Annotated in this window: 45 protein-coding genes and 20 pseudogenes (2 of these 65 only partly in view); 37 read left to right on the top strand and 28 right to left on the bottom strand. The window is 62.3% G+C overall.

Annotated elements, in window-relative coordinates:
• The gene (locus tag PQI07_RS31685) for an IS3 family transposase (protein WP_274928424.1) occupies positions 1-29 on the bottom strand (it extends 1,215 nt beyond the left edge of the window). Within the gene, positions 1-29 belong to an annotated coding region that runs on past the window's edge; the region does not span the whole gene.
• A 124-nt stretch (positions 30-153) separates the two neighbouring features.
• Between PQI07_RS31685 and PQI07_RS31680 the strand changes: the two genes are divergently transcribed.
• Entirely contained in the window at positions 154-783 is a 630-nt protein-coding gene (locus PQI07_RS31680) for a plasmid pRiA4b ORF-3 family protein (RefSeq protein ID WP_144765874.1), read from the top strand.
• 168 nt (positions 784-951) lie between these two features.
• Here the strand turns inward: PQI07_RS31680 and PQI07_RS38000 are convergent, their stop codons facing one another.
• The gene (locus tag PQI07_RS38000) at positions 952-1,392 is read right to left on the bottom strand and encodes a hypothetical protein (RefSeq protein ID WP_446721006.1); all 441 of its coding nucleotides are present in this window, start codon (positions 1,390-1,392) and stop codon (positions 952-954) included.
• Here PQI07_RS38000 and PQI07_RS31670 point away from each other — a divergent pair.
• The 5 genes and pseudogenes from PQI07_RS31670 to PQI07_RS31655 form a co-directional block, all read left to right on the top strand.
• Positions 1,375-1,923 (top strand): annotated as a pseudogene (locus PQI07_RS31670) (IS66 family transposase); the annotation flags it as partial. The gene PQI07_RS38000 and the pseudogene PQI07_RS31670 overlap by 18 nt on opposite strands.
• On the top strand, positions 1,821-2,204 hold the full coding sequence (locus PQI07_RS37995; protein ID WP_446720996.1) for an SDR family oxidoreductase: 384 nt from the start codon (positions 1,821-1,823) through the stop codon (positions 2,202-2,204). The pseudogene PQI07_RS31670 and the gene PQI07_RS37995, both read left to right, overlap by 103 nt.
• 713 nt (positions 2,205-2,917) lie before the next feature.
• Complete coding sequence (locus PQI07_RS31665) at positions 2,918-3,094, top strand: hypothetical protein (RefSeq protein WP_274928826.1); 177 nt, start codon at positions 2,918-2,920, stop codon at positions 3,092-3,094.
• A gap of 355 nt (positions 3,095-3,449) precedes the next feature.
• Positions 3,450-4,277, top strand: a complete 828-nt coding sequence (locus tag PQI07_RS31660; protein WP_274928825.1) for a haloacid dehalogenase type II — start codon at positions 3,450-3,452, stop codon at positions 4,275-4,277.
• Between the two features lie 54 nt (positions 4,278-4,331).
• Complete coding sequence (locus PQI07_RS31655; RefSeq protein WP_274928824.1) at positions 4,332-5,042, top strand: SDR family NAD(P)-dependent oxidoreductase; 711 nt, start codon at positions 4,332-4,334, stop codon at positions 5,040-5,042.
• 340 nt (positions 5,043-5,382) lie between these two features.
• Here PQI07_RS31655 and PQI07_RS31650 read toward each other — a convergent pair whose 3' ends face one another.
• A complete protein-coding gene (locus PQI07_RS31650) occupies positions 5,383-7,638 on the bottom strand; it encodes a TonB-dependent siderophore receptor (protein WP_274928823.1) in 2,256 nt (751 codons plus the stop codon).
• 327 nt (positions 7,639-7,965) lie between these two features.
• Here PQI07_RS31650 and PQI07_RS37990 point away from each other — a divergent pair, with 327 nt between their 5' ends.
• The 6 genes and pseudogenes from PQI07_RS37990 (at position 7,966) to PQI07_RS31625 (ending at position 11,548) form a co-directional block, all read left to right on the top strand.
• Positions 7,966-8,373, top strand: a complete 408-nt coding sequence (locus PQI07_RS37990; RefSeq protein ID WP_446720995.1) for a transposase — start codon at positions 7,966-7,968, stop codon at positions 8,371-8,373.
• Positions 8,374-8,658: 285 nt separating this feature from the next.
• Positions 8,659-8,808: pseudogene (locus PQI07_RS31645) on the top strand (IS630 family transposase); the annotation flags it as partial.
• Positions 8,809-9,279: 471 nt separating this feature from the next.
• A complete protein-coding gene (locus PQI07_RS31640) occupies positions 9,280-9,966 on the top strand; it encodes an MFS transporter (RefSeq protein WP_342462677.1) in 687 nt (228 codons plus the stop codon).
• A gap of 45 nt (positions 9,967-10,011) precedes the next feature.
• Positions 10,012-10,293 carry an MFS transporter gene (locus PQI07_RS31635; RefSeq protein WP_274928822.1) on the top strand — a complete coding sequence of 94 codons (282 nt, stop codon included), beginning with the start codon at positions 10,012-10,014 and terminating at the stop codon, positions 10,291-10,293.
• 105 nt (positions 10,294-10,398) lie between these two features.
• Positions 10,399-10,539 carry a hypothetical protein gene (locus tag PQI07_RS31630; RefSeq protein WP_274928821.1) on the top strand — a complete coding sequence of 47 codons (141 nt, stop codon included), beginning with the start codon at positions 10,399-10,401 and terminating at the stop codon, positions 10,537-10,539.
• 58 nt (positions 10,540-10,597) lie between these two features.
• The gene (locus PQI07_RS31625) at positions 10,598-11,548 is read left to right on the top strand and encodes a D-2-hydroxyacid dehydrogenase family protein (RefSeq protein ID WP_274928820.1); all 951 of its coding nucleotides are present in this window, start codon (positions 10,598-10,600) and stop codon (positions 11,546-11,548) included.
• 643 nt (positions 11,549-12,191) lie between these two features.
• Here PQI07_RS31625 and PQI07_RS31620 read toward each other — a convergent pair.
• The 3 genes and pseudogenes from PQI07_RS31620 to PQI07_RS31610 form a co-directional block, all read right to left on the bottom strand.
• Positions 12,192-13,160 carry a transporter family protein gene (locus tag PQI07_RS31620; protein WP_274928819.1) on the bottom strand — a complete coding sequence of 323 codons (969 nt, stop codon included), beginning with the start codon at positions 13,158-13,160 and terminating at the stop codon, positions 12,192-12,194.
• A gap of 339 nt (positions 13,161-13,499) precedes the next feature.
• Positions 13,500-14,328, bottom strand: a pseudogene (locus PQI07_RS31615) (outer membrane protein).
• A 1,272-nt stretch (positions 14,329-15,600) separates the two neighbouring features.
• The gene (locus PQI07_RS31610; protein WP_274928818.1) at positions 15,601-15,810 is read right to left on the bottom strand and encodes a hypothetical protein; all 210 of its coding nucleotides are present in this window, start codon (positions 15,808-15,810) and stop codon (positions 15,601-15,603) included.
• A 263-nt stretch (positions 15,811-16,073) separates the two neighbouring features.
• Here PQI07_RS31610 and PQI07_RS31605 point away from each other — a divergent pair.
• From PQI07_RS31605 to PQI07_RS31595, 3 genes and pseudogenes are all read left to right on the top strand, one after another.
• A pseudogene (locus PQI07_RS31605) lies at positions 16,074-16,343 on the top strand (hypothetical protein); the annotation flags it as partial.
• 78 nt (positions 16,344-16,421) lie between these two features.
• Positions 16,422-17,465, top strand: coding sequence for an IS110 family RNA-guided transposase (locus PQI07_RS31600; protein ID WP_274928817.1), 1,044 nt, complete (start codon positions 16,422-16,424; stop codon positions 17,463-17,465).
• Between the two features lie 713 nt (positions 17,466-18,178).
• Positions 18,179-18,502 carry a hypothetical protein gene (locus tag PQI07_RS31595; protein ID WP_274928816.1) on the top strand — a complete coding sequence of 108 codons (324 nt, stop codon included), beginning with the start codon at positions 18,179-18,181 and terminating at the stop codon, positions 18,500-18,502.
• A gap of 60 nt (positions 18,503-18,562) precedes the next feature.
• Here the strand turns inward: PQI07_RS31595 and PQI07_RS31590 are convergent, their stop codons facing one another.
• Positions 18,563-18,766, bottom strand: a complete 204-nt coding sequence (locus tag PQI07_RS31590) for a hypothetical protein (protein ID WP_274928815.1) — start codon at positions 18,764-18,766, stop codon at positions 18,563-18,565.
• Positions 18,767-18,997: 231 nt separating this feature from the next.
• Here PQI07_RS31590 and PQI07_RS31585 point away from each other — a divergent pair, with 231 nt between their 5' ends.
• Together PQI07_RS31585 and PQI07_RS31580 are read left to right on the top strand one after the other, a co-directional pair.
• Positions 18,998-19,126 (top strand): hypothetical protein, encoded by a 129-nt coding sequence (locus tag PQI07_RS31585; RefSeq protein ID WP_274928814.1) that lies wholly within the window; start codon positions 18,998-19,000, stop codon positions 19,124-19,126.
• Between the two features lie 1,221 nt (positions 19,127-20,347).
• Positions 20,348-21,406 carry an AraC family transcriptional regulator gene (locus PQI07_RS31580; protein WP_274928813.1) on the top strand — a complete coding sequence of 353 codons (1,059 nt, stop codon included), beginning with the start codon at positions 20,348-20,350 and terminating at the stop codon, positions 21,404-21,406.
• 582 nt (positions 21,407-21,988) lie between these two features.
• Here PQI07_RS31580 and PQI07_RS37985 read toward each other — a convergent pair.
• Both PQI07_RS37985 and PQI07_RS31570 read right to left on the bottom strand, forming a co-directional pair.
• The gene (locus PQI07_RS37985; protein WP_446720994.1) at positions 21,989-22,240 is read right to left on the bottom strand and encodes a helix-turn-helix domain-containing protein; all 252 of its coding nucleotides are present in this window, start codon (positions 22,238-22,240) and stop codon (positions 21,989-21,991) included.
• Between the two features lie 416 nt (positions 22,241-22,656).
• The gene (locus tag PQI07_RS31570; RefSeq protein ID WP_274928812.1) at positions 22,657-24,054 is read right to left on the bottom strand and encodes an adenylate/guanylate cyclase domain-containing protein; all 1,398 of its coding nucleotides are present in this window, start codon (positions 24,052-24,054) and stop codon (positions 22,657-22,659) included.
• A gap of 497 nt (positions 24,055-24,551) precedes the next feature.
• Here PQI07_RS31570 and PQI07_RS31565 point away from each other — a divergent pair.
• Positions 24,552-25,590 (top strand): annotated as a pseudogene (locus PQI07_RS31565) (IS3 family transposase); the annotation flags it as partial.
• A 2-nt stretch (positions 25,591-25,592) separates the two neighbouring features.
• Here the strand turns inward: PQI07_RS31565 and PQI07_RS31560 are convergent.
• Positions 25,593-27,659, bottom strand: coding sequence for a recombinase family protein (locus PQI07_RS31560; protein WP_274928811.1), 2,067 nt, complete (start codon positions 27,657-27,659; stop codon positions 25,593-25,595).
• Positions 27,649-27,861 (bottom strand): hypothetical protein, encoded by a 213-nt coding sequence (locus PQI07_RS31555; protein WP_139231676.1) that lies wholly within the window; start codon positions 27,859-27,861, stop codon positions 27,649-27,651. Before PQI07_RS31555 ends, PQI07_RS31560 begins: the two co-directional genes overlap by 11 nt.
• A gap of 783 nt (positions 27,862-28,644) precedes the next feature.
• Here PQI07_RS31555 and PQI07_RS31550 point away from each other — a divergent pair.
• Positions 28,645-29,085: a VirK family protein gene (locus PQI07_RS31550; protein WP_274928810.1), complete on the top strand. Its 441-nt coding sequence runs from the start codon at positions 28,645-28,647 to the stop codon at positions 29,083-29,085.
• 152 nt (positions 29,086-29,237) lie between these two features.
• Positions 29,238-29,513 (top strand): annotated as a pseudogene (locus PQI07_RS31545) (transposase); the annotation flags it as partial.
• A 266-nt stretch (positions 29,514-29,779) separates the two neighbouring features.
• Here the strand turns inward: PQI07_RS31545 and PQI07_RS31540 are convergent.
• Complete coding sequence (locus PQI07_RS31540; RefSeq protein WP_274926645.1) at positions 29,780-30,823, bottom strand: IS110 family RNA-guided transposase; 1,044 nt, start codon at positions 30,821-30,823, stop codon at positions 29,780-29,782.
• A gap of 75 nt (positions 30,824-30,898) precedes the next feature.
• On the opposite strand from PQI07_RS31540, the pseudogene PQI07_RS31535 reads away from it, so the two are divergent.
• From PQI07_RS31535 to PQI07_RS31525, 3 genes and pseudogenes are all read left to right on the top strand, one after another.
• Positions 30,899-31,263: pseudogene (locus PQI07_RS31535) on the top strand (IS3 family transposase); the annotation flags it as partial.
• A 60-nt stretch (positions 31,264-31,323) separates the two neighbouring features.
• On the top strand, positions 31,324-32,544 hold the full coding sequence (locus PQI07_RS31530) for an IS256 family transposase (RefSeq protein ID WP_274928809.1): 1,221 nt from the start codon (positions 31,324-31,326) through the stop codon (positions 32,542-32,544).
• A gap of 49 nt (positions 32,545-32,593) precedes the next feature.
• Positions 32,594-32,722, top strand: a pseudogene (locus PQI07_RS31525) (IS3 family transposase); the annotation flags it as partial.
• 36 nt (positions 32,723-32,758) lie between these two features.
• Here PQI07_RS31525 and tnpC read toward each other — a convergent pair.
• The 3 genes and pseudogenes from tnpC to tnpA form a co-directional block, all read right to left on the bottom strand.
• Positions 32,759-33,697: pseudogene (tnpC, locus tag PQI07_RS31520) on the bottom strand (IS66 family transposase); the annotation flags it as partial.
• A 120-nt stretch (positions 33,698-33,817) separates the two neighbouring features.
• Positions 33,818-34,165, bottom strand: coding sequence for an IS66 family insertion sequence element accessory protein TnpB (tnpB, locus tag PQI07_RS31515; RefSeq protein WP_274928808.1), 348 nt, complete (start codon positions 34,163-34,165; stop codon positions 33,818-33,820).
• Entirely contained in the window at positions 34,162-34,548 is a 387-nt protein-coding gene (gene tnpA, locus PQI07_RS31510; RefSeq protein ID WP_274928807.1) for an IS66-like element accessory protein TnpA, read from the bottom strand. The genes tnpB and tnpA overlap by 4 nt, the downstream gene beginning before the upstream one ends.
• Before the next feature lie 50 nt (positions 34,549-34,598).
• On the opposite strand from tnpA, the pseudogene PQI07_RS31505 reads away from it, so the two are divergent.
• Positions 34,599-35,867 (top strand): annotated as a pseudogene (locus tag PQI07_RS31505) (IS3 family transposase).
• Between the two features lie 267 nt (positions 35,868-36,134).
• Here the strand turns inward: PQI07_RS31505 and PQI07_RS31500 are convergent.
• The 5 genes and pseudogenes from PQI07_RS31500 to PQI07_RS31480 all read right to left on the bottom strand — a co-directional run.
• Complete coding sequence (locus PQI07_RS31500) at positions 36,135-36,440, bottom strand: carboxymuconolactone decarboxylase family protein (RefSeq protein ID WP_274928806.1); 306 nt, start codon at positions 36,438-36,440, stop codon at positions 36,135-36,137.
• A gap of 320 nt (positions 36,441-36,760) precedes the next feature.
• Positions 36,761-37,477 (bottom strand): glycosyltransferase, encoded by a 717-nt coding sequence (locus PQI07_RS31495; protein ID WP_274928805.1) that lies wholly within the window; start codon positions 37,475-37,477, stop codon positions 36,761-36,763.
• Positions 37,478-37,626: 149 nt separating this feature from the next.
• Positions 37,627-38,097: a glycosyltransferase family protein gene (locus PQI07_RS31490; RefSeq protein WP_274928804.1), complete on the bottom strand. Its 471-nt coding sequence runs from the start codon at positions 38,095-38,097 to the stop codon at positions 37,627-37,629.
• Between the two features lie 507 nt (positions 38,098-38,604).
• Positions 38,605-38,808: a hypothetical protein gene (locus PQI07_RS31485; RefSeq protein ID WP_274928803.1), complete on the bottom strand. Its 204-nt coding sequence runs from the start codon at positions 38,806-38,808 to the stop codon at positions 38,605-38,607.
• A 51-nt stretch (positions 38,809-38,859) separates the two neighbouring features.
• Positions 38,860-39,288 (bottom strand): annotated as a pseudogene (locus tag PQI07_RS31480) (IS5 family transposase); the annotation flags it as partial.
• Positions 39,289-39,367: 79 nt separating this feature from the next.
• On the opposite strand from PQI07_RS31480, the pseudogene PQI07_RS31475 reads away from it, so the two are divergent.
• Positions 39,368-39,556: pseudogene (locus tag PQI07_RS31475) on the top strand (IS110 family transposase); the annotation flags it as partial.
• Positions 39,537-39,830: pseudogene (locus PQI07_RS31470) on the top strand (IS5/IS1182 family transposase); the annotation flags it as partial. The pseudogenes PQI07_RS31475 and PQI07_RS31470, both read left to right, overlap by 20 nt.
• A gap of 94 nt (positions 39,831-39,924) precedes the next feature.
• On the opposite strand, the pseudogene PQI07_RS31465 reads toward PQI07_RS31470, so the two are convergent.
• A pseudogene (locus PQI07_RS31465) lies at positions 39,925-40,134 on the bottom strand (IS630 family transposase); the annotation flags it as partial.
• Between the two features lie 51 nt (positions 40,135-40,185).
• Entirely contained in the window at positions 40,186-41,001 is an 816-nt protein-coding gene (locus PQI07_RS31460) for an alpha/beta fold hydrolase (RefSeq protein ID WP_274928802.1), read from the bottom strand.
• Positions 41,002-41,396: 395 nt separating this feature from the next.
• On the opposite strand from PQI07_RS31460, the gene PQI07_RS31455 reads away from it, so the two are divergent.
• The 5 genes and pseudogenes from PQI07_RS31455 to PQI07_RS31435 all read left to right on the top strand — a co-directional run.
• Positions 41,397-42,374: a 5'-methylthioadenosine/S-adenosylhomocysteine nucleosidase gene (locus PQI07_RS31455; protein WP_274928801.1), complete on the top strand. Its 978-nt coding sequence runs from the start codon at positions 41,397-41,399 to the stop codon at positions 42,372-42,374.
• A gap of 308 nt (positions 42,375-42,682) precedes the next feature.
• Positions 42,683-43,070, top strand: a pseudogene (locus tag PQI07_RS31450) (transposase); the annotation flags it as partial.
• Positions 43,071-43,249: 179 nt separating this feature from the next.
• Positions 43,250-43,977 (top strand): annotated as a pseudogene (locus tag PQI07_RS31445) (IS5 family transposase).
• A 102-nt stretch (positions 43,978-44,079) separates the two neighbouring features.
• Positions 44,080-44,885, top strand: a protein-coding gene (locus PQI07_RS31440; RefSeq protein WP_274928930.1) for an IS5 family transposase whose coding sequence is annotated in 2 segments (ribosomal slippage) — positions 44,080-44,410 and positions 44,410-44,885 — 807 coding nt in all. Because the reading frame shifts where the segments join, the coding sequence is not laid out codon by codon here.
• Positions 44,884-45,266: pseudogene (locus PQI07_RS31435) on the top strand (transposase); the annotation flags it as partial. The gene PQI07_RS31440 and the pseudogene PQI07_RS31435, both read left to right, overlap by 2 nt.
• A 136-nt stretch (positions 45,267-45,402) precedes the next feature.
• Here the strand turns inward: PQI07_RS31435 and PQI07_RS31430 are convergent.
• Entirely contained in the window at positions 45,403-46,023 is a 621-nt protein-coding gene (locus tag PQI07_RS31430) for a CGNR zinc finger domain-containing protein (RefSeq protein ID WP_274928799.1), read from the bottom strand.
• 236 nt (positions 46,024-46,259) lie between these two features.
• Here PQI07_RS31430 and PQI07_RS31425 point away from each other — a divergent pair, with 236 nt between their 5' ends.
• The 5 genes from PQI07_RS31425 to PQI07_RS31405 all read left to right on the top strand — a co-directional run bounded on the left by PQI07_RS31425 (position 46,260) and on the right by PQI07_RS31405 (position 50,650).
• On the top strand, positions 46,260-47,111 hold the full coding sequence (locus PQI07_RS31425; protein WP_274928798.1) for an alpha/beta fold hydrolase: 852 nt from the start codon (positions 46,260-46,262) through the stop codon (positions 47,109-47,111).
• Between the two features lie 81 nt (positions 47,112-47,192).
• Positions 47,193-48,164: a zinc-binding alcohol dehydrogenase family protein gene (locus tag PQI07_RS31420; protein ID WP_274928797.1), complete on the top strand. Its 972-nt coding sequence runs from the start codon at positions 47,193-47,195 to the stop codon at positions 48,162-48,164.
• Between the two features lie 21 nt (positions 48,165-48,185).
• Complete coding sequence (locus PQI07_RS31415; RefSeq protein ID WP_274928796.1) at positions 48,186-48,956, top strand: SDR family oxidoreductase; 771 nt, start codon at positions 48,186-48,188, stop codon at positions 48,954-48,956.
• Positions 48,957-48,985: 29 nt separating this feature from the next.
• Positions 48,986-49,663, top strand: coding sequence for a haloacid dehalogenase type II (locus PQI07_RS31410; protein WP_274928795.1), 678 nt, complete (start codon positions 48,986-48,988; stop codon positions 49,661-49,663).
• A gap of 243 nt (positions 49,664-49,906) precedes the next feature.
• Positions 49,907-50,650, top strand: a complete 744-nt coding sequence (locus PQI07_RS31405; RefSeq protein WP_274928794.1) for a response regulator — start codon at positions 49,907-49,909, stop codon at positions 50,648-50,650.
• Positions 50,651-51,368: 718 nt separating this feature from the next.
• On the opposite strand, the pseudogene PQI07_RS31400 reads toward PQI07_RS31405, so the two are convergent.
• A pseudogene (locus tag PQI07_RS31400) lies at positions 51,369-51,614 on the bottom strand (IS5/IS1182 family transposase); the annotation flags it as partial.
• On the opposite strand from PQI07_RS31400, the pseudogene PQI07_RS31395 reads away from it, so the two are divergent.
• Positions 51,606-52,520, top strand: a pseudogene (locus tag PQI07_RS31395) (transposase); the annotation flags it as partial. The pseudogenes PQI07_RS31400 and PQI07_RS31395 sit on opposite strands and share 9 nt — an antisense overlap.
• A 42-nt stretch (positions 52,521-52,562) precedes the next feature.
• Here PQI07_RS31395 and PQI07_RS31390 read toward each other — a convergent pair.
• The 4 genes and pseudogenes from PQI07_RS31390 to PQI07_RS31375 all read right to left on the bottom strand — a co-directional run.
• Positions 52,563-52,835: pseudogene (locus PQI07_RS31390) on the bottom strand (transposase); the annotation flags it as partial.
• A gap of 180 nt (positions 52,836-53,015) precedes the next feature.
• Positions 53,016-54,452, bottom strand: coding sequence for a glucose-6-phosphate dehydrogenase (gene zwf, locus PQI07_RS31385; RefSeq protein WP_274928793.1), 1,437 nt, complete (start codon positions 54,450-54,452; stop codon positions 53,016-53,018).
• A 269-nt stretch (positions 54,453-54,721) separates the two neighbouring features.
• The gene (gene gnd, locus PQI07_RS31380) at positions 54,722-55,699 is read right to left on the bottom strand and encodes a phosphogluconate dehydrogenase (NAD(+)-dependent, decarboxylating) (RefSeq protein ID WP_274928792.1); all 978 of its coding nucleotides are present in this window, start codon (positions 55,697-55,699) and stop codon (positions 54,722-54,724) included.
• Between the two features lie 138 nt (positions 55,700-55,837).
• Positions 55,838-56,151, bottom strand: partial view of a bifunctional transaldolase/phosoglucose isomerase gene (locus PQI07_RS31375; RefSeq protein WP_274928791.1) — the end only. The gene runs 2,533 nt beyond the window's last position; only the last 314 of its 2,847 coding nucleotides appear in the window; its start codon lies beyond the right edge, outside the window; it ends in the stop codon at positions 55,838-55,840.

Here is a 56,151-nt window from a genome sequence, read left to right as displayed (position 1 = left end):
CCTGCATCTGCCTTCGTATCCGTGCTCATCGTCCTCACCCCTGTCGCGGAGACCGTCCGCTAACGGGGTGTCTCAAGCAACCGGGAGGCGGAGGATCGCCGAGGTCCGGGATAGTTGACGCCGCCTCCGAGCCGGTCTGCTCTGGGGGCCATGATGTTCGAGCCTCCCAATGCCTTGCAGATCCACGTCGCGATCGACGGGATCGAGCCCGCGGTCTGGCGTCGGCTCGTGGTCCCCTACACGTGGCATCTGGGCGAGCTGCACCTGGCCATCCAGGCGGCCTTCAACTGGTGGAACTCCCACCTGCACGAGTTCCGGATCGGCGGCCTGCGCTACGGCGATCCCGATGCGGATGAGTGGGGCAGCGCCGATGATCCGCGCGTGTTCGACGAGCGCGAGGTGCGCCTGCTCGACTTCGATCGCGAGCCTGGGCTGGGCTTCACCTATCTCTACGACTTCGGCGACGACTGGTACCACACCGTCACGCTGGAACGGCCCCTGGTCCTCGAAGCCCGGCCGCGCCACGCCACCTGTCTCGACGGAGCCCGGGCCCGGCCGCCGGAGGACGTCGGCGGGCTCGGTGGCTACGCGAACTTCCTGGCCATCATGGCCGATGCCGACGACCCCGAGCATGCCGAGATCCGGCGCTGGTGCGGTGGCCACTTCGACCCCGACTGGTTCGACCGCGCCGTCGTCGACAAGGACCTGAAGAGCGCGCTCAAGCCCAACGTCCGCCGACGCCTGCACCAGCCCAAACCGATACGTCCCGAGCGGCCATCGTAGTCGACGCCCTCAGGACAACGAAATTGTCGTTGCACAGCGTCCCGTCCTGCCAGGACACGGAGCCGGACTGGATCGCCTCCAGGTGCGCTGGGTGACAGCGCTCCAGATCGCCCTTCACGATGATCTGTAGGAGCGCATCGGCGGCGGTTTTGAGGGTGGGCGCGGTGCTCATGCTGCCTCGCGGAGGCTGTCGAAGAACTGCTCCAACTCCAGGTCGTGATCATCCCAGATATCGCCGACCTTGAGGGCGAACACCTCCATCACGCCGTCCGCGCGCCGGATGATGCACCATGGGTCGAAGTCGCAGCCGGGATGTACGGGCCACTGGGCCAGCTCGACGGCCGTCTGACGGCGCAGGTGGTATTCGCGGTCCGGGTGAGCCTGGAACCACATGCGGTCGATCTGGGTGGCGTGCATCGTCATCTCCTCAGGCTGCAGGGCGGTTCGCGCCGACGGCACGCGCTGCAGCCGTTCGATCTTGGCCTGCTCCGCGCGTCGGCGCCGCGTTGCCCATTCCCCAATTACGCGCAGCGATCCTCGGAAGCCCTGGCCCTTCGCCCTGCGCCAAAGCTCGGTCGCATTGCGGCTGCCAGCATGATGGACGGGCATCGACCTGCGGTGTGGATCTCGGATCGCTACACCGCCCAACAGGGCCACGCCACCGAGCACCAGACCTGCTTGGCGCATTTGGGCCGCGACGTTGCCTACGTTCTCGAGGTCAGCGAGGATCCCGTCCCCTGGCGCCTGCAGCTCTGGCTGGGAAGCGTGTTCGCCCTGACCGAGCGCGTCACCGACTTGGCCGCCGCGACGCTCTCGGCCAAGCGCCGCAGCCTGGATCGGCAACTCGGCGCCATCCTGACCACGCCGAGCCGCTGTGACCTGACCCGCGACCTGCAAGCCAAGATCAGCCGCGCCCGCGATCAGCTCCTGGTCGTCCTCGCCTATCCCGGAAGGGTCGAGCCGACCAACAACGGCTCCGAGCGGCTGCTTCGTCCGGCTGTCGTGCAGCGGAAGGTCACCAACGGCTACCGCGCCATGTGGGCGGCCGAGGGCGAGGCCGCCATCCGCACCGTCGTCGACACCGCGCGCCTCACAGGCAGCAGCCCCTTCGGCGCCATCCTCAAAACTATCGGCGCCTGAGCCCTGCCATCACAGCTGTAGAAGCGCTTGGCCGTGGGCTGGCGCTGGAGCTCGCCCCAGTGCGTGCCAACATCGTTGCGCCGGGTATCATCCGCACGTCGCATTGGGATAGGTTGCCCGAACAGGATCGTGAGGCTTTTTTTGCGGACAGCGGCGCCGCTCTGCCTGCCGGGAGGATTGGCGTTGCTGAGGATGTTGCTGAGACCTATCTTACTCACATGCGTAGTCCGTTTACGACGGGCCAGACTATTGTTGTCGATGGTGGCATGCTGCTCGTATAAGCGCATACCATCCGATCCATTGCGCAGACTTGCATGCCTCGCGGCGCGCGGATCCTCTGTCCGCGTCTCTGCACTAACAACGGCAGCGATGTCTGCTTCGATGCCTTTATCGCTCGGAAGCGGACCGGCGACAATCCATCTACCCCGGTCGTCGGGCTCTGCTTCACCGGCGACCTGGAACTAGATACGCCCTGGGCGCTGGGTCGCGCACGACCGCAGAACGCCGCGTCGCTCCGTAACCAGCCCTTATGCGGGCGGTATGTGACAGAGAAACCTTCGTTTTTCAGACATGCGGCATGATAGGATAAAAGCCCTGGTAGGGGGGAGGCCGTGTGAAAACGCTGCGGTACTGATAGTCTGAAGGCCGGCTGCACGCGTATCTTTTCGGAAAAAGCTTCGGGCTCAAACCGCGGATGGCCGGAGCTGACGGCCGCGCTCGACTACATGCGTGAGTGACACTTTCGTAGTGTTGAGACTCAATCGCCTGGCGCCCTCGCCGTCCAAGCTCATTCAGATGATAGGGGGGCTTGTGAGCGTGCGGGATCGAGCTGTGCTCGCTGGACGAACCGATCGACGCGTTCACCAGCGCGTGACGGCTGACCTTCAATCTCTTCGAGGCGCTGACCGAGTTCGAGCGCGACGTGATCCGTGACTGGACAAGGGCCGGCTTAGAGGCTGCGCCGGCGCGGGGGAGGAAGGATGGTCGCCCGCGCATGCTGACCGACAAGGATCTACCCGTGGCGCGCGCGATGCCGACGGCCGATCCGCCGGCGTCGTTTGCAGAAACGGCTTGCCGGCTAACGGTCGGCCCGGCGACACTCAACGGCTATGTCCCGGTCAATCATCAGCCTGGCCCGAGCGGATTTCACTCCGATCGGAATTGCCCTTAGAAGCTCCGGCGTCGTGAGGCTGCGTCCAGAGTTACCAGCGGACCAGCTCACGGTAAGTGACGCGGCCATCGAAGCAAAGAGCACTTCAAGCTACGCGATGTCGTGTCTTCTACTCCAGTCTTGCAAGCCGTGAATAAATTTGTTTCTTTCTAATATTTGAGGTGCCACTTGGCGCCCTGACCGACGACGCCCCACGTTGATTGTAGCTCAGGTAAGTCAAATTCTTGCAAAGCCGCCTAATTCGTTTTAGCTGATTTGTGTGGGATGGCTCGCGGGCTGGAGGCGGGCATTCGTGCTGGACTGAAACCCAATCTTTGAAAACGCACCCCGTAGCTGAAAGCAGGAGGCCGTGGTTATGAACGAGAAGGATCTTCCGGTGATGGGACGTCGCGGCTTGATTGCAAGCCTGGGCACTGCCGCAGCCGGGGAACTCATCGTCAGCGTCACGCCGAGCGTGGCTGCGGCGCCAACGGTGACGGAAGGGAAGCCCATACAAGAACGGGCACCGTCAATCCTAGTCTTCGATATAAACGAAACGACGCTGGACATTGACCATACTGCGCCAGTGTTCCAGCGCGTGTTCGGTGACAAAGCCGTCCTGCGGGAGTGGTTTGCCCAGCTCGTTCTCTATTCCAACGCCATTACGCTCGCGGGTCCCTATGCAACCTTCTTCGAGCTCGGCGTCGGCGTGCTCAAGATGCTCGCGGATATCCATCGCGTATCGTTAAAACCCTCTGACATTGACGAACTCCGCAACCGCTTCCAAACGATGCCGCCGCATCCTGATGTCGTGCAGGGACTTACCGAACTGAAGGGACAGGGCTTCCGTCTCATTGCATTCACCAACTCGCCGCCGGTCAAGCCCACTCCGGCAGAAAATGCTGGCCTCTACAAGTTCTTCGAACGGGAATTCAGCATCGATCGCGTCCGGCGATTCAAGCCGGCGGCACAATGCTATCATATGGTAGCCGAAGAATTAGGCGTTGAAATGGCCGACTGTGGCATGGTCGCGGCGCACGTATGGGACACGTTGGGGGCGCAAGCCGCAGGTTTCTCCGGTGGCGCCTTGATTACCCGCGGTGTCAACGCACCGCTCCGGGTCGCTAACATCCCGCAGCCTCAGATCGTCGTCCCTGATTTTGTCGCACTGGCGGCGGAAACCGCCAAGGTCTGGCGCCAGTAAATGCACTCTGGCATTGGGTTAGCTGAAGTTCTATGCAACCAAGAGAGGTATATTATGAGTGTGGACCGGAAAGTTGCTGTAATCACGGGGGCTTCGCGCGGCCTCGGCGAATCGATTGTCAAGGCATATCGTGAGCGCGATTACCGCGTTGTCGGGACATCTCGATCAATTACCTCGTCTAACGATCCCGATTTTTTGGCAATCCCTGGTGACATTGCGGATCCGGAAACGGGCAAACGCGTCATTGCTGCTGCTCTGGAACGGTTCGGTCAGGTTGATACGTTGATCAATAACGCGGGCATATTCATACCCGGGCCGTTTGAGAAGTATACGGAACAGAACTATAAAGACGTTCTTGCAACCAATCTAAACGGATTTTTCTTCATAACCCAGCATGCTATCGAAGCTATGCTGAAACAAGGAAGTGGTCACATCGTCCAAATCACCACTACTTTGGTCGAGCACGCCAACTCAAACGTTCCTGCGGTGCTGGCGTCGATTACGAAAGGTGGCCTCACTGCCGCGACACGCGGCCTAGCGATCGAGTATGCCTCCCGCGGCATCCGGGTAAATGCGGTGGCTCCCGGCATGATCAAAACACCTCTTCATAGTCCCGAGACGTACGACGCTGTGGCAGCGCTCCATCCCCTCAATCGAATGGGTGAACCCGAAGATATTGCGCAGGCAATTCTGTACCTGGAGGATGCCACCTTTGTTACTGGCGAGATCATCCACGTAGATGGCGGCCAGATCGCGGGCCATTGATCTCTAGAGCCGGTCCCACGCCGCTCGAGACGGGTTCGCGGGTAGCGCGTTAGTGGGTGAAGGAGCTTGCCGATGCCTTCACCCTTATCTACGGACCTGAGTGAGCGTATCGTGGTGACTTGGCCGGCTGGCTTTGGACCGGGCTGATTGAGAGGATCAGCCAGGAGTGGGGGAGTGGAACAGGCGGCGAGGTCAGAAGACGAGCGCAGTGCAGGTGCTGCTGAAGCCGCGCCAGATCAGCGGTAAGCGCAGGCTGACGTAGCTGACGATTGTGGCCATGAGCCCCAGAGCGGCCGATCCTCGAGAAGACGCTATGACCATCGAGAACCACCGATGCACCTCACCACTTGTAGCTCAGGCTCGCCGTGACTCGCCGCGCCTCGCCGTAGAAGCAGGCGTTGATCGACGTGCACGAAGACACAAAGCGCTTGTCGAAGATGTTGGCGGCGTTGATGGCGAACCGCCATTTGCCGCTGGTGTAATGCACCAGCGTGTCGAACAGCACCCGCTCCGGCACTTTCAGGGAGTTATCGGTCGTCGCGTAGGAGTGCCCAACATAGCGTACGCCGCCGCCGAAGCCGAAGCCCGCGAATTCGCCAGTGGGGATCGTGTAGTCGCCGAACACCGACGCAAAGCTCTGCGGCACACCTGCCGGGGTCCGGCCAACGTTGTCGCCGCGCTCGATCTTCAACTCGTAGTTCGTCACCGAGGCGATGACGTTGAAGTTGGGCGTGATGTTGGCCGTCACCGAGGCTTCGGCGCCTCGCGAACGCGTCAGCCCGAGCTGCAGTGAGTTGTTGGGATTGTTCGGATCGACGGACAGCGAATTGTTGAGCGCGAGATCGAAGAACGCGGCGGCAAACAGCAGGTCCACGCCTGGCGGCTGGTACTTCACACCGGCCTCGTACTGTTCGCCCGTGGTCGGCTTGAACGGCTGCCCGAAGACGTTCGTGCCTACCTGCGGGTTGAACGAGGTCGCGTAGGAGACATAGGGCGCTAGCCCGAAGTCGAAGTTGTAGATCAGCGCGAAGCGCTCGGTGGCCGCGTTGGCGTTCTGGGTCGTGCGGGCGACCGGACTGGCGAGCTTATCGTTGACCTCGTTGGTGGTGAAGTCGCCGCGGCCGGAGGCGATCAGGGTCAGCTCAGGCGTGAGCTTGATCTGGTCCTGCACGTAGATGCCGGTCTGCTGGAACACGTCGAAGTTGACGAGGTAGGGCGAGACTGCTCCAGTCGGGCTGACGAAGTTCGGTGCCGCCAGATTGAACGGGTCCACGCCGAAGAACGTGCCCTGATTGTCGTTCAGACTGAAGTACTTGTAGTCGATGCCCATCAGGAACGTGTGGCCGAACAGTCCGTCGTTAAAGCGCGCGACCGCTTGTGTGTCGACGTTGAACAGACGCTGTGTCGAGGTAGCCTGAAAGCGGTAGCGGCTGAGCTGAGTCTGGCCGAGCGGGTCCACGTAGCCGAGGCCGCCGCTAAGTGAGTTGTCGTAAGTCTGCGCGAAGGCGAGGCGCGCGTTCTGGCGCACCGTCCAGACCTCGTCGAACACGTGCTCGAACTCGTAGCCGATCATGGCCTGCGTGCGTCGGAACCGGTTCTGGATGTCATCCTGGGTGTTGTACGAGCGCGGGATCCGTAGGCCTTCGGCCTGCGGGCGCACGGTGCCGTAATAGGGCAGGAACGCGTTGATGCGTCCGTTCTCGTCGTGCTGGAAGCTCGACAGGATCGTGAACGTCGTTGAGCCGTCGGGCTTCCAAGTGAAGGCAGGGGCGATGTAGCCGACGTTGTCCTCGACGCCGTCGACCTGCGTGCCGCCGTTCCGCCCGATGGCGGTTAGGCGATAGAACAAGTGGCCATCTGCGTCGGCAGGGCCGCCGATGTCGAAGGCGAGATACTTCTGCCCGAACGAACCGCCACCCGCTTCGATGTAGCCAAAGGGCTGCAGGGTCGGATGCTTGGTCTCAAGATTGACGACGCCGCCAGGGCTACCCTGGCCGAATAGCACGGCGGCTGGGCCGCGTAGGATGTCGATGCGCTCCAGGCCGAACTGCTCGACCTTGAAGCTCCCGAAGCCGAAATTCAGGAGCTGCAGCCCGTCCCGGTACAGTCCGGTGTCGCTCGTGGTGAAGCCGCGGATCAGGAAGAAGTCGAGGCGCGGGTCTGGCCCGAAGGGGCTACCGAACACACCTGGCGCGTACTGCAGGGCTTCCGAGACCGACTGGGCCTTCTGTGTGTCGAGTTGCTGGCGCCCGATGACGGTGATCGATTGCGGCGTCTCGATCAGCGGGGTGTCGGTCTTTGTGGCGGTGAGCGAGCGCTTGGCAACGAAGCCGGTGATTGGGCCACGCGGATCCTCAGATACCGGACCGACAGCCACCGGGCCGGCGCCGCCCTGGCCGGTGACGCTCAGCTCCTCGAGTTGCACGCTCGATTGTGCGGTCTGGTTAACCGGGTTGTTCGCCCGTGGGCGCGGCGGCGTCGCATCCTGCGCCAGGGCCGGCCCGACTGCGATCAGGGTGGCTTGGGTCAGGATGGCGAGCGAGGCGCCTGCGAGCAAGCCGCGCAGCGCGCTGGGACGGGGGGTGAAGAGCCTCATACCGTGTGAACCTGGGTGTCTCGTGCACGCAGCCGACCGCGCTCGCCGAACGAAATCCTCAGCGTCGCCGCAATTTTGAATGATGCTAAACTACTGTTATATTTGACTTTTCTCGTGTGACGGATACGTGCGGTCAAGCTCGGCGACAAGGCTGAAGACGAGGGTCGGGCTCGAAACATGGCCATATGTTGCGATAGAGACACGGCCGTGCAGGAGCTGAACGCCTCCTTTCGATGAGATACCGGGATATGCCGCCTATATTGCCCGGCCTACAATAGTAGTTATTATTTTTATACGTATGGCATTCTGTACAGGGTAATTCAGAGTATGTTTCATAAACTTAGAACACCTTCTGGTAATGACATCGGCAGCTCATATGAGTTGTCAGACGCACAGTGGGAAAAGATTGAACCCATGATTCTAAAAAGACTATCGGGCATTAGAAAAGACGACAGACTTATTATATCAGGCATAATATATATGGGACTGAGCGGATATCGATGGGCGGATTGCCCCAGATATTACGGCGAGCACAGTACGGTTCATGGGCGATATAGATCATGGCGACATCCAAAATTCTGGAATGAAATTATAGAAATGTTCGAGGCGAATAGATGGGCCGCGGAAGCGCGGGCTATGCATGCTAACTCAGTGCTACGGAATAGACCTTTGCAGCGTGGTCTTAGAATTGATCGCCGGTGGCGCCAATCATATCAATATCGATCTTGTGATTAGTTATTTTTGAAAACTTCATCAATCCGTAAGATGGAACTAAAGAGACTGCCCGCTGTGGCGGTTGTAGATCGTCGTGGGTGGACCATACTCGGACAACACTTTGTGGATCGCGCCGGTGCAAACGGCTTCGTGCACGTTGGCCGGCGTGGTCTCGGTGTGGACGACTGGCCGCGGCAGGCCGGAATTGCAGGTTTCCGTAAGATGAACCATGTACTATTGGTTGAACTTTGACGGTTGAGTCCGTCTTGGGTTTCGGTTCGGGCTGTGTCCCCCGAGTCTGGCGGGATGCGCAGTTGCATCTCCTTCTCGCTTGCCGCCTCGGATCGCCTTCGGCTCGAAGCCCTCGTGGCTGACCGGAATACACCGCAGAAGCATGTCTGGCGCGCTCGCATCGTGCTGCTGAGCGCCAATGGTCTGGGTACTCATGCGATCATGCGTGAGGCGGGCGTGTCCAAGACCGCGGTCTGGCGCTGGCAGGAGCGCTTCGCAGCGGCTTCACCTTCCACTTCACGCCCACCTCCGCCTCCTGGCTCAACGCCGTCGCGGGCTTCTTCGCCAAGCTCGCGAGGCGCCGGCTGCGACGGGGCGTGTTCGGATCGAGGCAGCCGCAACGAGTGCTCTTCGATCGGGATGCGGATCGTCCGATGACGCACTCGTGAGGCAACAGACCCAGCGGAGGTACCGACGAGAGCATCATCGAGAAACAATACGTCGTGAGAATGCCGGCCTCGCTCGCGCCGACCTTCCTAGGCAGGGTCGGACTTGCGTCGCGCGGCCATAGCCAGCCGGCGCGCCGTTCCGCCCACGCTGCAGGCCCTAGGTCGAATACAGAAAAGTATACGATCCAGGGAGGAACGCATGAGCGAAGACATCGAGGCGCGCACGATGCGCCGCGTCTAGTGGCGGCTGATCCCGTTCCTGTTCCTCCTTCTGGTCGTCAACTATCTCGACCGGGTCAACATCGGCTTCGCGGCCCTGCGCATGAACGCCGACCTCGGTCTCAGCGCCAGCGCGTTCGGGTTCGGGGCGAGCATCTTCTTCGTCGGGTACGCACTGTTCGAGGTGCCCTCGAACCTGATCCTGCACAAGGTCGGAGCGCGCGTCTGGATCGCCCGCATCCTAGTCAGCTGGGGGTTGGTCTCGGGCTGCATGGCCTTCGTCCATGGCGAGACGAGCTTCTACATCCTCCGCTTCCTCCTCGGCGTCGCGGAGGGCGGCTTCCTGCCCGGCATCGTGTACTACCTGACCCAGTGGTTCCCGATCGAACACCGCTCGAAGGCGAACTCGGGCGTGGTCGCGGCGACCGCCGTGGCTTCCGTGGTCGGCTCACCCCTGTCCGGCGCGATCCTGACCTACATGCCTGAAGCGCTCGGCCTGCGCAGCTGGCAGTGGATGTTCCTCTTCGAGGCCGCTCCGGCTGTCCATCTGGGCATCGCCGTCCTGTTCTGGCTGACGGAACGCCCCGAGGCCGCGCGCTGGCTACCAGCCGACGAGAAGACTTGGCTGGCACGACGCCTGCGCGAGGTAGAGAACCCCTCGGCAACCGAGGGCGATTTCCCGTTCTGGCGCGTCGCCCGGCTCGGGCGCGTATAGGCCCTCGCCGCGCTTTTCACCTGCTTCCTGACGGCGTTCTACGGCGTGCTGCTGTGGCTGCCCCAGATCGTCAAGGCGTTCGGCGGACTCACCGACGTCGAGGTCGGCCTGCTTTCGGCTCTACCGTTCCTGTGCGGTGCGACCGCGATGCTGCTCTGGGGGCGCCATTCCGACCACAAGCGGGAGCGGAAATGGCACTTGGCCGCCGCGCTGAGCCTGGGAGGCCTGGGTCTTCTCGGAAGCGCCTACGCGCCGGACATGACGGCGAGCTTTGCATGCCTATGCGTGGCCGCCGCCGGCATCTGGGGCGGCCTGGGGATCTTCTGAAGCCTCACCGGCGATTTTCTCTCCGGGGGAGCCCGCGCGGCCGGTATCGCGCTCATCAACACGCTGGCCCAGCTCGGCGGCCTCATCGGTCCCTGGATGACCGGCGTGATCCGCGATTGGGCCGGCAGCTTCTCGGCGGCGCTCGCCGCGATGGCCTGCTCCGCGTTCCTCGCCGCGCTGATCGCGGCGCTCCTGACCGACCGGCTCGCCACTGCCGAGCCGGCCTCCGAGACCGTGGTTGCCTGACATGCACGACGCCGCATCTGCCGAAGTTTCGGGAAGCAAGGCGCCCCGCGGCCTGCGGGTGGCCGTCCTCGACGACTACCAGCGCGTGGCGCTCGAGTACGGGGATTGGGAGCGGCTCGGCCCCGATCTCGATGTGACCGTGTTCGACCGCAATCTCGCTCTCGAAGACGCGAAGGTCGCGCTCGCGCCCTACGACGTGCTCTGCCTCATGCGCGAGCGCATGGCCCTGCCGAGCACGCTGATCGAGGCCCTGCCGAACCTTCGGCTCGTGATCTTCACGGGTGTTCGAACCCGCTCGATCGAATTCGCGGCGCTCGCCGAGCGGGGGATCGTCGCCTGCCACACAGGCGGAGGAGAGATGCAGCCTGCTACGGCCGAATTGACCTGGGGCCTTATTCTCGCGGCTATGCGCTATCTGCCGCGTGAGATGGCAGGCATGTGGGACGGCGCTTGGCAGACTACGGTTGGCTCCGTCCTCGAGGGTCGCACCCTCGGCCTCCTCGGTCTCGGCAAGCTCAGGCAGCGCGTGGCGGCGATCGGCGCAGCCTTCGGAATGCACCGGATCGCCTGGAGCCCCAATCTCGACGCCGAGCGCGCTGGGACTGCCGGCGTCGCCCTCGTGGACAAGGATGAGCTCTTCGCGGCCTCGGATGTCCTGACCCTGCACATGGTGTTGAGCCCGGCGACCCGGCATCTCGTCGGCGCGCGAGAACTCGGCCTGATGAGGCCGGGGGCATTGCTCGTGAACACGTCGCGCGGTCCGCTGATTGACGAGACGGCGTTGATCGAGACCTTGCGTACCGGCCGTATCCGCGGTGCGGCGCTCGACGTCTACGATCAGGAGCCGTTGCCAGTCGAACACCCTCTGCGCACCCTCGTGAACGCCTACCTCAAGCCGCATCTGGGTTACGTCACGGAAGGATCATACCGTCAATTCTTCCACGATGTAGTGGCGGCTATCGCCGCTTGGCAGACAGGCGCTCCGATCAACGTGGCATCAGGCAGCTGAAGCGCCGCCCAGTGACCTTCCATAAATTTGCGGGGCGTGTCGCAAACCCGGGTACGGAGCGCAGGATGTAGATCGGCGTTGAAGCAGCCCCCGGCCGAAGCCAAGGTAGCGCGTTGTTATCACTAGCAAAATCGAGAAGTGCGCAGGGTTCCGGTCGGCGCCGACCTGGACCCGCCCTAGACAAAAAATGGCTTTTTGTTGAGGATGTTACCGTCATTCCGAGAGGGGTTCCGGTTCGGCGCTTGTCCGCACTTCCGCCACATTGAGCCCTACCGCACCAGCCATCAGAGCGCATTACGCTCTGTTCTCTCGCAGCCGACATCCACCTCTGATAGCGCGATCAACCTGAGAGCGGATCCCTCAAAGATCTCTGTTCTGTCGCGGGCGAGAGCCGTCCTCACACAGCCCTGAGATGGCTGACGCTCCAGGAATTCGCCTTGGCGGCCATCCCGCAGGCCACCGAATGAGCCCCGGAGGCTCACTTTTTGGCCGGAACAAGCTCAGGCGGGCCTTCATCAGAAGGCAGATCGAATTATTTACTAAAACGTTTGAAATTCGGCGCAAACGTATTCGCGCCGAACCAGTTGCGCCGAGTTTGTCCTGTCTTCGCGGCAAGATTTGCCGCCTCGTTACCGGGTTTTCCTTATTTCCTGATCAGTGATACGGGCTGTTCATTTGACGCTGCTGCAGTGTATAGGGGCACAATTAGCCTAAAAAACCCATCGGTCGAAAGGTTTTCGCGCGTAATACCACCGGCCGAAATAAACGTCGCACGTGTAGCGACATCACGTGCTACGTAGATCTGAGTTTGGAATGAGCCGAAATCATAGCCAATCAAGCCGCCAAGGGCGAAACGGCCGTTTTTAGTTCCTGAAAGTGGATTGAAGCTCAAATCAGTTGTCCCGTAGCCTATCGCTCCAATTTCAAATTTTCCGAATTTCTTTGTCGCAGTCAGCCCGAGGTTTAAAGCGTCCGAGACAAAGATCGGTCCTAGAGCTGCACCGACAGGGCCGCCGAACCGGCCAGGCGAATCGTAGAAATTATGTGTCAACTGTGCTGTGAGGTTCCAACCATCGGCTGTGTAGCTGATGGCAAAATCCTGGCGGAAGGCTGTAGAAGAAAGCTGCGGGACTACAGGGGTCGAGCCTCCTGCCCCCACAAAAGAGCCGCGATCACCATTAACGCCATTCAAGTATGTAGCAAAGAGGTAGCTCACTCCGACGCCGCTACCTAGATCCCAAGCTAATGAACCACCGACGAATGATCCCACGTTAACAGAGATATCTCGATTGGGCACGCCGGCTGGATTGCGTGAAAACGCAAATACCGTATCTTGTGAGAGTAAAAACTCAACTCGCGCATCAAGGAACTTCCATGGTGTCGACCAAATTAAAATCGGAATTTCGACTGCGGTGTCAGCTGAAAACCGTTGATCGGTGCGCCGGTACACGAAAGTATTGATAGCGTAGAGGCCCTCCGGGAGCGGGGCTCCAACGGCCAGACCTATGTCTTGGCCCGGTACAGTGGTGGTTTGGGCGTAAGAAGTGGATGCTGATATAACTGACAACACCAACACCGAACCGAACAACCAGCTGTATCTCGTTGTGTTCATTAGTACATCTCCTTATTCTATAAGCTGATGAGATTTGAGCTTGCTACATAGTTTCGCCTCGTGAGTTGAAGCGAATATTTTCTATCGAGTCAGAAAACTCGACAGCCGTCCGCATCGCATGCGCCCTGAGCTTTGCTAATGGTGATCTCAAACGGCCGAGTCGCTTGTTTATGCTGTACACTATAGCCTAAGATCGAACATTGACTACGACCAACCGTCCGCTATACTACGGGCGGGAAATATAAACGCTTGAATTCATGCCCCTCGGGCGCTTCCGATATCGTAGCCAGTTTGCTCAAGCGGAGCGGTAGATGCCAAGCTCGACGGTAAGCATGAACCTTAGTACGTACGGAACTTGTAGTTGAGGCCCGTGCGCACTACGGCGAACTGATCGCCCCGGCGGCCCACGGCATTGAACACCACCGGCGTGTCCGTTGCGCACGAGCGCACCTTGATTGCGGTTATTGCGATCCAGGTTCACGTACAGACCTTCGACCTTGATCGTCACAGCCGACGAATGGAAGAAGTTGAGCCAGCTCTCGGTGAGCAGGGCGTACTCGATGCCACCGCCAGCAGCCCAGCCGGTGCGGAAGCTGTCGTTGCCGGCAAGGCCGCCGAAGCTGCGATCCGAGCTGCCCGAGCCGTAGGCGAAGCCGCCGGTGCCGTACACGAGGGTGTGGTCGAAGGCGTAGCCGATGCGACCGCGGACGGTGCCGAAGTAGTCGAGGCTCGACAGGCCGCGCGGGTCGGTCACCGCAAAGCCGGGCGCCAGACCGCCGTTGATGAAGGCGCTGCGTCGGTCACGGCCGAAGTCGAGGTACTGAGCGTCAGCCTCGATGCCGATCACAACGCCCGAGCCGGGTGTGAACTGATAGTTGTAGCCGATCTGGCCACCGCCGGAGAACCAATCCTGGCTACGGGTGCGGAACGTAGCAGTAGTGCCGGTGGCGGCGAACGGAGCTGGAATCCCGAAGGTCGGATTGCCGTTGTGGCTGCTGGCGTCGAAGGCGTAACCGGCTTTGATACCGGCGTAGAAGCCAGTCCAGGTAAAAACCGAAATTTGAGTGAACATCGGCGGCGGATCAGCCCGACGCTGCAGGTCGGCAGCGGAAGCGACCGTCGAGACCAGAGCCGTGGCGGCGCTGGCGAGGAGACGCTCCTTGATCATCTAGTTCTTGGTCCATTTTTTGATTGTCGAGTGACGCTTGGAACGCTCGATTGCGGTAGGCCGCCAGTGCAAATCAGCAACACTCAAAGCTTATGTATCACTGTTTGACAAAACCCTTCTTCGCCGCATATCGTATTGAAAAAATGTTACAAATGTAACTATATGGATTTGAATGTTTACTTGGCGACTGAGGGCACTCATCATTTATAGCAGTCTTGTTCGCTAAATATCCGATATATTTATGAGATCAACATGGAAAAAGCCAGAATTACAGTATATTGATATTGAATTTGAATATATTATCGCCGCTGAAGTGAATTTAATTACGCCGAGACACATCGATCTGATGCTCGCCGGAGTACAGACTATAATGCATACTCAACCGGCCTTGTAAGTGCGCCGGTCACGAGTTTGCTAAATCATATTGTTGCCTCAAAGTCGTTGCGGGCAACCCGTTGAGCCAAGATTATCGCACCTATTCGTTGATAAATATAAATATAGTTGCCATCCGAAGTCCACTCTTAGTTCCATTCTATATGGTTTCATCTGCAAACATGGATAAGATAGCTCGGGAACTTAAGGTTCGAACTGAGGATCATGGGCCGGCTTTTAAGCCGGGGCGGGAAGCTCGGCGGGTACGGCTAACCACCCCCGAACCTCAGCGTATTCGCCTTTGCGACAGGCCCCGCTGACGATCAGCGGAGCGCAGTCCAGGGTTTTGCAATCTGGACCTTGTAGTATACCTGTGAACTTGGCCGCTGATTTTGCCTCTACCTGAGGAGTTTGAATGACGTTAGATACGCAGCCAGATCGCTTTGATGCGTCGCTCACCCAGTCTCAGACCGGACGCAATCAGAAAAAATCCAACCATCATCAGAGAAAATTTTGGAAGGTGACGCGGCGGCTTCTGACAGAGCTTCTTCCGCAGCGAAGCCGACCAACGCCTTCGAGGGCTTTGGCTCGTTCTCCAATTGACGCTCAAGCTGGCTTGCTGCAGCCGCGTTCCTCGCGGCATTAGGCCGACATATCGGCATGGCTCCCAGCTCCCTGCTGCGGGGCGAAGGTGACGTCCCGTTCAGCTTTTCCATGGCACCTGCGCGGCCCCGCTGGCCGGCTCTGCGGCCCGGGTACAAACAGGTGGTCTGACCATGACGCACCTGAAGACGCTCGCAGTTGTCGCCACTCTCGCCGGCGGTCTCGGCCTCGCCTCGGCAGCCAGTGCTGCGCCGCTGACATTGACCACTGACGGAACCATCGCGGGCACTGCGCACGTCACCGACATCGCTTTCGGCTGCGGTCCAGGCGCTCGGCTTCGGCCCGCCAAGCGTCGCGCTCGGACTGGATCGCTTCGAAGCGGGCGTGCAGCTGCCCGGCGTCGATCGCAGTCTCCATGAGCATGTCCTGTGCAGCGGCGAGCTGCTCGTGCAGCTCGGCGTTCTCTGCCGCCAGGGTCAGGAGGATCGCGGCCACGTCGTCACCCATACCAACCCCGCCTCACAGCCTCAGGGAGGCGGGTGGTAGGACCTGCATGGTTACCGCGTTGGAAAGGATGGCGGCTCGGGACCCGTACTGGTGGTGCCGTCCACAACAGGATTGCTTGTGACCCGCCGATAGGCTCGTGAGCGAGCGCAAGCCAACAGGCTATCCAACCGCCACGCTTCTCCCACGCTCGGTGGCAGAGTGCGGCCAACATGCCGATCCGGCCCGAGCACCGCTACTTCTACCCCAACGACTAGGCGCAGCTCTTGGCTGTGATCCGGTTCGGCCGGGCGAGAGGCTGCTGTGAGGGATGCGGGCGGCCGCACGGACGGATGGTCTACCACCTTGGCGACGGCTGCTGGTGGGACGCAGATGCCGGCCGGTGGCGCGATGGCTGGGGCAGGCGGATCGGAATCGCTGCGGAAGCTGACATCCTCGGCCGTGCCCGTCGGACCAGGGTGGTGCTGGCCGCCGCCCATCGAGACCACGACACCTCGAACAACGCGGACGCCAACCTCGCGGCCTTCTGCCAGCGCTGATGGGGTGGACGGCCCCCGAACGGCATCGCTGTGCCAAGCTGAGGTCGTTGTAGATCTCATGCGAGGAGGCCGTCCGTGGATCAGATTAGCCGCATCGGTATGGATACGTCCAAGCACATCTTCCAGCTGCACGGCGTGAACGCGGCTGAAGAGCCCATTTTGCGCCGAAAACTCCGTCGCAAGGACATGATCGCGTTCTTTGAGCGGCTCACCCCGACGCGCGTCGCCATTGAGGCCTGTGGCGCTTCACACCACTGGGCGCGCCTACTGCGCAGTTTTGGGCATGACGTTCAGCTTATCGCGCCGCAGCTCGTAAAGCCCTACGTCAAACGCGGCAAGAATGACGCCGCCGACGCAGAAGCCCTGTGCGAAGCCATGAGCCGACCGACCATGAGGTTCGTTCCGGTCAAAACCGCCGAGCAGCAGGCCGCGCTCATGATGATCGGCCTACGGGATAGGCTGATCCGCAACCGCACGCAGATCGTCAACGCGATCCGCGGCTATGCTGCTGAGTTTGGTATCACGGCGGCTCAGGGGATCGCGCACGTCGCGCCACTTCTCGTGCGTATTCAGGCCGATCAAGCCCTGCCAAAGCTCGCGCGCGAGCTGTTTGCGCTGCAGGCCATCGAGTACGAACAGGTCCAGGCAAAAATCGTTGCCATCGATCTCAAGCTGGCCGCGTGGCAGCGTGCCGACGCCTGTAGCACGCGCTTGGTGCGGATCCCCGGCATTGGGCCGATCGGGGCCGCGATGCTGATGTTGAAGACCCCTGCGCCTGAGGCGTTCCGATCCGGTCGGCAGTTCGCCGCGTGGATCGGGCTGACCCCCAAGGACCATTCGACAGCCGGCAAGGTCCGGCTCGGCGTCATCACGCGGGCTGGGGACGAGGCTCTGCGCCGTGTCCTCGTTGCCGGAGCCACGGCCCTCGTGCGGCGCGGCCGTGAAGGTCGATGCGGATGGGGGTTGGCCCTCTGGATCAAAGAGCTTCTTCAGCGCAAGGCGCCGAAGCTGGTCGCGGTGGCGGTGGCCAACAAGCTGGCCCGGATCGCCTGGAAGATGATGAGGACGGGCGAAGCCTACGCGGGAGCGCGAGCTCCTGCTACGCCGTGCGCCGTGTAGGGATCGGCAGAGCACGGATCGCCGGAAATTGGCGACCGAGCCGAGCTGATGCGGAAGCTTGTAGGAGGACGGACAGGTGGCGTGATCGATCGATCCGAGACGTCAGCGAACCCGAATGTGACAGTGGCCGATCAAGGTCGCAGCGTTGATTGGGGCTGACGTCGCGGAGCCCATCTTGGCCAGCGTTCATGTGTGAACGCGTCAATAGGCCGGACATATGAACGCAAGCGATCCGATCATCCAAGCTGACTTCATCTTGCGAGCTGGGGGCCGTCCACATATGCCACATGATCCACGATCGGCCGGAGCATCAGCGGCGGCGCTGGCGAACGCTGTTCCGCAGGAAAGCGCTCGGTGACCTGTTTTGGCGGGCCGTAAGCCTAGCGACCTCCAACGCTGGATCGCTGCGATCCCTAAGAAGAGGATGGAGCCCGTTCGCATTTTGTACCTATTGTGCTCCCGACGCGGCAGCCGCAATTAAGAGCCTCTGGTACGGCGGTTGGGTCTCTGGATGCCGCCTATGCCTACCCGCCCGATCCTGATCCGAGTTGCCTTCGCCTTGGTGCTGATGGCTGCCTTGGTGGCACTGGCGGACGGCGTGGCTCAACGTGAGCTTCGGGAGGCGACTGGCGGCACAACCGTGGCCTCTGCTGTGGTAGACGCGCAGCCGGCGAGCACGTCCGATGAGTAACCGCGCGGTCCCTATCCGAGGCGTGGTCCTGCTCGCGATCCTCGTCAGCGCCGTGCCAACCTCGGCCCTGGCAGCCGAGCCGGCCGATCTGCCCGCCCTCGAGCGGGCGTGGCACAGCTGCGTGCGCGAGGCGTATGACCGTCAGCCCGAGCACGGCAGCAAGCCCGGTCGGGAGCGTAATGCCTTGGACGAGTGCAAGCCACACGAGGACGCCTACGTGGCAGCGCTGATGGCAGCCCGTCCAGACGCCGACTTGCCCCTGAATGGCTGGGCGCGTACGTGGGCAGCGTATGTGTCCTTCGTGGTGGATCCAGTGAAGGCCTGGATCGAGGCGCTGCGGCGCTGAATACGACGATGGCGGCCAGATTGATGCTCGGTCGCTGGACAGACGACGGACGACCGGAGATCAGCGGTATAGTCCTTCCGCTTGGAGGCGCCTCAGCAGCGCACGAGCTTGCTCCTGGGCTGCAACGCCCTCCTCTTGCTTCTTGAAGCCATGCTGACACATCGGCATCAGCTCCCGTATCGCCTGATCCATCGCCGAGCCCTCCCACAGGATCAGAACCTTGCGGTCGGTGAGATCCTTGAGGGAGCACCAGAGCATCAGCATGAGGCTCAGTGCCGGCGTTCGTGCCAGTCGGCTGCGGATTCCGACGGAAGCCGGCCACTCATTCCGAGGCGAAGCCGGCCAGCGTTCCGATTTGATGTCGGCCACCATTCCGAGATGAAGCCGGCCAACCGGTAGCCGATATCGGCGACGGATCATCCCCGCGGGTCAGCAACCGCGGCATCCCTGTCCTCGACCACGAGGAGAGCGGGATGCCGGCCAGGAGAGTTGACCATGCGACAGATCAAACAGATGCTGCGTCTCGCCCGCGACGGGGCGAGTTCGCGAGAGATCGCGCGAACGCTGGGCATCGCCTGCTCGACCGTGCATGATACCTCGCTCGGGCAACAGCTACCGACCTGACCTGGCTGCTCGGTCCCATGGGCACCAACACGGCGCTGGAGCAGCCCCTGTTCGCTCGAGCCGGGGTCAAGCAAAGCATGCGCCAGCTGCCTGAGCCCGAATGGCCCTTTCGAATTCGGCAAATGCGCCGCCCCGGGGCCGACCTCAAGGCGCTCTGGAGGGAGTACCGAGCGACCCATCCGCCAGGCTCTCTCTATTCGCGATTCTAAGATCTCTATCGGAAGTTCGAACGCCGCTCACTTCGGTGAAGCACATGCTCGAGCTACAGAGTCGCGACCGCATCTCGCGCAACGCTATCTGTACGACGCTTTTGACCGCGCTTCCCGCTGGACGAATCTGGCCTTAGATCGCGGCTCCGACCCGATGTACAAAGGTGCCACCGACTTCAGTCGACGCTCGCCTTCTAGCCCTAGTGAGGTCCAGCCTCTATGCGCCGTCACTGTTTCGGCGGCCAATCGCACCGCGCGGCACGTGTGTGGACTTCTGACTGGATGCACTGATTATCACGTACTGAGGCAGAGGCAAGCCAATGAATTAAGTCCGGGATTTATTACAGATGTAACCATAAAAGCGCCAAAATGAAACATTTTTGTAATATGATGTCAGGATGAGAGTTAGGCTCAACCCATCCGATGGTAGTGTGCCGATGCGCGGAATTGTCATGCCATTCACAGGACCGACGTTGGATCTTCCGATCGCCAGGACTGAATTTACAATGTATTGGCGTTCCGCCGCCGTGGTTTTTTGCCGCAGGGCGGCACCTACCTTTCAGTAAATGTATTGTTCCTCGAGTTGCGTCTTCAATATCGACTTAATAGTTTATCTTTTCACAAATGCCCGGTTTCAAAATCAAGTTAGAAAAGATCTATTCGTATGTACCATCCGGTGTACACTTACTGAGGTGCATGTCGGTTGCGGTTCATCTGAGCCTGGCGGTGGACAGGTTCAATGACACTCTGCAGCCGGCCTAAAAGGAAGGCGGTCTTAGCTGCGATCAGCGCGGTCGCGGACATGCCACCAGCCTGTATCTGCAATAGCGTGGTGGCGAGCCTGCCCCTGATGCAACCCGGCATGAGTCAAACGCCACAAATCAACAGTTTTGAGTATTGTGTGATCAAGTAACTCGGCTTGCTGCTCAAGTGATAGATAACTCAAACAATCGGAGCCGTTATGACGAATCGTTTCCTGGACTAAAGTAGCCCGATTTCTCGTGGCATCTCCATGGATTTATCGAAGCGAGAAGCCGCTGCCGCCGCTATATGGAGCAAAACCTTGTCGTTGACTACAGATTGGCTCAGCCGACTTTTAGCGATGGTAGCTGTTAGCGGTCGCCTTGATATTCATTGCGTCTATCAGGCTCCGTGGCGCATCGAGCAGCCACAGTCTGAAACAGGGGCAATGCCATATCATGCGATAATTGCGGGTTCGGCAATATTGGAAGACCCAAAAGTCGGTAAACGGCGACATCTAAAAGCAGGCGATATAGTTCTTATTCCTCATGGCGGTGCGCATGTCCTTCATGACGGCAGCGGAGCACCAGCTATACCGTCCAGCATACGACAGGGTCGAAATCTTCTGATTAGCGAGAATACTGGTACCGGTCAGCGTTTAGATATGCTATGTGGGCATATAATACTTGCCAGCCCGGAGGACCGATTAATCCGGGAGTACCTTCCAGAAAATCTCGTCGTACGGAGCGTCGAACCGAATCGAGAAGCGCCAGAAAAAGCTCTAATTTCAGAACTCACGAGTCTAGTTTCGCTCATGCGCTTGGAAGCGGCTTCAGATAGTTTGGGCGGCCGAGCTATGCTCAATGCTCTTTCTGCTGCGATGTTTACCCTGACGCTTCGGTCAGCCAGCCAAGCTCAAGACTCCCCCGTGGGTCTATTAGCCCTTGCCGCCAACCCGCGTCTTGCACCTGCTCTTTCAGCCATTCTTCATGAGCCAAGCAAGGCTTGGACTTTGCCTAAACTTGCCAAACTATGTAATATGTCCAGAGCCACCGCTGCTCGGCAATTCCAAGAAAAACTTGGCCGGTCCGCTAATGATTTGTTATCTGATATCCGGATGACAATGGCCGCACACGAACTTCGAAAGCCGCTTGCCACAATCGGAACTGTAGCGGACCTTGTAGGATACCAGTCGGAGGCGGCATTCCAGCGGGCATTCAAACAGCACATTGGCTTAACGCCAGCAGTTTGGAGACGACAAAATCTGCCTTCGCAGCCTCTTGCTTTGATGTTTGGGGACGGCGCGGCTCAGCATAATTTATCCCCATAGCTTCGAGGATGTTCGCTAAAATCGATGCATCAGCTCGCGCCCAGACCTCAGAAGCAATCCATATACGAAGCAGCGGAGCGATCACTTCGAGCTTAATTGTGTCCTGTCTTGGGCGAGCCGCCTTGACTATCAAATGCGTCGGGTTCCTGACGGTTCCGCTCCCACATTTGGTTCACTCGGGCCTGATCAAACACGGGCAGCTGGCGATTTGGGTTTGAGTGCGCTATGCCGAGGCGGTAATCGGCGCCATGCACTCCATCTATTCTGCGCTCTTCACAGGTGCCATGGCGAGCAGTCGTTACTACGCCGCGCCAAGAACTTCTCGCAATGGGCGGCCGAGGCCATGTAGAGGCTGATGACATTCTCCACCTCCTCGGCAAAGGCCGGGTGTTGCGAGCGCTTGAAGGTGCGGATCCGATGCGGTTGAAGGTTTGCTCCTGCCAGATCCATTGCACGGAGCGCAGTGAGATCCCGGCTCTCGAGGCGATGGCACGTCCGGCTCGGTGCGTGACCTCGTCGGGTGGCTCCGGGCAAGTCGGCGCCAACACCTTGCCTGCCGTCCGGGTGGGGTGAGGTGGGATCCTAGGTGGACGGGTCTTTGTCGCGGAGCGGGTCCGCGACGCCCGCCTCGGCAAAGCGTTGCTGCCAGCGCCAGACGACGGGGTGATTGACGCCAGCCTGCCGCGCCACGTCCTGCACGCTCAGGCGCTCGGCCGCGAGCAGGATGATACACGCCCGCAGGATATGCTCGAGAGGTCGAGATCTATCGCCGGCGATCTCGATCAGCGCTGATTTGGTGGCTTCGTCGGGGAGCACGCAGATGGTCTGAGCCATTGCTCGGACTCGCATGCATTATCCAGCTTGTGAATTTTATAACGGCATCGGTGCACTAGAAGGATTGAAGCTACCGCAATGTGCGCTCGGATGGCTGGATTCGCCGGGAAATCTAAGCGGTGGCCCTTGCTGTCCGCCGCCCGCCTCCGGAGCTTGCTCAAGGCCCCTCCCCGCCTGGAGGCAAGCAGAATACGCTGCGCGTCGTCTGGGACTACGCCGTTGGCACGGTCTCTGTTCGCCTAACGGCCCGACCTCAGGCGGAGCGATCCAAGAATCGGTTCGGAGCGGGTCAAGCATTCCACCCGAAAATTCAGAAAACCTCTGATCCGGCCAAGGTGATTAAGTGGTACATAAACCTGAACGCGACCACAATTTGAGAAATCGGTCGCGCCGCCGGCCAACGCCGAGTCTCGCCGTCACGCGATCTCGTAGATGTTGACGTCCTCATCGATACCCCGCAAAGCGCACCGCTTGGACCGCACCTGTAAGTTCGACAGCAGGCGGATCGAACCAGCGTGTTGCACCACCGGTTCCGTCGCGAAGATCGTACCCGCCCCGGCAAGCTCCTGAACACGTGCTGCTATGTTAACCGTTTGCCCGAAATAATCCTGCCGATCGTTCGAGTTGACGGCGAGACATGGCCCCTCGTGAATGCCGATCTTGAGAATCAGCTCGTCGGTGTCGCGCTCGGCGTTGAACCTATCCATCGCTTCGCGCATGGCGAGCGCGGCGGCCAGAGCGCGGTCCGGCGTGAAGAATGTCGCCATGACTGCATCACCGATCGTTTTCACGACGGCGCCGGACTGCGCGGCAACAATCACATTGAGGATGCGGAAATGCGCGCGCACGAGGTCGTAGGCTCTCAGGTCGCCGACCCTCTCATACAAGGCAGTCGACCCTTTTAGGTCAGTGAACAGGAAGGTCAGACTCAATACCTTCAGACGTTGATCGATCTCCAGCGTGTCGGTCCGGTAGAGATCACGAAAGGTCTGGTTGCTCAAAAGCCGCTTGCCGCTCAGGAACGGTCGCCGTCCGCCAATCAGCGCCTGCAGCGCATCGCCCGCCGAGAACACGCCTGGCAGAACGCGCCCGGCGGTGCGGTTGTCGAGCGTGAGCCGGATCGGTCCGGGCCGGAGCGTATCGCTGGTGGAGCGGCCGCGGTTCTCGCTGAAGACGAGCATGAGGTCCTGGCGTTCGTTTGTCAGATCGCCGTCGAGGGCGATAGTGTGCGTGGCGTGAGTGACCGGATCGAGCACAACCACAGGCTCAGACAGGCGCAGCGACAGAATGATACGCTCACCAGCCTGCAGTTCTGTCGAATCGATCAGGGCGCGCTCGGCTAGTTCGGCGAACGCATCGGGAAAGTCGACAGCGGAGCCGAAAAACACCTGCCGGTGATAGTCCCAAAAGCCGAGACGATCGGGATCATGTGCGCCGATCCGCCGTACCCGCGGACTGACGCGGAAACTCACCTCTACCGTGTCGTCCAACACGGGCTCGGCGTCTAGGGCGCAGAAGGCGCAGTGATAGGTGTCCTGGCGCACACCCCTGAGCGTCGCGTTTGCATCCAGGATGCCGCCGCAGCTTGGGCAGACAACATTCCAAGTCATTTCGAACAAGCCGAGGCGAGCGCTGTGCAGCAACGCACCGATCGCAGTGTCTTCGGGCAGCTGTTGCTCGGCAGCGAAGGAGATCGCGTTGACGGCAGCGAGAGCCGCGTCACTCCCGTCTCGGAGCAAGCGCGCGATCGCGGCGGCAGCCGTGGGATCCGCCAAGCGGTTCAGATTCTCGAGGAGGGCGTCGTTGTCGTGCATCGTCGCAGCCTAGAACATACCGAGGATGCGCGCACCCATGTCGAGGCGCGAGAAGCGGGTTGCGAAGTTCCTAAAATTTATTTGTCCCCGATCGTCAAGCAAGAGCGTCATGGCTCCTCCCCTCGGCGATTCTGGTGCAACTCCTTCAGGCACAACCGATCTTCACAATAACACGTGCGCCTCCCGAGGAAGGCGCTGACCGCAGCAACGCGATGACGCCGGGGTAGCTATAGCGTCTGCACTAGGACGGAAGAGCGTTGATGGTCGGGATCCGAATACTCGCCCAGCTGGGAACGTAGGCTCGTAGCGTGGCGTGCCCCGATGCTGGCCGACGTTCCGACTCCGGATCGTTCCAGGGGCAGCCGTTGCGGCCGATCCAGGCGAACGGCTGTTCAACTGATCCTCCCTCGGTTTTGACTGACGTCCCCTCATCGCTTTGGTCCGATCTGAGTGCGAGTTCTCCGGTTTTGTGAGACCCTGATGGGAGGAGCAGAGCCGTGAAGAAGGGCAGGTACACCGAAGAGCAGATCACCTTCGCGCTGAAGCAGGCCGAGACCGGGACACCGGTCGCGGAGGTGCTGCGCCGGATGGCCATCTCCGAGCAGACATTCTACCGCTGGAAGAAGCTCTACGGCGGCTTGGGCACAGGCGAGTTGCGGCGGCTGAAGCAGCTCGAGGACGAGAACCGCAAGCTCAAGCAGCTCGTGGCCGATCTGAGCCTCGACAAGCACATCCTGCAGGACGTGCTCGCAAAAAAGCTCTGACGCCTGCTCGGCGACGCGAACTCGTGCACCAGGTTCATGAGGTGCACGGGGTGAGTGAGCGGCGCGGCTGCGTCGCGCTCGGCGTCGGCCGGTCGAGCCTCCGCTACCGCTCGACCGAACCCGATCAGGCACCGCTACGGATGCGCATCTGCGATCTGGCCAAGAGCCGGGTGCGCTACGGGTACTTCCGGATCTACATCCTGCTGCGCCGGGAGGGTTGGCGAGTAAACCATAAGCGGGTTCACCGTCTCTACCGGGACGAGGGGCTGAGCCTGCGGCTCAAGCGGCCGCGCCGGAACGTCAGCGGGCACACCATGAGCGTCAGCCTGCGGCACTCCGGCCGAACGAACGCTGGTCGATGAACTTCGTCTCCGACGCGCTGTTCGACGGCCGCCGACTGCGGGCCCTGACGGTCGCCGACGCCTTCACGCGCGAGGCTCTGGTGATCGAGGTCGACCAGGGCATCAAGGGCGGGCAGGTCGTGGCTGTCGTCGGCCGCTTGGCGCTGCTGCGCGAAGCACCACGCGCGATTCAGGTCGATAACGGGCCTGAGTTCGTCTCGAAAGCCCTCGACCGCTGGGCCTACGAGAATGGTGTCACGTTGGACTTCTCGCGCCCCGGCAAGCCGACCAACAACGCGCTGGTCGAGTCGTTCAACGGCCGGCTGCGCGACGAGTGCCTGAATGCGAACTGGTTCTTGTCGTTGGCCGACGCGAGGAGCAAGACCGAGCCGTGGCGGCGGCACTACAACTGCTCATCAGAACGCACATCTCGCTATGTCGTTGATGCGAAGAGGGATTGCTGTGCTGGATGCGGTACCGCGGGGTGTTTGCCGCGGTTGAGTGCCTCCTGTGCGAGGACGCGGGCAGCCGGGCCGTCGAGAGCCGCGCGGCTGAAGACCCAAGGTCCGTCCGCGAGCGGATGCGCTGCATCGATCTCGCCCCGTTCCGCGGCCAGACGAAGGGTTCGCGCGGCAACGCCGACGCGGGCGGCAGCTTGGGTCAGGTTCAGCCAAGGCTCCTCTCCCGCCACGGCCTCGCGGAACACCGGGATGCGGTACTGCGAGCGCAATGCGGTGACGCGCTCGCGCGTGAAGCGGTTGCCGTGCCCCGTCCTCACGCCGTTGCGGTTGAGTACGCCCGCGATCACGTCGTCGCGCGCGATCAAAGCCAGCGTGCGCACCGCTTCGATCACGTCGGCGGGCGTGCTGGTGCGCTGACCGCGTCGCCGACGCGGCAGGCGATGCTCGGTGTGGGCGCCGCCGACCCAATGCACGGTGAGCACGATCTCGGCCCGCACCTCGTCGAGGTCGGCGATCGCCTCGTGGATCAGGGTGCGCACGATCCGCTTCTTGAGCCGCGCATCCGTCGTGGGCGCTGACCAGATGTCCTGCAGGTCCGCGGCGAGCGTCTCCAACGCGATTGGAGGAAGGGCGGGTCGGGGGGCGACCGCGTCGTGCTCGGCAACGCGCGTCTCGCAGGCGCCGACCCGGGACAGAGCGCGGTTCCAGCGCGCTTCGAGTTCGCCGGTCACCAAGCGGTTCTCGGGGTCGGCGGCGTCGTACTGGCGGAAGGCGCGGTCGGCCGCGTAGCGCGCCGCATCCAGATCACGCACCATTGCCTCGCGTGCCTCGTCGCGGCGCATGCTCGCCTGCGACTCGGCTGCCCGCGCCGCCTCGATGGCACCGGGCTGCACCACCGACAGGAGCGCCGCCTCGACGACGTCATCGACACGAAGGCCGCCGAAGGCGATGCAGTTCGGCTCGCCGTAGTCGATCCGCCCGCGGATGCAGGCGTAGAGCGGGATCTGCCCCTTAGCCCCGGTGTACTGGACGCTCAGCTTGCGTCCGCAGCGCCGGCAGCGCAGCAGACCGGAGAGCAGGGCCGAGCCGAGCTTGGGCGCACCACGGGAACTCGTCGGGACGTTCTCGCTCACCATCGCCCGGATCGCCTCCGCCCGCTCCCACGTGACGTAACCCTCATGCGCGCCGGGCTTCAACGCCAGCCACTCCGAGCGCGGCGTGCGCCGGGCCCGCGCCTTGGCGCCGGCCGCGTCGTAGCTGGCCGTGACGCGGCTGCGGCCGTAGGCGTAGGCGCCGCCATAGGCAGGATTGGCGATGAACTCGCGCAGCGTCGAGTAACGGGGGCGGCGCCAGACCACCGGGCCGGCGTTGACGCGGGTCGGCAGATCGAGCCCGTGCTCCAGGAACCAGAGCAGGGCCTGGCGCACGCTGCCCAACTCGGCCACCTTGTCGATGGCCAACCGGATCGCGGCCTGCACACGCCGATCGGGATCCATCTCGAGCCGGTCGCCGGCCTTGAGGAAGCCGACAGGTGCCGCGACCACGAGCTCGCCGCGGCGCGCCTTCTCGTAGCGCGCGGACAGCGAGCGCTGGCGCAGGAGGTCGAGCTCGTACTCGTTGAGGCTGCCCTTGAGCCCGAGGAGCAGGCGGTCGTTGCCCAGGCGCGGCGCGTAGATCGCCTCCTGGTCGACGAGCAGGGTATCGACGACGCGGCACATCTCCACGAGCTGCTGCCAGTCCCGGCTGTTGCGGGCGAAGCGGGAGACCTCGCGGGCGGCGACCGCGCCGACCTTGCCCAGGCAGACCTCGGCGACCATACGTTCGAAGCCGGCGCGCAGCGTGCCGCCGGCGGCCGAGCAGCCGAGATCCTCGTCGATGATCTCGACCTCGGCAAAGCCGAGCCCGACGAGGCGCTCGCGCATGGCGTATTGCAGGGCCTGGCTCTCGCGGTTGTGCTGGACCTGATGGGCCGAGGACTGGCGGACGTAGAGCACGGCTTTGCGGGCCCGGTGCTGCGGGCCGATCTTCTCAGCGCTCATCGGCGCCTCCGGCTCGGACGTCCTGCTGCGAGGATCTGTTGGTATGGGCGACGAGCAGGCGGGCCAGCAGGCGGGTGAGGGTCTGCTGCGTCGCCGTCGGCAGGCTGCTCCAGGCTGGCGGTGTCAGAGTCGACGGCCCTTGCGTCAGGCCGAGGTCGAGCTGCGGGTCCGACCGGCGCGGTCGGCGCGGAGGCTGTGGCATGGCAATCTCCCGAGGACTCGGGCGATGCTAGCGTTGCTCGGCGCGGGACAGGGCCTCTGCCCGCCGCGGCGAGCAGGACGCGCAAGCTCATCAGCGCGGACAAGGCCACGACCGGCTGCGCCGCCGCCCGCATTGCCCCGCACGCGACGGGATCGAGCATCCAGACCGGGATCTCCTGTAGGCGTGCGGCTGGCGCGTCCACGAGTGTGCAGCGCGCGGCCGTACCTGCTGCGCGCCCGATCACCTCGTGAAGGCGAACCGCACGCCCGGCCCATGGATGCCATCCGTAGACGACGACACCGTCGTCGCCAGCGTCGGTACTATGGGTCTTGTGCTGAGGGGTTGTACAACGAGAGCCGGCCTCACACCGCCCTGGGGTGGCGAACACCCCAGGAATTCGCCTTGGCGGCGGCCCTGCAGGCCGCCGAATGAGATCCGGAGGCTCACCTTTCGGCCGGACCAAGATCCGGGGGACCCTCAGTGCACGCGGTGCCATCCATTCGTCCTACCTGCTACACTTGTAACGCAAAAGCGCGGCTCCCGTAATAATTTCATAATGCAGCAACCTCACGCTGGCGGTGGACATTTTCTCGCCGCGCCGAACATATTTTCCCTGAACCAGGACAGACCTTTCAACAAGCAGGCCGACGGAGGCCAACTTATGCCATCTATAAATCTAGAGGCCCATATTATCCCATCCCTCGCAACGACGATCTATGAAAAGTGCCTTTTCCGTCAGGATTAAACTAATCATCAAGCTTCGATCCAAAAAAGGCAGTTTAGATGAAATCGTTAGCGAATAAACTCAACGTTTTCTGCTGGGTGATCTTGCCATTTATTATCTGCATCAGTTTCGAAAGCCGCGCTTCCGATAGCTTTAATCTTGGCGACCTGAGTGAAGCGCTGCAAGCTGGAAAAAATGTTGTTGTGATTGTGAATTCATCAAGATGCAACAACGCAAACTCAGGCGGCACTACCCCGGAAAGCATTTCCGGGCTTCGTATCAATAGTTTCAAGATAATAAAAAACGATAAGTTGCTCTTCTCCGACATGCACCAGGGCATTTCCGCAAAAGGCAATGCTACGTTCGAATATATTCGGTATACATATAGTGCAAACAAAGAGCTAAAACTGCACATTGAAATTTTAGAGACAGGTGAAGTCAAACGTATTGTTGATCTGACGTGCGCAGTTCCCGGCGGGGCAAGATTTGTATGGCAGTAATTTTTTGACTGCCTAGCGGGTGGAGAGCCTGACTCTGATATCTAAGCTCGACTTTGGCCATTTGCGGCGCATCGAGTTAGCGGAGGTGACCTGACCGACTAGCTTTGGACCGGGCTGATTGAGAGGATCAGCCAGGACGAGAGGAGTCGGCGATGCGGCGAGGTCAGAAGACGAGCGCGGAGCAGCTCGTGCTGAAGCTGCGCCAGATCGAGGTGCAGACGGCCTAAGGCAAAAGCTTAGCACTGGCGTGCGAGGCGGAGATCTCCGAGCAGAGTGACTCACGCTGGCGCAAGGAGTACGGCGGCCTCCAGGTCGACCAGGCCCAGAAGATGAAGGACCTGGAGCGCGAGAACGCTCGATTGCGGCGGCTCGTGGCCGATCTGTCGTTGGTGAGTCAGGTGCTGACGGACGTCGCCTCGGGAAACTTGTTCTCTATTCGGGGTTCATCGGTCAACGCCCTTTCGTGCGCATCCTGGTTCGACGCGTGATCGGCCCTGTGGAGCTCTTGCTTCTCTCCGAGGTCGGCGAGCGCCGCCTCATGATGGGGTTAGAGGGAGTGGGCGGATCCATCTAAGCCGCGCGCCCGGCAGAACCGACGCTCGAGTTTCCTCGGTCTCACCCGCTCCCATCGTCCCCACAGGGACCTCCTCCACGCCGGAGGAGCTCGGTGTTACGTGATGCTGATCCGTAAGCTTCAGGCCGCCGTCGCGGCTTCGGTCGACCAGCGGAAATCCTTCTCGTCGCGCCACATCCGATGCAGCACGATCGCCAGCTTGCGGGCGACGGCCACGAGGGCCTTCTGCATGCCTCTGCGCTTGGCCACAGCCAGCCCCCAGACCTTCAGCGAGGACCATCGAACCCGAGGGCCAGTCAGCAGCACGAGCGCGGCCTCATACAGTGCGGCGCGCATCATCGTGTCGCCGCACTTCGAGACTCGGCCGACCCGCTTCGTCTCGCCGGACTGGTAGAGCCGCGGCGTCAGACCATAATGCGCCCCGACGCATTGCGATCGTCCGAAGCGGGCTGGGTTGTCGACGCAGGTACGGTAGGTCAACGCCACGACCGGCCCGACGCCGGGCGCGGTCATCAAGCGCCGGCAGACCGGGTCGGTGCGGACCTGGTCCAGCAGCATTTTGTGCAGCTTGGCCAGTTGGGTCCGCAGCGCCGAGCGCGCCTCCAGCAGCGGCAGGACCACGGCCGCGACGAAGGGCAGATCGAGCACGAGGTCGCGTACGCGCTGCTCGAAACCGGCAGCCCCCACGACACCGACTTTGAGGCCGAAGTTGCGCAGTTGGCCGCGCAGGTCGCTCTCGATGTCGTAAGCCTTGCGCTGAAGCAGCTTGCGCGAGGTCAGGAGCAGGCGGCGTTGCTGGCTGGCCGGCGTTTTGACGTGGACCGGCTTGAACAGGCCGACCCGCATCATCTGGGCTATGCCCATCGCGTCGTTGCGGTCGGTCTTGTTGATGCGGGCCGAGAGGGCCGCATGCATGTGGCGGGTCTCGACGCAGATCGCCGGCAGTCCGGCTTCGACCAGGCCGGCGTAGAGCCACGGTGAGAGCGGTCCCGCCTCCAGGCCGACACGCGCGTAGCTGTGGCCGAGGTCGATCAGGTGCCGGCCGATCACCTCGGGATGGCTCTCGACGGTGGCCCGGTGCACGACCTTACCATGGGGATCGACGATGCAGATTGCGGTCTCCTTCACGGAGACATCGAGGCCGACGTGGTGCTGCTCGCTCATGGTGGGGCTCCGGGATTGGATCGAAGCGCCATCATGCCGCCGCTTCCGCCGCGCGAGGCACCCCGAATACCCCATCTAGCCCCCGAGCGACGCTGGCAGGCGGTTGCTGGCATCCGGGAGAAGTACGGTCTCTCGGAACGTCACGCCTGCCGGATCGTCGGCCAGCATCGGGGCACGCAACGCTACGTGCCCACCGTGCCGGCCGATGAGGATGGGCTGACTCGCGCCGTTATCGCCCTGGCATCCGAGTACGGGCGCTATGGCTACCGCCGTGTCACGGCTCTGCTGCAGGCAGACGGCTGGCGGGTGGGCAAGGATCGGGTTCAGCGCATCTGGCGTCGCGAGGGGCTCAACGTCCCTAGCCGACGGAGACCCCGCAGCCGCTATGGCTGAACGACGGCTCGTGCGTGCGGCTGCGTGCGCTCTACCGTAATGACGTCTAGGGGACTGTCAGGAATTTCGTGTTCGGGCGGCCATAGTGGATCCGATGGAGGTTCCCGATGGCACGACGCAAAGCACCCTGTATCCCTGACGCGATCCTGGACCAGCTCCTGGCTGGGGCCGATCCCAAGACGGCCTTCGAGGCCGATGGCCTGCTGGACGAGCTGAAGAAGGCCCTGGCCGAGCGGGCGCTCAACGCCGAGATGGACCACCATCTGGCGGGCGAGGACGCCGGCAACACGCGCAACGGCTATGGCCGCAAGACGGTCACGACCGAGACAGGCCGGATTGAGCTGGCGATCCCGCGCGACCGGCAGGCGACGTTCGATCCGCAGCTGATCGCCCGGTATCAGCGCCGCTTTCCCGGCTTCGACGACAAGATCGTGTCGATGTACGCCCGCGGCATGAGCACCCGGGAGATCGTCGCGCACCTGCGCGAGCTCTACGGCATCGAGGTCTCACCCGACCTGATCAGCGCGGTGACCGACGCGGTCCTGGAGGAGGTCGCCGCCTGGCAGGCCCGGCCGCTGGAGCCGGTCTATCCGATCGTGTTCTTCGACGCTCTGCGGATCAAGGTGCGCGACGAGGGCGTCGTTCGGAACAAGGCCGTCCACATCGCGCTGGGCGTGCGCGCCGACGGCTCCAAGGAGATCCTCGGCCTGTGGCTGGAGCAGAACGAGGGCGCCAAGTTCTGGTTGCGGGTCATGAACGAGCTGAGGAACCGCGGCGTCGAGGACGTGCTCCTGGCCGTGGTCGATGGCTTGAAGGGCTTCCCCGACGCGATCCGGGCGGTGTTCCCCGAGGCGCTGGTCCAGACCTGCATCGTGCACCTGCTGCGCCACAGCCTCGACTTCGTCTCCTACAAGGACCGCAAGGCCGTGGCGGGGGCGCTGAAGGACATCTACCGCGCGCTCGATGCCGCAGCCGGCGAGGCGGCGCTGGCGGCCTTCGAGGCGAGTGAGTGGGGCCGGCGCTACCCGGCCATCGCCCAGAGCTGGCGACGGGCGTGGGGCGAGGTGATCCCGTTCTACGCCTTCCCCGGCGAGGTGCGGCGGATCCTCTACACCACCAATGCCATCGAGGCTCTGAACGCCACGCTGCGCCGGGCTGTGCGCGCCCGCGGGCACTTCCCGACCGACGAGGCCGCGCTGAAGCTGCTCTACCTGGTCTTGAACCGCTCCGAAAAGGCGTGGAAGATGGGCCCGCGTGAGTGGGTCATGGCCAAGGCGCAGTTCGCCGTCATCTTCGGCGAGCGCTTCACCCGGGCCATGGCGGCCTGATGTTCAATCCGCCGCCCGCACACGGAATTCCTGACAGTCCCACGTCTAGAGCTTCGACTTTGTGCAGGGGCAGACGCACGACGGCCGGAACCTGCGCATCCTGACGCTGACCGACGAACACAGCCGGGCTTGCCTCGCGCTGAAGGTGACTCGACGCATCAACAGCATCGGCGTGATCGGCCCTGGCATGAACATCGAAGAACTTGCGACGGGTGTGCGCCCAGCAGGCGGCCTCGATCAGCGCGCCGCCCGGCCGACGGCCCTCGTAGAGCCCGTTGAAGCCGGCATAGCCATCCGCCTGCAATACGCCGGAGAACGCCGCCAGATGCGTGAGCGGACGCTCGCCCTTCCGGTCCGGCGAGACGAAGAACACGGCCGCCGGCGGACGCACCCCACCGTGGGGGCGCTCGTCGCGCACATACGCCCAGAGCCGGCCAGTTCTCGTCTTGCCCGCGCCGGGCGCCAGGATCGGAACCGTCGTATCGTCACCGTGCAGGACGTCCGACCCGGCGATCACCTCCGTCCGCAGGAGATCGACCAGCGGAGCCAGCGCGGCGGCCGTGGCGCCCATCCAGCCGGACAGGGTCGAAGTCTGCAACGTGACGCCGTCCCGCGCATAGATCTCGGCCTGACGATACAGAGGCAGGTGATCGTCGAACTTCGCCACGGCGATATGCGCGAGCAACCCGGGGCCGGCACGGCCGCGGGCGATGGCGTGGTAGGGCGCGGGAGCCTGCACCACGGTCTCGCAGGCTCGACAGGAGAAGGCCTCGCGCAGGTGCCGCACCACCTTGAAGCGGCCCGGCACGTAGTCGAGGCTCTCCGTCACGTCCTCGCCGATCCGGCGCAGGCGACCGCCGCAGGCCGGGCAGGCGCAGGGGCCGGGATGAGCGACGGTCTCGCGCGGCAGATGATCGGGCAAGGGGCGGCGCCCCGGCCCTCGGCTTGCCGCCTCGACCGCCTCGGCGACGACCGGAGCCGCTGCAAGACGCTCGGCCTCGTCGACCTCCAGGGCCTCGATGGCGAGTTCGAGCTGCTCGACGCGGGCTTGCAGCTTCTCGGACGAGACGCCGAACTGCACCCGCTTCAACCTTGCGAGTTCGCCGCGGAGCTTCTCGATCAGCGTGTTGGCATGAACGGCGTCCCTCGCCATGCCGACGATCATGCGTTTGAGCGCATCCACGTCATCCGGCAGCGAGGCAGGATCGAGAGCCATACCAATAGCTTAGCTTGCCCACGACGGCTCCGCCAGCCCCTTCGGGCGCGGCGTCCCTCAGCCCGCGATGCGCGGCCGGTCCGTGCGCTCGGGCGCCCGCCAGTCGATCCCCTCCAGCAGCATCGCGAGCTGAGCTGGCGTAAGCGCCGCCGTGGCCCCTGCAGTCCCCGGCCAGACGAAACGGCCTCTCTCCAGCCGCTTCGAGAACAGGCACAGTCCCTGGCCGTCCCACCACAGGACCTTGATCAGTCGCCCCGCACGGCCGCGGAAGACGAAGGCCTGACCGGAGAACGGATCATGGTGCAGGTGGTCCTGCACCAGCGCGGCGAGCCCGTCGAAGCATTTCCTCATGTCCGTGTGGCCGGTGGCCAGCCACACGCGTAAGCCCGAGGGAACGGGGATCATCGATCCAGCAGCGCCGCAAGAAGATCTCGCACGAGGGCTGGATCGGCCCCGGCCTGGGCACGGAGCCGATGCCCGCCGACCAGTTCCACCTCGATGGCGCCACCCGGCGCACCTTGGTCACGCGTCGGCAGCCCCACCGGCGCCGGCAATGCGAGCGGAACGAAGGGAGGCGGAACTGGCAGGGCCGCCGCCCGCTCCTCATCCCAGGCCTCGCGTCGCCAGCGAAAGAGCAGCGATGGCGTCAGGCCATGGCGGCGTGCCACGGACGAGATCGACGCGGTGGTGCTCTCCGCCTCATCGAGGATCGCTCGCTTTTCCTCACGCGTCCACGAGCGACGCGTGCCGGCTACGACGATATGGGGCGAGATCGTAGGTCCAGACATAGGGCGGATACAGGCCTTCGCGAAAGCACTGTATCCAGGTCCAGGATCTTATCCCGCAAGGTGCCTGCCAACGAGCGCTTACGCCGAACGACACGCAGCGGATCGAGATCATCACAGGGCGCGAGCGCCGCAGGCGCTACACCGCCCACGAGAAGGTGCGCTTCGTCGAGGAGACGATGCAGCCCGGCATGACCGTCTCGGCGGTAGCGCGGATCCACGGCCTCTCACCGAGCCTTCTATTCGGGTGGAGGCGTCGCATGGCCGAGGGCGGACAGGTGGCGGTGCAAGCCGACGACGAGGTGGTCGCTGCTAGCCGGATGCGCGAGTTGGAAGCTCGCGTGCGCGATCTGGAGCGGCTGCTGGGACGCAAGACGCTGGAGGTCGAGGTGCTCAAGGAGGCGCTGGCCGCTGCACGGGTAAAAAAAGCCGTGTGGCCGCTGCCGTCGCCGCCCGCGGGCTCTTCCCGGTGAAGGTCGTGGCCGACGTGCTCGGCGTGGCCCGCTCCAACCTCGTCGAGCAGATACGGAGTGGGTCGCGGTCGCGCGGTCCCTATCGTCGTGCCGACGACGAGGCCGTCCTGATCGCCATCCGCGCTATCACGGACGTGCGGCCGACCTACGGCTATCGGCGAGTGACGGCGATCCTGAACCGGACGCGGCGCGCCACTGGCGAGCCCGCCCTGAACCACAAGAGGGTGTTCCGCCTGATGAAGCGGGACAGCCTGCTCCTCCAGCGCCACACCGGCGGGCGACCCGTGCGCGCCCACGAGGGCCGTGTGATCGCCGCGGCCCCGAACCAGCGCTGGTCCTCGGATGGGCTGGAGATCGGCTGCTGGAACGGCGAGGTGGTGCGGGTAGCCTTCGCCATCGACACCCGTGATCGCCTGGGTGGCCTCGACGGGTGGGGTCACCGGCCAGATGGTGCGCGATCTCATGCTGACCTGCGTGGAGGCGCGCTTCGGCAGCCTGGAAGCTCGCTTCGGCAGCCTTTGCGCGACCCATCCCGTGCAGTGGCTAGCGGACAACGGCTCCGCCTACACGGCAACCGAGACGCTGTCCTTCGCGGCAGCCCTGAACCTCGTGCCCTGCTTCACCCCGGTACGCTCGCCCGAGAGCAACGGGGTGAGCGAGGCGTTCGTGAAGACGCTCAAGCGCGACTATGCCCGCGTCCAACCCCGGCCCGACGCCAACACCGTCCTGGCGCGGATCGGCGTCTGGATCACCGACTACAACGAACACCATCCCCATCGTGGGCTCGGCATGCGCTCGCCGCGCGAGTTCATCCGTGCTCAGATGCAACCAGCCCCGTGTCCGGTTTGATGGGGGCAACTCCAGCCCCGTCCTGCGACCGTCTACCTTTCGACAACCCCCATTTAGGCTACCTCGAACCGCCCGGCTCCAGCCGCGGCGGTTTTTTTCATGCTCGCTGCCCAGTTCACCGCCGCGGCGGGCTTATTCTGTCGGCGGCAGGGATGGACGCATCTGCGCCCGATCTGTTGCGGATCTCCGGAAGCAACGAATAGATCAGATCTAACCCGCTGGTTTCGGAGAGATCCTATACTCGGGCTGCTCCAATAGGATGCCGGTCTACTTGTTGAATAGATGGGTCGCGTGGGTAATTGCGCCTCCGGCGCGGATTGCTGCGGCAACAAGCGCAGCCTCGGTCAACTGTACGTCGGTAATGCCTTGGCTTCGTGCCGCCTTGGTATGAATTTCAATGCAATATGGACATTGTGTCGTAAGAGCGACAGCGACCGCGATCAGTTGCTTCTGTTGGGCACTGATCGCTCCCTCTGCGAACACGGCTTTATCAAATGCCCAAAATGATTTCATCGCATCGGGCGAATTATTGTCGAGATTTTTTAAGCGACTCAGGTTGTTCATGTCGAACATCGGCATTCTTCCCTGCTATGAGGTTTATCCTCGGAGTGAGAGTTCGCCGTCTTCCAGCTTTGGTTACAGCTTGCCCCATTTAGGCCAATCGCCCCAGGCCACTTGGGCTTTCGCATCCCACCCCGGTGGCACACTGGGAGGAGCATGGGCCATTCGCCCTCTCATGGCCTGCAAGCAAAGGACGGCCGCCAGGTTCACCGCGGCGGCCTTTTCGTCCCTGGGGGCCTGCTCTCACACCGCCATCGGCAGCTTGGACGACCGCCGCACCTTCAGCCCCGCCGCGCGGGGCCTTTCCTTCGTGCAAAGCTCTGAGATGATACCTAACAACATCCAGAGCCAACGCATCCCGCCTCATGCCGATGGATCGTTCGTGCGACCAGATCGTCGAACACGGCCAGGATTTCGGCTCGGGTGTCGATGGCAGCCATGTCGGCCGCGATCGCTTGCGCCCGCCTGCGGTATGAAGAGTCAAAGAGCATCCGCTCTACTGCTTCGCGCAGGTCAGATACGCTTGGCCGCTGCGACGGAATCTCGACGCCGACCCCTGACCAAGCAACCCGCGCGCCGACTTCGGCCTTGTCCTCTGTGCGTCCTGCCGCCACGATCGGCACACCTACTCGCAGCGCCAGCGACACCGTCCCATAGCCGCCATTCGTTACCATAGCTGCCAGCTTTGGCAGCAACTGGTTGTAATCTAGAAATTCAGCCAACCGCGCGTTGGCCGGGATTGATCCCCGTATGCTGGTCACCGGTCGGCCGCCAGTCGTGACCACGACAAGTATGTCATCGCGATCAGCCAGCGCGGCAAGAGCCGGCTTAACCAGTTCGCTCAAGTCGGCATTTGCCACCGTACCTTGTGTTACTATTACGACGTGGCGGTTACAGTCCAATTCATTCCACCAAACCGGCGGTGGTTGATTGCCTAACGGTGGAGGCGGAAGTGCACTGACGAAGCTGACGTGATCTGGCAGCTCGCCATAATCGTATTCGAACGCAGCCACCGTCGGTTGAAGATAGGCATCTGCTAGCAAAACCATAGACGATGGTACGGAGCACGGCAGTGGCGGTAGCGCTATCTCGGCGAGTTTGGCATCGGCGTATGTGCGGGTCTGCGCGATGAGGGCGGCGTCGATCTCCTCTGCAAGAATGGCGTAGTGGGCACGTTCTGCTCCGTTGCGAGCTGGGCTCAGTCCAAGACCGAACGGAGCGCCATCAGGCCGATTAAAAACAGAGCACTGATACCGCAGGAGACAATGGGTACAGAAGGGCGCCTAGGATCGAGGAACAACGCTACCCGGCCCATAAATCCGACATCGGTCACAACGATGTCCGGCCGTTCATCGGTGATGATCGCGCGCAGGGTCGCGAGCTGTGCCGAGATCGGGTCGAGGAAAATACGCACGAAGTCAAAGCGGAGCTGCGCCGGCCCAGGTGAGAGGGCGTTGCGCTCGGGCCAGATCTCCTGGGGATGGGCGCCACCGAAGTCAGCGCCGCCTGCGAGCGGCCGAAAGTGGGCACCGGCAGACTCGACAGCTGGCCTGAGGTGCGCGCCGGTCGTGACAATGGCCTCATCCCCGCGGGCCATGACCATGCGTGCGATGGTCAGCAGCGGGTTGAGGTGACCCGCAATCGGCGTGGCGGCAAACAAGATTTTCACAGACTGGCCTCGTCTGGGCTGCAGCAAATGACAAACCGCGTTGCCTGTTCGAAGTGCGCGGAGAAGGGGCGCAGCTGAGTCGCTTACTTACTGCGACAGTTCTGGAATTGGCGGACCGAGCCCACATCGAGGGGCAACAAGACGCAGAAACCCGATCCGCCTGTCGTAAGCCGGATTGGGGTGGGCCTACAGACGATCGCACGATCACACCTGCAGGTTACAGCATGATTTCAGATTAACGGATCGGCGCCGGGCAGCTGATCCGTCTCGCTAGCCCGTGAGAGTGCCGAAAAGGTAGGGCTGGAAATGACGGTCTGGGGGATGATTGCATCACACCACCCAGGCCGCCTGCCGCAAGCCGTGCATTGAACGGACCCGACCCGCAGCAGCCGGATTACGAGGGAGCTGCCTTACAGTATAATTGCGATTCGGTGCTGCGAGTGAAGCTTCGGCTACACGCTTCACCAGTGGCACGTCGGTTCGTGATCTCTACGCCTTCGCTCATCTTTACGCCGATGCCGCGGTCATCCGAGCCCGCGCCTCCATCAGCCGTTCGTCGTCCGTGCGCATCGGCATGTCGGCGATTACCTGTTCCGCGATCTGCCGCGTGACGGCTTCATCCAGGCCGAGACCGCGCGCTAATCCATCCAATCGCCACATCATGTGCTGGATCGTAGCAGGGTAGTGTGTAGCTTCGGGGTCGTCGCTCATGGCATTTTGGCCCAGGTGGTCCAACGCCGACCGTTTCGGTAGGAGACTCATTCAGGTCCATGCGACAAGACAGGAAACGAGCGCGACGGCGGCCAGATAGTTGCAGGCTAAGCGATCGTAGCGGGTCGCGACGCGGCGCCAGTTTTTGATGTGGCCAAACAGCCGCGCGATCCGATTGCGCCGCCGGTAGGCGATCCGGCTGTGCTTTTAGGGTACCGTCCGGGTGGCCGTGGACGGGATGGTGGCGATGACCCGGTGGCTCTTCAGCCAATCCCTCAAGCTCTGCGCGTCGTAAGCCTTGTCGGCGATCAGACGCTTGGGCGGCACCACAGCGCACAGCAGGGGCAGCGCCATGGTGATGTCGGCCACGCTGCCGGGCGTCAGGGCGAACGCGACCGGTCGGCCACGATCATCGGCCAAGCAATGGACTTTGCTCGTGAAGCCGCCCCGCGAGCGGCCGATCGCCTGGCTCCAGGACCCCCTTTATGGATGGCCCGCCCCTCACCGCGCTGCCCTGCTAGGCTTGCAGGGTAGCGGAGATGAGGAACGGAGCGAGACGATGCCAATCGCGGTGTTGGGGATCGACCTGGGCAAGAACAGCTGCGGCCTCGTCGGGCTGGACGTGAGTGGACGCGTCGTGCTGCGGCGGCGCATGCGGCGTGAGAGCGTGATCACCTTCGGTGCGCAGTTGCCGCCCTGCGTTGTGGCGATGGAGGCGTGTTGCGGTGGCCGACGCTTCCGAAGATCGAACTCACGGTGCCGGCCGTCGGGGTGGCGAAACGCCGGACTGGACGGCCGATAAACAGCGGCGGCTGGAAGCAATCCGCGCTGCCAAGGCCGCGCTAGAGGCGGAGGCTGCAGATCCGCCCGATCCGGAGGACGAGAACGGGCCGGACGCCTCGTCGGGCATGCGCTGGCAAGGACGGCCATTGCGCGGTGAAGACGGCGGTCCACCCGACCCGGCACAGCGCAACTTCACCGACCCGGACAGCCGGATCCTGCCCAAGCGCGACGGCTTCGTACACGCAGGACTCGTCCATTATCCGGTACGATGACCTTCGGTGCCCTGACGTCCCGCTGATCTCGGTTCGGCGCTATAATGACGCAGGCCCAGACGCGTGCGACGCTAGTGGCTCCGTCGCACAGAGCGATGGCACACAGGCTATCGCTGCGCAGGGCGGCCATGACGGTGGTGCCCACCTGGGGGACGACGAGGCGGCAGCGCTCGCCTCTCGAGGCTCGACCGTAGCGGCGGGCCATGTTGATGGCAGCGGCGGTTTCGTCCAGGAAGACGAGCCTGTCAGGATTGAGGGCATCCTGGTTCTCGCCCAGATCAAGCCGTGCTGGCGTCCCTCACGTCGGCTGCAACAGCGCGGATCATCGCCCATCCAAGAAATCGAGAAGCGCCGCGTTGAACAGCGCCGGTTTTTGGAGGAAGGCGAAATGGCTGGCACCCGGCAGGATCAGCAGCTCCGCTCCGGGAATCGTGGCGGCGAGGTACTCTGTGTGTGAGCGCTTGATCCCCTCATCGTGGTCGCCGTCCGCGATGAGGACGGGCGTGTGGATCTGCTTCAGGTCGGACGCGGTCCAGCGGGGCTGTTTCCCCCACATTTTAGCGATCGCATCGACGAACGCGGAATAGTTCTCCGGAGTTGGCGACAACTTCTCGAATTCCTTGGCGGCCCGATCAATAAAGGCGGCGAAGGTCGGATTTTTCTCGACGCCCTTAACCAAGCCACTGGGATCGGAGTTCGCCCCGAACGCGAACACCTTGCCGACCCGGTTAGGGTAACGTATCGCCATGCCGAGGCCGAGGATCGCCCCGTCGCTCCAGCCGACGATGTCGGCACGCGGGATCTTCAGGAAATCGAGCAGGCCGACTACGTCATCCGTCATAAAGTCATAGCCGAAGGGCTGATCGTTCCGAGCGCTGCGTCCGTGTCCGCGGCTGTCGACGAGGATGACCTGGTGATGCGGCGTGAGCGCTTGGACCTGATTGCCCCAGTAATCAGAGTTAGATAGCCCGCCGTGCAGCATCAAAACCGCCGGGCCGCGGCCAATCGTAGCGTAGTACAGCCGAATGCCGTTGACCACAGCATAGCCCGGGGTCTCGCCGGGAACCGGCGCGGGGGTCGGTGGCAACTCCTGCCAGCGCGGCCCGGCCCAGGCAGGAGCGCAGAACAGCAGAAACATGAAAGCGGCAGCGTTGCGAAGCATATAGGGCCTATTCATCAAACAGAGCATTTGGACGCGACCTGGTTGCGGAACCACCCGATGCATCGCATCGGTGGTCGCGGCCCAAACAATGGAACAACATGCCGGCCTTGAATTACGAGATCATGTCAAAACTGCGCGTCAAAGGCGCCTTCTCACGATGTTCCCTTGCCTGATATGTTAACGTATAGCGACTCGGATGTTTTGAGGAGGGGCTGAAGGCTCGCCTTCCATCGGCGATTTAAAATCGTTTTGTAGCTCGCGGACAGCATTGCAGCTCAACGGCCGGGAGCGCACCGCGTTCCAATCCCGCCAGCCTGCAGCCGATCGCGCCGACACACCTTTGTCTCGACTTGAGTGGAGCTAAGACTCACATGGCCTATATTGTCGGCGCCAACTCTGCTGTCCAGCGTCATGGCATGCGCGACACGCTCAGAAGGTTGACTGCGACGCTGGTCGTGCTCGCAACTTTCACCGCGTTCGAGCCAGCGGGCGCCGAGGCAAGCGCCGCGGACGACGCGCGCACGGCGATCTTGTGTGCCTACGAGCCTGAGTGGCGGGCGCTCTTATCATCGCTTACGGATCAGCAACAAGTGATGTACGCTGGTGTGAACTTCGTCACGGGACGGATTGAGGGCACGCCCGTCGTGCTGATCGAGAGCGGCATTAGCCAAGTCAACGCGGCGATAGCTACGCAGACTGCGATCGATCACTATAAGCTCGATGGCATCATCGTGATGGGGATTTCGGGTGGGATCAACCCCGATTTGCATATCGGCGACGTCATAATCCCAGATCAATGGCGTGAATACTTGGACTCTGTGTTCGCCCGGGAGCAGGGCGGACTATACACTCTGCCGAGCTACTTCGCGGCGCCGCAGACCGAGCACTTCGGGATGATCTTCCCGCAGCCCGTGAGGATACAAAAGCCGGCGGGCGGGATTGATCTGCACACTTGGTTCCCAGCCGGCGCCCGCCTGCTGGACGCCGCCCGCAAAGTCTCGGCCAACGTAGTCCTCGAGAGTTGCACTACTGACCGCAAATGTCTGCCATCGACGCCGCGCGTGATCGTTGGCGGCAACGGCATCTCGGGGCCAGCTTTCGTCGACAACGCGGCTTTCCGCGATTTCGCGCGTCGCGCGTTCCAGGCCCAAGCTGTCGACATGGAGGCCGCCGCGGCGGCACATGCCGCGTACATGAACAAGGTTCCCTTTCTATCGATCCGCAGCTTGTCCGACTTGGCTGGCGGCAATGCCGGCCCGAATGAGATGGAGGCTTTTCAGGGCCTAGCATCCAGAAATGCCTTCGCGGTGCTGCGCGCGCTTCTCGTGCAGGTGCGGCATGCACGATAAAGACGACATGTAGCCCGCATGACGCGGAATGCATGACCGCTTTCCGGGTGGCGCTCGGCAGCGAAACGGTGGCCAACTGGGTCGCAAGCCGAATGACCACTCAGGGTGGATTTTGTTGGAAAACTCGAGATCGGGTTGAAGCAGTGTCGGCGCCCTCCAGAGAAGCGCGACGGTGGCGGCCTGTAATACCCACCAACTGCGAAACCAGGCTGGAGATCCTAGCTTTGCCGGTGATCCAAGACGGAGACGCGGACGAGATTGAGGCATTCACCCGCGAACTGCTGGCCCTCTCGCACCGATTTAGCCAACTCCCGCCTGTTCTCATCCTCGAAGCCAGTGGCGGCTTCGAGGCGAACATCGCTCCAGCGCTCGCCGCGATTGGGCCGCCGCTCTGCATCGTTAACCCTCGCCAGAACCGCGACTTCGCCAGAGCCCTGGGCCGACCGGCGAAAACCAACGCGCTCGGCAACGAGGTAATCGCCGTCTTTCCCGAGCGCATCAGGCCGCCAGCCAGGTCCCTGGCGGAACTGGAGAGAAATTACTTCGCTGAGCTCATGAGCCAGGAAGGGGAGATCAGGTGGATGATCAACATCGAAACCAACCGCCGCGATCAAACCGTGGACAAGCAGCTGATCCGGAGGCTGAACCGGCACATCACCTTCATAGAGAGAGCTCCCGGAACTCGACTGCGACATCGGCTGAGAGCCCGTCCGATAAGGGTGTTAGGCGGGGTTGAGTGGCCGGGATGGCGGTGATTCCAGGAGGGTGCTGAAGCCTGACCTGGACCTGCCATGTGGACACCGACCACCCGGCGGCAGCATAGCCGCGTGGGCCTTCGCTATGAAACTGATCTGACCGATGCCGAGTGGGCGCTCATCGAGCCGCTTCTACCAAAACCTGCGACGTGCGGCCGACCGCCGGTCTGGACGATGCGGGAGATCCTGAACGCGATCTTCTACGTTCTGCGCGGCGGCATCGCATGGCGGCTCATTTCCAAGGATCTGCCGCCGCGTTCGACCACCTTCGGCTACTTCAGCCGCTGGCGCGACACCGGCTTGTTTGCCCGGATCAACCACCATCTCGTCATGGCGGACCGCGAACGGGTCGGACGCTACGCCTCGCCGTCTGCCGCGGTGCTCGACAGCCAAAGCGTCAAGACTACGGAGAGCGGGGGGCCGCGCGGCTACGATGCCGGCAAGAAGGTCAAGGGCCGCAAGCGCCAAGCGCTGGTCGACACGGACGGGCGTGCCCTCGTGCTCGATCCGCAGCCAGCCGATTTGCAGGACCGGGACGGAGCCGTTCCGGTCCTGCGCCTGTCGCGCCGGACCTTCCCGTTCATCGCCAAAGCATTCGCCGATGCGGGCTACGCCGGCGACAGGCCAGCGACCGCCACGATCATCGCCGTGAGATCGTGCGCAAGCCCCCCGATCAGATCGGCTTTGCTGTTCATCCACGCCGGTGGGTCGTTGAACGGTTCTTCGCCTGGATCAGTCGCAACCGACGCCTCTGGAAAGATCCGGAGGCCACGCTCGCCTCGGCCAGAGCCTTCCTCTACGCCGCAGCCGTGATGATCCTCGTCAGACGCCTCGCCCGATCAAAGTGACTTCTCGGACGGACTCTAAGCCATCAAGGCCTCTTCGTTTGGTGCGAGACTAAGAGCGCCTAACAGAACGGGCACGGATTGCGTGGGTGGGCGTTGGTGGTGATGGCACGTCCGCTTCTGCCCGATGATCTCTGGACCGAGATTGCGCCGCTTCTGCCGCCGCTCCGCCCACGTCCAAAAGGCGGCCGTCGGCCGATCGAGAACCGAGCTGCGTTGACCGGCATTCTGTTCGTGCTGCGCTCAGGCGTTCCGTGGGAGATGCTGCCCGCGGAGATGGGCTGCGGCTGCGGGATGAGTTGCTGGCGCCGCTTACGGGACTGGCAGGCGGCCGGCGTGTGGGCGCGCCTGCATCAAGTGCTCTTGGAGCGCCTGCACGGGGCGGGTCAGATCGACTGGAGCCGAGCGAGCCTGGACAGCGCCTCTGTCCCGGCCATAAAGGGGGCTCTGCCACCGGCCCGAACCCGACGGACCGGGGCAAGGCAGGCACGAAGCGCCACCTCGTCACCGACGCGCGTGGTACGCCGCTCGGCTTCCGCCTGAGAGGGGCCAACCGGCACGACAGCGTGATGATGGCACCGACCCTCGATGCCATCCCGCCCGTGCGCAACGGTCGGCGGGGCCGGCCGCGATACCGCCCGGACAAACTGCACGCCGACAAAGCCTACGACGCTCGACCGCGCCGACACGAGTGCCGGGCACGTGGGATTGTACCGCGCATCGCACGCCGCGGCATCGAGAGCAGCGAGAGACTGGGCCGGTACCGATGGGTGGTGGAGCGCACGCACGCTTGGTTCAATCGCTTCCGGCGCTTGCCGGTCCGCTACGAGCGACGCGCCGACATCTACGAGGCCTTCACCAGCCTCGCTGCCAGCCTCATCACACTCAACCAGATTAAACGGTTCTGTTAGGCGCTCTAAGGCGTCGCCCGAGTTCGTGCCCGGGATCGGCGACGTCGCCTCACGCACGCTTCTGGTTCAGCCGCCTGAACCCGACACCATCAGTCGCCACCAGCTCACGGCTCTCGTCGGCATCGCCCCGGTCAAGCGCGACTCCGGCCTGATGCGGGGCCGGCGAGCCTTCGCGAGCGGGCAAACATCTGTGCCGGGCGTGCTGGACATGGCAGCGCTGATTGCAATCCGCCTAGGCTCTCCCTTCCGGTCCTGCTATCGGCGGCTCACGCTGCACGTCCGACAGAGGAAGGTTGCTCTCGTGCCGGTGATGCGAAAACTCGTTGTGGCACTCAATGCCACAACCGCGATCACACCCCATGGCATCCACTCACCGCTTGACCTTCAACGCAGCCGCTCAGTCTTCGTGGCGCTGCCTTGAAGAGCCTGTCCCCATAGCGCATCTCTCGCAGGATGGTGGCCTACCGCACCACACACCGCAGGATCAAACATCAAGCGCCGCGCCACAACATTCCAACTAATTTCGACGACGGTGTCTGTGAGCTGCTTGCTTGGCTCGGTTTCCACAAATTGCCATGCTGCACCATCGCCGAGCGCGGGCACGGGTTCGATCTACGAACATTAGCGTGCAGGCGTGACCCTCGCAATTCTTGATATGCGTAAAATCTTCTTCGCAAACAAGTTGCGCAAGAGCAGTTGCGATTGGCTGAAGTGCCGACTCCGGGGTGCGCCAAAGTCGTGAAACTTGAAGCTCCAGTTGCCTAGGGCCATCGTCATCTCGAGTTACGATCTGGACGAAGCTCTCGTCTCTTCTAAGGAGGCGGTTAAGAGGCTTCAAATCGGACAGATCATCGGCTGTGAGTGGCCTGCCCTTTCGGTCATCAATGAAGCCTCGAAACCATTCACGCAAATTCCGGGCCTGACCTGCGATGTCGTCGAGTTCTGCCGGCGTGGCGCTCTCACGTAGGACGACAAGGGCCGAAGCAGGTAGGAGGCCGGCCTGCTCCAGCCAGCTTAGCAGACCCTCCCCATCGCCAATCCACTCGACTGGGACGTCAACCGGCGTAGCGATTGAGTTGAGGAAATCCAGACCCGGCGAGTCGGCGACGAAGATCGGCGGCATGTCCTTAGAGTTCATTTGTTCGTCGCGTGCCTGTTACTACTTAGGTCATTTGGCGAGCCAACCTTATTAAATATATGCATTAAGCTTTGGGCCGCCAACCCCACGACGTGCATGGCAGCCCCTGACGAACGCCCTTCGCGTCACGCCGCCGCACCCTCCCCCAATAACCAGATCGTTGGCTATTGACAGGTTAGCCGGGTCGATGTTTAACCTCAAAAATCTGGTCGGAAAGGTTACGAGGAGAGTGGCCGATGCATAATGTTCGATACCACTCCGCAGACGTCGACGGCTTCCGGATCGCCTTCCGCGAGGCGGGCAGCCCCGGCGCACCGAAGCTGCTCCTCCTCCATGGTTTCCCAACCGCGGGGCATATGTTCCGCGACCTGATCCCGCTGCTGAGCGACCGTTTCCACCTCGTGGCGCCGGATCTGCCCGGGTTTGGTCTGTCAGACATGCCGGCGCGGGATCGCTTCACGTACAGCTTCGACAACGTCGCTTCGGTGGTCGACCGGTTCACTGAGGTGATCGGCTTCGACCGGTTCGCGATCTACGTGTTCGATTATGGCGCACCCACGGGCTTCCGCATCGCCGCGAAGCATCCAGAACGGATCACCGGCATCGTCTCGCAGAATGGCAACGCCTACGAGGAGGGACTGAGTGAGGGCTGGAACCCCATCCGCGCCTACTGGCAGGACCTGTCTCAAGCCAACCGAGAGGCCCTTCGAGCCTTCCTGAAGCCGGAGACGACGGTCTGGCAATACACCCATGGCGTTCCCGACCCGACCCTCGTCTCGCCGGATGGGTACTCGCTCGACAATCATTATCTGAGCCGTCCCGGCGCCGACGAGGTTCAGCTCGATCTATTCGGCGACTACAAGAGCAACGTCGCCCTCTATCCAGCTTTCCAATCCTACTTCCGTGCCCACAAGCCGAGCTTTCTCGCCGTTTGGGGCCGCAACGATCCGTTTTTCCTGCCGGCGGGCGCAGAAGCCTTCCGGCGCGATATTCCGGACGCGCAGGTAACCTTCTTCGAGACAGGCCACTTCGCGCTGGAGACCCATGCGGCCGAGATCGCTGCGGCGATCCGGGCTTTTCTCGCCTGAACTCTGAGGCGGAATACGGCCGGCGCGCGGCCGGCCCAACCTCACGCGCCCGAACGGCGCCCCACACAAAGGAACACTGCCATGCGCGCCATCGTCCTGGACGGCTTCGGCGGCCTCGACGTCCTGGCCTACAGGGACATCCCCGAACCCGAGCCGCTCGCTGGCCATGTCGTCATCGAGATCAAGGCCTTTGGCATCAACCATGCTGAAGTGCACATGCGTCGAGGCGAATGGGCCGAGGCGGCGCCGGTCTCGGGCATCGAGTGCGTCGGTATCGTCAAATCGTGTCCCGGCGGCGAGTTTCCGGTCGGCGCCAAGGTGGCGGCACTGATGGGGGGCCTCGGGCGCACCATCAACGGCAGCTACGCCCAGCTCACCCGTGCCCCGGTCGGCAACGTCGCGCTGATCGAGGCGGACCTGCCCTGGGCCGAGCTCGCGGCCATCCCAGAGACGTACGCGACCGCCTGGACCTGCCTGTTCCGCAATCTCGAAATCCAGAAGGGTCAGCTTCTGCTGATCCGCGGCGCGACCTCGTCGTTCGGGCAGGCCGCCCTCAAGATGGCCGTGAACGCCGGCGCCCGCGTCGTGGCCACGACGCGCAGCCCTGATCGGTTTGCCAAGCTGCAGGCGCTGGGTGCCGAGCGTTGCGAGATCGAGCGGCCGGACCTGTCGAAGCACATCTCAGATGCGAAACAGATCGACGCGGTTCTGGATCTCGTCGGCAACAGCGTCGTCCTGGACTCGCTCGCGATGCTTCGCCGCGGCGGCCGCTCGTGCCTCGCCGGCTGGCTCGGCGGCCTCGACCCGATCCCGGATTTCAACCCGCTGCTGCAGATGGCGAGCGGCGTCTACCTGACCTTCTTCGGCAGCTTTGTCTTCGGGACGCCGGGCTTCCCGCTCGCCGATGTCCCACTGGGCCAGATCGCCCAGGACGCAGCTGCTGGGCGGCTCGATGTGAAGCCCGTGCGCATCTTCGGTTTCAACGAGGTCCGAGAGGCCCACCGCCTGATGGAGGCGAACGCGGCCGGCGGCAAGATGGTCGTCGTGCACTGAGCCTGATCCGAGGAGATCCAGATGACCAAGACGGTAGCCATCGTGACCGGTGCCAGCCAGGGCATCGGCCGAGCCACGGCGGTGCGCCTGGCCCAAGACTTCTCGGCGCTCGTGCTGGTGGCGCGCAACCGCACCAAGCTCGAAGAGGCGGCCTCGGCTGTTCGGGAAGCCGGGTCCGAAGCCCTCGTCATCGACCTCGATCTCGCCGAGCCGACGGCGGCCGCGACCGTCGTCCAGCAGACCCTGTCCGCGTTCGGGCGCATCGACGCGCTGGTCAACATCGCCGGTGCGGTTCCCGGGCTGGACATCTTCCAGATGACGGACGAGCAGTGGCATGCGGGCCTGGAACTCAAGCTTCACGGAGCTCGGCGCCTCACCGTTCAGGCGTGGGATGCCCTGAAGGCCTCCCGGGGCGCGGTCGTGTTCATGTCGGGCAACGCCGCCGTGACCCCGAAGGCGGCCGCAGCGGCTGTGGGCGCGATCAATGCGTGCATAGAGGCCTTGGCTAAGGCGTTCGCGGAACGCGGCATCGTGGATGACGTGCAGGTCAACAGCGTGTCGCCCGGTGCGGTCATGACCGACCGTCGCACTGCGATGCTCGAGAAGGCCGCCGAGGCTAAGAAAATCGACATCGCTGAGGCGAAACAGGGCTTCCTGAACCAGGCCGGGATCACCCGCTTCGGGACAGCTGAGGAGATCGCGGATGTGGTGGCGTTCGCCGTCTCCCCGGCGGCGCATTGGATGACCGGCACCGTGCTCCGGATGGACGGAGGAGAGGTCAGGTCGGTCTGAGTTCAACCCCACCCTTCCAGGAGGCCATGATGTCCACGCCTGATGTCCTGATCGGCGCCCGCGCCGTCGTCTTCGATGCCTACGGCACCTTGCTCGATGTCCATTCTGCCGTGCAGCGCCATGCCGGCTCAGTCGGGTCCGACGCGAAGTCGGTTTCGGACACCTGGCGTCAGAAGCAACTTGAGTATTCCTGGGTGCACTCGCTGTGTGGCCGGTACACGGCGTTCTGGACATTGACGGAGCGGGCGCTCGATTACGCGTTGGCTCGCCATCCGGATGTGGACCCTTCCTTGAGACCGGCCCTTCTGGAGGCGTACCGAAGACTGGACGCCTACCCGGAAGTGTCCGGGACCCTCGACGCGCTTCGCGCGAAGGGGCTCAAGACCGGGATCCTGTCCAACGGCGACACGGCGATGCTCGACATGGCGGTCAGGAGCGCGGCGCTTCACGATCACCTCGACGCGGTGTTGTCGGTCGACCCTGCCGGGATTTTTAAGACAAGCCCGCGCGCGTACGACCTCGTGCTTGAGCGGCTGGGGTTCGAAACACGGGAGATCGTGTTCGTGTCGTCCAATCGATGGGATGTGGCTGGAGCGGCGGCCTACGGCTTCACGCCGGTGTGGGTGAACCGCACGGGTCAGCCTGACGAGTATCCCGACCTTGCGCCAGTGCAGGTAATCGACCGGCTCAATGCCTTAATTCCCTAAGACTAGCCGAGGGATCCCAAAACGACTCTTGCATGCCTGCCAGATCAATCCAGAAATTTTGCAACTTATTAGAAACAGCTGTTTGGCCATCGGTCGTGCATCGCGGGGCAAGCTAAATATCGACGAGTATCGTGTTTTCTAACAAAGTCTGGAACGAAGAAAACTGGGCTTTTCCTGTAGAGCATCTGAACGTCGAAACCGAGGGGCTGTTGTTCCTTCGGCCTTCAAAGGTCAAATTCCACGATGGAGATCCCGAACGTTATTGCTCGTACTTTGCACGTACTTGTGGTCGACGACGATCAGGAGATGCAGCGCGCGATACGCGCCTATCTAGAAGCGAACGACTTCGCAGTGACCGTCGCAGACAGCGGACGGGACATGCAACGGCTGCTCGACAGCGTTACGTTCGATCTCATAATCTTGAGTCGTCACCTTGGTAGAGAGAATGGTCTCGACTTATTGCGAGACTTGCGCGCACGGGATAATCTACCTGTCATTATAATGACCGGACATCGACGCGATGAGGTCGACCGGGTATTAGGACTTGAGCTTGGCGCCGACGATTATTTAATCAAGCCTTTCAGCCTGCGTGAACTGCTGGCCCGGATCAGGGCTATTATACGGCGTGTCGAGACTCCGTCGACGGACAATGGACGGGGGCCTAAGCAGGAGACAAGTAGCTTTGGTGGGTGGCTTCTGGATCGGCGCCGTCGGAAGTTGGCGGCGCCATCTGGAAAGCAGGTAAATCTCACGAAGGGAGAGTATGCTCTTCTGGTTGCGTTCCTAGATGCACCTCAACGGCCGCTCACTCGCGAGTTTCTGATGCAATCGACAAGACTGCATGAAAATGTCTTTGACAGAAGCATCGACGTACAAATACTTCGGCTCAGACGGAAACTCGAACAGGATCCGACTTCTCCCAACATCATTCGCACGGAACGTGGCATCGGATATGTATTTACTTTGCCCGTGGAGGGTGTCCGCTGATTTTTCAGCTCTGTTCGTGAACGCGAATTTCCTCGATGAGACGTTTTGGCTGACGTGAACAGCTGAGTGCCTGGGGCTTGGCTGTCGGGACTCTACCAGCCAGCACCCATGAATTGCAGAAACAAAAAACAAAATTTAGACGTCAACAACAGATAGCCCTGGAGGGTTCGACGGATTCAGTCGGTAGCTCTCCATAGCGCGTGACCTCGACCCGAAAAACTAGCCCGCGCTGAGCGCAAGTTTTTCTGGCATTCTGAACTCTGAAGTAGGATGGGTGCCACGCCCCACAAAGGCTTCACAAACGAACGGCTTACCTTTGCTTTGCGGCTGGCAGAGAAGAGCGCGACGGCGGACGAGTCCTGCCGGAACATTGATGTGTCTGAGCCGATATGTTTCCGCTGAATAAAGTACATCTTCGGCGTGGAGATGCCGGGGATTCGGCGGCTGAAGCAGCTGGAAGATGTAGCCTGCGCTTCGATACGCACCGTGGCGTCGGGCCCAGATCTAACTCTATCCCGGCAGCAGGGGTGCCCTGAGGAGGGATGCCTGCCTGAAACGGCGATGCGGTTGACGCAGAGTCAGGTTCATCGAGGAGGATCGGTACGAAGGCGGGCGCCCTGCCGCTTGGGCTGCTCCGAGGATGACCTACTCCGTGGTGCGTCGCTTCACGGGCGGCACTCTGGGTTCGGGTGTCATCGCGCCCCACTACCATCCGGACTCATAACCAGTAGCTGATGATGGCGAGGCAGCCGGCGGCGAGATAGTTGGTCGCCTGATGGTCGTAGCGGGTGGCGATGCGGCGGAAGTCCGTGAGGCGGCCGAACATGCGCTCGATGGCGTTGCGCCCTCGATAGAGCAAGGGTGAGAAGCACGGCCTCCAGCGGCGGTTGACCTTTGGCAGGATGTTGGGCGCGGCCCCAGCTGCATCGATCTTCCGCCGAATGGCGTCGATGTCGTAGCCCTTGGCTCGGCGGCTCGCGTCCGCGATCACGCCTTCCCGCGCAGCCGCACGGACCAGGCTGCCGCGCGGGAGGCGCAACGTTGGAGGGCCTTGCGTCATGCGGAGGTGCAGCGTCGGCGCGCGGCCGGCGAGTCGATCATGGCGATTGCCCGCGCGATCCCGCTGGCACCGGGAACGGTGCGGCGCTACGCCTCCATGGATGCTGCCCCGGAACGCAGCGAACGGCGGATCGGACCGAGCCAGCTTGACCCCTGGCTCGCTTATCTTGAACGCCGCCGCGCCGAGGGCTGCGAGAACGGATTGCAGCTCGTTCGAGAGCTGCGCGAACTCGGTTATGCGGGCGGCTCGCGGCAGGTCCACAAATGGCTGCAGAGTCGACGGACGAAGCTCGCGATCACGACGCCGCGACGCTGGCGCAACGCCGTTCCCCTCGTGACGGGCACCGGCTCGGCCGAGCTGCCGGCACGGCGAGCGCGCTTGCCGGGATCGAAGGTCCTCGCCTGGATCATGACGGTGGCGCCGGATCGGCTGAGCCCGATCGATGGCGCGCTTCTCGCGCGCATCGTGCAGGATCCAGACGCGGCTTCGCTGCACAGGCTGGTCCAGCGCTTCATCGCGCTCGTGCGCGAGGCCGGGACGAAGGAAAACGGATCGTCCGGACACGGCATCCGACGTCTGGCGGCCTTCGAGGCCTGGATCGTCGAGGCGAAGGCGAGCGGCATCCGAGCCGCGCAGACCTTCGCCAGCGGGCTCGTCGTTGACGCGGCTGCGGTGAGGACGGCGTTGACCACGCCGTGGAGCAACGCCCAGGCCGAAGGCCAGATCACGAAACTGAAGTCGATCAAGCGGCTGATGTACGGTCGGGCCGGCTTCGACCTCCTGCGCCGACGCGTGCTCCTGGCTCCTTGATCCACACGAAATGACGAAGAGCCACTTTTGCGAAGCAAGTCCAACCTGGTGCACGAGCTCGCGTCGCCGAGCAGGCGTCAGAGCCTCCTTGCGAGCATGACCTGCAAGATGTGCTTGTCGAGGCTCAGATCGGCCACGAGCTGCTTGAGCTTGCGGTTCTCGTCCTCGAGCTGCTTCAGCCGGCGCCGTTCGCCCGCGCCCAGATCGCCGTAGAGCTTCTTCCAGCGTGAGACGCGTCTGCTCGGAGATGCCCGTCCGGCGCAGCACCTCCGCGACCGGAGTGCCAGTCTCGGCCTGCTTCAGCGCGAAGGCGATCTGCTCCTCGGTGTACCTGCTCTATTTCACGGCTCTGCTCCTCCCATCAGGGTCTCACAAAACCGGAAAACTCGCACTCAGGTCGGACCAAAGCGACGGCGGGACGTCACACCATCCGCCTGATTCAGTGCACTGGCGTAGCAATAGTATGCAGTCCACTTCCCAGCAAACCATGCGTTATCACGTCCTCTCGACGGGCAAACGCCACGCAAACGGGGCGACCAACTGATGAATTGATTTTGGCCCCCACGAACCCGGCTCGTAAAGGCGCACCGGCGGCGGAGCATCGAGCAGTGGTGTAGAAACTTCCCAAAGCCGTTCCACACCTTCCGCGGTGGTGAACAAGGTCCGATCACCACGCATGGCGTCGAGAATCAGACGCTCGTAGGCTTCAAGAACATCGTCGATCATGCCCGTGTCAGACATAGAGAATTCAAGACTCTGCTGGTCGAGCCGCATCCCTGGCCCCGGGCGCTTCCCGTAAAATGACAGAGACATCTTTGAAGCGTCAGCCAAATCGAATGTAAGATGATCGGGCCCCTGTGCGCCGACCCCAGAATTAGCTGGAAACATGCTTTTCGGAGGCTCTCGAAACGCGATAGAGATAATGCGCCGTCCTTCTGCCATGCGCTTGCCTGTTCGCAGGAAGAACGGTACTCCAGCCCAGCGCCAATTATCAATTCGGCACTTAAGAGCAATGAATGTCTCCGTGTCGGATTGAGGATTGACCCCCGATTCATCGCGATATCCGACATATTGCCCGCGGACCACCTCGCGTGGATCAAGCAATGCTATCGACCGAAAAACCTTATTTTTTTCTTCGGATATCGGAAGTGGCTCGAGTGAAGTTGGTGGTTCCATTGCCATAAAGCCAAGGATCTGGAACAAGTGCGTTACCACCATATCGCGGTACGCCCCGGTTGCTTCGTAAAAGGCTGAACGTTGCCCAACCCCGAGCGTCTCCGGTACGTCAATTTGCACATGATCAATAAAATTGCGGTTCCAGATGGGCTCAAACAGCCCATTCGCAAAGCGAAAAGCCAAGATGTTTTGAGCCGGTTCTTTACCTAGGAAGTGGTCGATTCTGTAGATCTGATCCTCATCGAACACCGCTTGCAAGCGTCGATTTAGGTCGACTGCGCTGCGAAGGTCGGTACCGAACGGCTTCTCCATTATGATGCGCGAATGCTGGCTGAGGCCCGCATTCGAAAGCGTCTCCACTGTCGAGAGAGCAGCGTTAGGTGGGACGCTAAGGTAATGCAGGAGGCGGCTCTCAGCCTGCAAACTATCTTGTGCTCGCTGCACCGCTTCACGCAATGCGCTTGGGCCAGCGGCAATTGGAACGTAATCCAGTATTTCGGCAAACAAACTCCAAGCTCTTTCATCAACCGGGCGAGTGGCAAAATCGTGCAACGCTTCTCGAACCAAGCGCCGGAAACCTTCGGCATCAATGGAACTTTGAGAAACACCAATGATACGGCACGCTGTTATAAAACCTGAACTCACAAGATGAAACAGTCCGGGCAGTAGTTTACGCTTCGACAAATCTCCGGTCGCACCAAAAAGAACCACTACCTGTGGGTGTTTAGGGCCAACATCTGGCGGAAGTTTTTTCATAGATAATCCCCGTAGCTGGAAATAGGTCTCACTTATTGAATTCAATAACACGCATATCTACTGTTACTTCCATGTGAAATATATAAATTATGATTGAATTTTGATTTGAGCGCACAATGAACTAACGGTTTGTTTTATATGTAATCTATATATATTAACTTGTATAATTATATTTAAAAAGATTTCCAGGACACTTGCCTCCAGCTCGGCAGTCATCATGCCTCTTATTTATGCGTAAGGAGTTTATTTGGGAAAGACACAGCACGGGGCTACTTCTTCGGCTCCTGATGGCCACCGAAGCCCTTGCGCATCGCCGACAGGAGCTTGTCGGCGTAGCTCTCGTGCTCGCGGGAGCGGAACCGCCGGTACAGGGCGGCTGACAGCACCGTGGCCGGCACGCTCTCCTCGATGGCGGCGTTGATGGTCCAGCGGCCTTCGCCGGAATCCTCGACGTAGCCGGAGAAATCCGTGAGCTGCTCGTCGCCGGCCAGCGCCTGGGCGGTGAGGTCGAGGAGCCAGGAGGAGACGACACTGCCGCGCCGCCAGACCTCGGCGATGTCGCCCATGTTGAGGTCAAAGCGGCGCTCGGCCGGCAGCGCCTCGGAATTGGCGTGGCGGAGGATGTCGAACCCCTCCGCGTAGGCCTGCATCAGGCCGTACTCGATGCCGTTATGGACCATCTTGACGAAATGGCCGGCGCCGGTCGGCCCGGCATGGATGTAGCCCTGCTCGGCGCGCGGGTCGCGGCCGTCGCGGTTCGGTGTCTTGGGGATGTCGCCGATGCCCGGCGCCAGGGTCTTGAAGATCGGGTCGAGGCGGTCGACCGTCTCGGTGTCGCCGCCGATCATCATGCAATAGCCGCGCTCCAGCCCCCAGACGCCGCCCGAGGTGCCGACATCGACATAGTGCAGGCCCTTCTCCTTCAGGGCGAGGCCGCGGCGGACATCGTCGCCGTAGAACGAGTTGCCGCCGTCGATGATGCAGTCGCCGGACTGCATCAGGCCTGAGAGGGTCTGGACGGCCTCCTCGGTGATCGCCCCTGCCGGCAGCATCACCCAGGCCGCGCGCGGCACCTCCAGCTTGGAGACCAGATCCTCCAGGCTCGACGCGCCGACCGCTCCGGCCTCGACCAAGGCGGCGACCGCGGCCGGGTTCTGATCGAACACGACGGCCGTGTGGCCGTCCCGCAGGAGCCGCCGGACGATGTTGCCGCCCATCCGGCCGAGGCCGATCATGCCGAGTTGCATCACTGATCTCCGCGAGAACTTTCCCTCTCCCTTACCGTAACGGTTAGAGATAGCGGGATTATTAGAAAGGAGTAGCATGGTGCATTCCGCGCCACTTCCACCTGCAACTTCGCCCTTCAACGAGGTTGCGAAAGGCAGTCAAGCGACGGCCGCCTTCAGCGCCGCCGCGACACGCTTCAGTCCGGTCTCGAGATCGCCCTTGATGTGCACCCGCAGCGCCCGGCGGCCGCGCTCGGCGAGCACCGCGAAATCGCCCCGCGCCTGCGCGGCCACCACAGTGGCGAACCCGAGCTTGCGGCCGGGAATCGGCAGGTCCTGCGTCGGGTCCGCGGTGATCTGGAGGAACACGCCGGTATCCGGGCCACCCTTGTAGGCCTGACCGGTGGAATGCAGGAACCGCGGCCCGAATTCCAGGCAGGTCGCGACCTTGCGGGCGTCCCGAATGGCGATCC

The organism is Methylobacterium sp. 092160098-2 (assembly GCF_028920805.1).
GTDB lineage: Bacteria > Pseudomonadota > Alphaproteobacteria > Rhizobiales > Beijerinckiaceae > Methylobacterium > Methylobacterium fujisawaense.
The sequence above is the reverse complement of the archived record's forward strand: the minus strand, read 5'-3'. Positions and strand labels throughout refer to the sequence as shown.

Excerpts from the sequence above, each read along its gene's own strand:
- PQI07_RS31680 (WP_144765874.1), top strand. The coding sequence starts at position 154 with ATGTTCGAGCCTCCCAATGCCTTGCAGATCCACGTCGCGATCGACGGG.
- PQI07_RS38000 (WP_446721006.1), bottom strand. The coding sequence starts at position 1,392 with ATGCCCGTCCATCATGCTGGCAGCCGCAATGCGACCGAGCTTTGGCGC.
- PQI07_RS31665 (WP_274928826.1), top strand. The coding sequence starts at position 2,918 with ATGCTGACCGACAAGGATCTACCCGTGGCGCGCGCGATGCCGACGGCC.
- PQI07_RS31660 (WP_274928825.1), top strand. The coding sequence starts at position 3,450 with ATGAACGAGAAGGATCTTCCGGTGATGGGACGTCGCGGCTTGATTGCA.
- PQI07_RS31655 (WP_274928824.1), top strand. The coding sequence starts at position 4,332 with ATGAGTGTGGACCGGAAAGTTGCTGTAATCACGGGGGCTTCGCGCGGC.
- PQI07_RS31650 (WP_274928823.1), bottom strand. The coding sequence starts at position 7,638 with ATGAGGCTCTTCACCCCCCGTCCCAGCGCGCTGCGCGGCTTGCTCGCA.
- PQI07_RS37990 (WP_446720995.1), top strand. The coding sequence starts at position 7,966 with ATGTTTCATAAACTTAGAACACCTTCTGGTAATGACATCGGCAGCTCA.
- PQI07_RS31620 (WP_274928819.1), bottom strand. The coding sequence starts at position 13,160 with ATGAACACAACGAGATACAGCTGGTTGTTCGGTTCGGTGTTGGTGTTG.
- PQI07_RS31610 (WP_274928818.1), bottom strand. The coding sequence starts at position 15,810 with ATGGGTGACGACGTGGCCGCGATCCTCCTGACCCTGGCGGCAGAGAAC.
- PQI07_RS31590 (WP_274928815.1), bottom strand. The coding sequence starts at position 18,766 with ATGCTGATGCTCTGGTGCTCCCTCAAGGATCTCACCGACCGCAAGGTT.
- PQI07_RS31585 (WP_274928814.1), top strand. The coding sequence starts at position 18,998 with ATGCGACAGATCAAACAGATGCTGCGTCTCGCCCGCGACGGGGCGAGT.
- PQI07_RS31580 (WP_274928813.1), top strand. The coding sequence starts at position 20,348 with ATGGATTTATCGAAGCGAGAAGCCGCTGCCGCCGCTATATGGAGCAAA.
- PQI07_RS37985 (WP_446720994.1), bottom strand. The coding sequence starts at position 22,240 with ATGGCTCAGACCATCTGCGTGCTCCCCGACGAAGCCACCAAATCAGCG.
- PQI07_RS31570 (WP_274928812.1), bottom strand. The coding sequence starts at position 24,054 with ATGCACGACAACGACGCCCTCCTCGAGAATCTGAACCGCTTGGCGGAT.
- PQI07_RS31560 (WP_274928811.1), bottom strand. The coding sequence starts at position 27,659 with ATGAGCGCTGAGAAGATCGGCCCGCAGCACCGGGCCCGCAAAGCCGTG.
- PQI07_RS31555 (WP_139231676.1), bottom strand. The coding sequence starts at position 27,861 with ATGCCACAGCCTCCGCGCCGACCGCGCCGGTCGGACCCGCAGCTCGAC.
- PQI07_RS31550 (WP_274928810.1), top strand. The coding sequence starts at position 28,645 with ATGAAATCGTTAGCGAATAAACTCAACGTTTTCTGCTGGGTGATCTTG.
- PQI07_RS31540 (WP_274926645.1), bottom strand. The coding sequence starts at position 30,823 with ATGAGCGAGCAGCACCACGTCGGCCTCGATGTCTCCGTGAAGGAGACC.
- PQI07_RS31530 (WP_274928809.1), top strand. The coding sequence starts at position 31,324 with ATGGCACGACGCAAAGCACCCTGTATCCCTGACGCGATCCTGGACCAG.
- tnpB (WP_274928808.1), bottom strand. The coding sequence starts at position 34,165 with ATGATCCCCGTTCCCTCGGGCTTACGCGTGTGGCTGGCCACCGGCCAC.
- tnpA (WP_274928807.1), bottom strand. The coding sequence starts at position 34,548 with ATGTCTGGACCTACGATCTCGCCCCATATCGTCGTAGCCGGCACGCGT.
- PQI07_RS31500 (WP_274928806.1), bottom strand. The coding sequence starts at position 36,440 with ATGTTCGACATGAACAACCTGAGTCGCTTAAAAAATCTCGACAATAAT.
- PQI07_RS31495 (WP_274928805.1), bottom strand. The coding sequence starts at position 37,477 with ATGGTTTTGCTAGCAGATGCCTATCTTCAACCGACGGTGGCTGCGTTC.
- PQI07_RS31485 (WP_274928803.1), bottom strand. The coding sequence starts at position 38,808 with ATGAGCGACGACCCCGAAGCTACACACTACCCTGCTACGATCCAGCAC.
- PQI07_RS31460 (WP_274928802.1), bottom strand. The coding sequence starts at position 41,001 with ATGTTTCTGCTGTTCTGCGCTCCTGCCTGGGCCGGGCCGCGCTGGCAG.
- PQI07_RS31455 (WP_274928801.1), top strand. The coding sequence starts at position 41,397 with ATGGCCTATATTGTCGGCGCCAACTCTGCTGTCCAGCGTCATGGCATG.
- PQI07_RS31430 (WP_274928799.1), bottom strand. The coding sequence starts at position 46,023 with ATGAACTCTAAGGACATGCCGCCGATCTTCGTCGCCGACTCGCCGGGT.
- PQI07_RS31425 (WP_274928798.1), top strand. The coding sequence starts at position 46,260 with ATGCATAATGTTCGATACCACTCCGCAGACGTCGACGGCTTCCGGATC.
- PQI07_RS31420 (WP_274928797.1), top strand. The coding sequence starts at position 47,193 with ATGCGCGCCATCGTCCTGGACGGCTTCGGCGGCCTCGACGTCCTGGCC.
- PQI07_RS31415 (WP_274928796.1), top strand. The coding sequence starts at position 48,186 with ATGACCAAGACGGTAGCCATCGTGACCGGTGCCAGCCAGGGCATCGGC.
- PQI07_RS31410 (WP_274928795.1), top strand. The coding sequence starts at position 48,986 with ATGTCCACGCCTGATGTCCTGATCGGCGCCCGCGCCGTCGTCTTCGAT.
- PQI07_RS31405 (WP_274928794.1), top strand. The coding sequence starts at position 49,907 with ATGGAGATCCCGAACGTTATTGCTCGTACTTTGCACGTACTTGTGGTC.
- zwf (WP_274928793.1), bottom strand. The coding sequence starts at position 54,452 with ATGAAAAAACTTCCGCCAGATGTTGGCCCTAAACACCCACAGGTAGTG.
- gnd (WP_274928792.1), bottom strand. The coding sequence starts at position 55,699 with ATGCAACTCGGCATGATCGGCCTCGGCCGGATGGGCGGCAACATCGTC.